The organism is Protofrankia sp. CiP3 (assembly GCF_917627345.1).
Taxonomy (GTDB): Bacteria; Actinomycetota; Actinomycetes; order Frankiales; family Frankiaceae; genus Protofrankia.
The window spans coordinates 1-43,400 of record NZ_CAKJTM010000039.1 but is presented as its reverse complement, the minus strand read 5'-3'; the positions used below and the strand labels follow the sequence as shown (position 1 = coordinate 43,400).

The 43,400-nt window shown below is 68.7% G+C and carries 20 protein-coding genes and 4 pseudogenes; 7 read left to right on the top strand and 17 right to left on the bottom strand.

Going from position 1 to position 43,400, the window contains the following annotated elements; genetic code table 11:
- Positions 1-159 precede the first annotated feature (159 nt).
- Both MJ797_RS14835 and MJ797_RS27510 read left to right on the top strand, forming a co-directional pair.
- Positions 160-2,448 (top strand): annotated as a pseudogene (locus MJ797_RS14835) (BTAD domain-containing putative transcriptional regulator); the annotation flags it as partial.
- 49 nt (positions 2,449-2,497) lie between these two features.
- Complete coding sequence (locus MJ797_RS27510; RefSeq protein ID WP_374582262.1) at positions 2,498-5,344, top strand: hypothetical protein; 2,847 nt, start codon at positions 2,498-2,500, stop codon at positions 5,342-5,344.
- 10 nt (positions 5,345-5,354) lie between these two features.
- On the opposite strand, the gene MJ797_RS14830 is transcribed toward MJ797_RS27510, so the two are convergent.
- The 10 genes from MJ797_RS14830 to asnB all read right to left on the bottom strand — a co-directional run bounded on the left by MJ797_RS14830 (position 5,355) and on the right by asnB (position 16,158).
- Positions 5,355-6,485 (bottom strand): aminotransferase class I/II-fold pyridoxal phosphate-dependent enzyme, encoded by a 1,131-nt coding sequence (locus MJ797_RS14830; RefSeq protein ID WP_239335166.1) that lies wholly within the window; start codon positions 6,483-6,485, stop codon positions 5,355-5,357.
- 69 nt (positions 6,486-6,554) lie between these two features.
- Complete coding sequence (locus tag MJ797_RS14825) at positions 6,555-7,076, bottom strand: flavin reductase family protein (RefSeq protein WP_239335165.1); 522 nt, start codon at positions 7,074-7,076, stop codon at positions 6,555-6,557.
- A complete protein-coding gene (locus MJ797_RS14820) occupies positions 7,073-8,665 on the bottom strand; it encodes a tryptophan halogenase family protein (protein ID WP_239335164.1) in 1,593 nt (530 codons plus the stop codon). The genes MJ797_RS14825 and MJ797_RS14820 overlap by 4 nt, the downstream gene beginning before the upstream one ends.
- A gap of 214 nt (positions 8,666-8,879) precedes the next feature.
- A complete protein-coding gene (locus MJ797_RS14815; RefSeq protein ID WP_239335163.1) occupies positions 8,880-10,292 on the bottom strand; it encodes an FAD-binding oxidoreductase in 1,413 nt (470 codons plus the stop codon).
- A 67-nt stretch (positions 10,293-10,359) separates the two neighbouring features.
- Entirely contained in the window at positions 10,360-11,007 is a 648-nt protein-coding gene (locus MJ797_RS14810) for a hypothetical protein (protein ID WP_239335162.1), read from the bottom strand.
- 60 nt (positions 11,008-11,067) lie between these two features.
- Positions 11,068-11,805 carry an SDR family oxidoreductase gene (locus tag MJ797_RS14805; protein WP_239335161.1) on the bottom strand — a complete coding sequence of 246 codons (738 nt, stop codon included), beginning with the start codon at positions 11,803-11,805 and terminating at the stop codon, positions 11,068-11,070.
- 8 nt (positions 11,806-11,813) lie between these two features.
- Positions 11,814-12,497, bottom strand: a complete 684-nt coding sequence (locus tag MJ797_RS14800; protein WP_239335159.1) for a DUF6875 domain-containing protein — start codon at positions 12,495-12,497, stop codon at positions 11,814-11,816.
- Between the two features lie 18 nt (positions 12,498-12,515).
- The gene (locus tag MJ797_RS14795; RefSeq protein ID WP_239335157.1) at positions 12,516-13,706 is read right to left on the bottom strand and encodes a cytochrome P450; all 1,191 of its coding nucleotides are present in this window, start codon (positions 13,704-13,706) and stop codon (positions 12,516-12,518) included.
- A 5-nt stretch (positions 13,707-13,711) separates the two neighbouring features.
- On the bottom strand, positions 13,712-14,173 hold the full coding sequence (locus MJ797_RS14790; RefSeq protein ID WP_239335155.1) for a PPC domain-containing DNA-binding protein: 462 nt from the start codon (positions 14,171-14,173) through the stop codon (positions 13,712-13,714).
- A 167-nt stretch (positions 14,174-14,340) separates the two neighbouring features.
- Positions 14,341-16,158, bottom strand: a complete 1,818-nt coding sequence (asnB, locus tag MJ797_RS14785) for an asparagine synthase (glutamine-hydrolyzing) (RefSeq protein WP_239335153.1) — start codon at positions 16,156-16,158, stop codon at positions 14,341-14,343.
- Positions 16,159-16,920: 762 nt separating this feature from the next.
- Here asnB and MJ797_RS14780 point away from each other — a divergent pair.
- Both MJ797_RS14780 and MJ797_RS14775 read left to right on the top strand, forming a co-directional pair.
- Positions 16,921-17,151: a hypothetical protein gene (locus MJ797_RS14780; protein WP_239335151.1), complete on the top strand. Its 231-nt coding sequence runs from the start codon at positions 16,921-16,923 to the stop codon at positions 17,149-17,151.
- Positions 17,148-17,345 (top strand): hypothetical protein, encoded by a 198-nt coding sequence (locus MJ797_RS14775; RefSeq protein ID WP_239335149.1) that lies wholly within the window; start codon positions 17,148-17,150, stop codon positions 17,343-17,345. The genes MJ797_RS14780 and MJ797_RS14775 overlap by 4 nt, the downstream gene beginning before the upstream one ends.
- Before the next feature lie 58 nt (positions 17,346-17,403).
- On the opposite strand, the gene MJ797_RS14770 is transcribed toward MJ797_RS14775, so the two are convergent.
- Positions 17,404-17,787, bottom strand: coding sequence for a type II toxin-antitoxin system VapC family toxin (locus MJ797_RS14770; protein WP_239335147.1), 384 nt, complete (start codon positions 17,785-17,787; stop codon positions 17,404-17,406).
- Positions 17,784-18,032: a type II toxin-antitoxin system Phd/YefM family antitoxin gene (locus tag MJ797_RS14765; RefSeq protein ID WP_239335145.1), complete on the bottom strand. Its 249-nt coding sequence runs from the start codon at positions 18,030-18,032 to the stop codon at positions 17,784-17,786. Before MJ797_RS14765 ends, MJ797_RS14770 begins: the two co-directional genes overlap by 4 nt.
- Before the next feature lie 950 nt (positions 18,033-18,982).
- On the opposite strand from MJ797_RS14765, the gene MJ797_RS14760 reads away from it, so the two are divergent.
- The 3 genes from MJ797_RS14760 to MJ797_RS14750 all read left to right on the top strand — a co-directional run bounded on the left by MJ797_RS14760 (position 18,983) and on the right by MJ797_RS14750 (position 22,887).
- Complete coding sequence (locus MJ797_RS14760; RefSeq protein ID WP_239335143.1) at positions 18,983-20,128, top strand: LLM class flavin-dependent oxidoreductase; 1,146 nt, start codon at positions 18,983-18,985, stop codon at positions 20,126-20,128.
- Positions 20,129-20,241: 113 nt separating this feature from the next.
- Complete coding sequence (locus MJ797_RS14755) at positions 20,242-21,444, top strand: LLM class flavin-dependent oxidoreductase (protein ID WP_239335133.1); 1,203 nt, start codon at positions 20,242-20,244, stop codon at positions 21,442-21,444.
- A 66-nt stretch (positions 21,445-21,510) separates the two neighbouring features.
- The gene (locus MJ797_RS14750) at positions 21,511-22,887 is read left to right on the top strand and encodes an NtaA/DmoA family FMN-dependent monooxygenase (protein ID WP_239335131.1); all 1,377 of its coding nucleotides are present in this window, start codon (positions 21,511-21,513) and stop codon (positions 22,885-22,887) included.
- Between the two features lie 121 nt (positions 22,888-23,008).
- Here MJ797_RS14750 and MJ797_RS14745 read toward each other — a convergent pair whose 3' ends face one another.
- The 5 genes and pseudogenes from MJ797_RS14745 to MJ797_RS27505 form a co-directional block, all read right to left on the bottom strand.
- Positions 23,009-23,719 (bottom strand): alpha/beta hydrolase, encoded by a 711-nt coding sequence (locus MJ797_RS14745; protein WP_374582255.1) that lies wholly within the window; start codon positions 23,717-23,719, stop codon positions 23,009-23,011.
- A 419-nt stretch (positions 23,720-24,138) separates the two neighbouring features.
- Complete coding sequence (locus tag MJ797_RS26995) at positions 24,139-24,456, bottom strand: carboxyl transferase domain-containing protein (RefSeq protein WP_374582253.1); 318 nt, start codon at positions 24,454-24,456, stop codon at positions 24,139-24,141.
- Positions 24,435-30,947: pseudogene (locus tag MJ797_RS14735) on the bottom strand (type I polyketide synthase); the annotation flags it as partial. The pseudogene MJ797_RS14735 and the gene MJ797_RS26995, both read right to left, overlap by 22 nt.
- 33 nt (positions 30,948-30,980) lie before the next feature.
- A pseudogene (locus MJ797_RS14730) lies at positions 30,981-41,358 on the bottom strand (SDR family NAD(P)-dependent oxidoreductase).
- Positions 41,359-41,862: 504 nt separating this feature from the next.
- A pseudogene (locus MJ797_RS27505) lies at positions 41,863-43,344 on the bottom strand (acyltransferase domain-containing protein); the annotation flags it as partial.
- Positions 43,345-43,400 lie beyond the last annotated feature (56 nt).

Genomic DNA, 43,400 nt, shown 5'->3' with positions numbered 1-43,400 from the left:
TTCTCGGGCGCTCTTAATTCAAGCTTTGAGATCATTCAAACTGTCGGTGTGCTGACGGTCGACGGGGCGAAAATTTGGTCGAGCCGAGCTGCGAGTGGCGGCTGAGAGGCGTCGCCGGGCAGCTCGAGACGGGTCCGACGGCGGAAGGGTAACCGAAATATGGCTCGAGAGGGTACGGGTGCCGCCGTCGACGGATCGACGGCGGCACCGCACGGGTCCGTCGGCAAGGGCGTCGGCGTCGCCTCGTCCGAGTTATGGTTTGGGGTGCTCGGGCCGCTGGAGGTCCGCCGGAACGGCGAACTCCTGCCGCTGCGGAGCGCGCGGGAACGGGCGCTGCTCGGTTTGCTGCTGTCCGAGCATAACCGGGTCCTGTCGGTGTCGCGGCTGGTGGACGGGGTGTGGGGGGCGGAGCCGCCGCTGACGGCGGAGAAGACGCTGCAGGGCTATATTTCCCGGCTGCGCCGGCTGTTGGAACCAGACAGCCCACGGGCTGGCTGGCGCATCCTGATCACCTCACCGCCCGGCTACAGCCTCCGGGCCGGCACGGCGGCCCTGGACGCGGCCGTGTTCGAACAGCTCGCCGGGCAGGCGCGGCAGGCACTGGCGGCCGGTGCCCCCGAACTCGCGCTCGCCCGCCTCCGGCGTGCGCTGGGGCTATGGCGGGGGGAGGCATACGAGAACCTCGACGACGCCGAGTTTGTGGTAAGCGAGCGGGACCGGCTGGCGGAGCTGCGGCTCGCCGCCGTGGCCGACCGCATCGACGGCGAACTGGCGCTCGGTCATGCCGCGGCCTTGGTCAGCGAGCTGCAGCGGTTGGTGGCCGAGTACCCGTTGCGGGAACGGTTACGGGGCCAGCTGATAGTCGCGCTGTACGAATCAGGGCGGCAGGCGGAGGCGCTGGATGCCTACCGCGCGGCCCGGACCCGGAGCGTGGACGAAATCGGGGTGGAGCCCGGCCCGCAGCTGCGGGCGCTGGAAGCGGCCATCCTCGCCGAGCAGCCCAGCCTGCGCCCGGACGCGGTGCGTCCGCAGGAGCTGCCGGCCAGACTGGACGCGGACCGGAACCCGCTGGTCGGGCGGGAGGGGGAACTGCGTCACCTTGAACTGGCGTGGGGGCGTGCCCTCGACGGCTCGGGCGGGGTCGTGGTCGTCGAGGGCGCGCCGGGGATGGGCGCCAGCCGGCTGGTGGCAGAGTTCGCACGCCGGGTGGGCAGCCGGGGCGCCGCGGTCCTCCTCGGCCCGGTGGACGCCCAGATGCTCGTGGGGACCACGGCGGAGCATCCGGTGTTGGTCGTCCTCGACGACCCGCCGGGGGCGGGGGCGGACCCAGATGAGTTGCGGCGGCTGGCGGTCGCAGTCATGCGGCTATCGGTACTTGTCGTCGTCGTCGCAGTCGCCGACGGGTCCGCCGACGGCGACCGGACGGAAGAAAAGGAGACGGGCCGCCCGTCCGGTGCGGCCGAAGCCGGCTCTCAGGAGGTACTGCGGCTCGGTCCACTCGGGGTGGAGCAGGTCAGGACAATTGTGGCCGGCTATGTGGCTGACGAGGAACTCGCGGAGGCAGCCGAAGCGGTGGCCGCCTCCTCCGGCGGCGTCCCCGCGCGGGTACACGAGCATGCGGCCGGCTGGGCGGATACCCGGGGCGGGGAGCGGGTCGGCCGGAGCGCGGCGTGGGTGGTCAGCGGGCGGCGGGCACTGGGCGCGGCCGAGCACGCGATGGTCGCCGACGTCCTCTACCTGCAGCGAGCGAGGATCCGCCGCCGCGCCGCGGCACCTGATGGCTCCACCGCACCGGAGAGGGCCGCCGACCTGGCCGGCGGGAGGGATGCCGTCCTCTGCCCGTACAAGGGGCTGGCACGTTTCGAGGAGTCCGACGCCCCGTACTTCTTCGGCCGGGAACGGCTGGTGGCCCAGCTGGTGGCCCGCTGCGTGGCCGCGCCGCTGCTGACGGTGGTGGGCCCGTCGGGCGGCGGGAAGTCGTCGCTGGTGCGGGCTGGGCTGGTGCCAGCGCTGCGTTCGGGCGTGCTACCCGGCAGCGAGCGGTGGCGGATCCGGCTGCTGCGAGCCGGCACGGTCGACCCGGCCGCAATCGATGTCGATAGCGGTGGGAACGAGCTCCTCGTTCTGGACCAGTTCGAGGAGGCGTTCACCACCTGGGCGCGGGAGAGCCGGGAGGAGTTCATCGACGTGTTGGCCGGTGCGCTCGAGCGGGGCGACGGGCGCCTGCGCGCCGTCCTCACGGTCCGCGCCGACTACTACGGCCACTTCGCCCGCCACCCGGCGCTCGCCCACCTCATCGGTGGCAACCATGTACTTATCGGCCCGATGACGATAAGCGAGCTACGGCGGGCGATCTCCGAACCCGCCCACGTCGCCGGACTCGAACTCGAGGAGGGGTTCACCGACACGGTCCTGGCCGACGTCCGCCACGAGCCGGGGGCGCTGCCGTTGCTGTCCAACCGCGTTGCTCGCCACCTGGGAGCGCCGCGACGGCCGAGTGCTGCGCACCGCGGCCTACCGCGAAGCCGGTGGCATGGCAGGGGCGATCACCCGACTCGCCGACGGCGTCTACGACTCACTGGACACCGAGGGCCAGGCGACTGCCCGGAAGGTGTTTCTCCGGCTCGCTACCCCCGGCGAGGGCGCCGCCGATGACCTGCGCCGCCGGGCGCCGCGGGCCGAGCTGGCCGGCGGTGGGCCAGAGGATGCCGTGCTCGCCGCCCTGGTCGAGCGGCGGCTGGTCACCGCTGACGGTGACACGGTGGAGGTTGCCCATGAGGCGCTGCTGCGGGAGTGGCCCCGGCTGCGGGCCTGGCTGGAAGCCGACCGCGACGGCCGGCGGGTGCACCGCCACCTCACCGAGGCCGCCGCTGCCTGGGCCGCGGCCGGCCGCGACCCGGCCGACCTCTACCGCGGCGCCCGTCTCGACGCTGCCCAGGAGTGGGCGGCCGCCCACCTCGGGGACGCCAACCTGTTGGAGCGCGCCTTCCTGGACGCCTCCGCCGCCGTACAGGAACGCGCGCTGCACCACGCCCGGCGCAGCGCCCGGCGGCTGCGGGTGCTGGCCGCCGTGCTGGCCGGGCTGCTGGTGATCGCGTTGACCAGCGTCGGCGTGGCGGTCATGCAGCGCGGCGCGGCCAACCAGCAGGCACAGATGGCCCGCGGGGCCACCCGGTCGGCGCAGGGCAGCCGGCTGGCGACGCTGGCCGCCGGCCTTGACACCGACCAGGTCGACCTGGCGCTGCTGCTCGGCGTGGAGGGCTACCGGCTCGCCCCCTCCCGGGACACCGAAGGCGGTCTGGTGACCGCGCTCGTCCACACCCCGGCCAACCTCGATCAGATCATCCGGTTCGGCGCCCCCGGCCTGCTGCCGATCGTGCCCCCGTCGGTGAGTCGGGACGGGCGGCTGCTCGCCGTCCCGGGGCGAGACGGCACGGTCACCGTGTGGGACCTGACCGCCGGCCGAGTCCAGCGCACGCTGCACTGGCCCACCGGTCGCCAGCTCGCCGTCTTTAGTGCGGACGCCACGATGCTCGCTGTCGGCGGGAACGACGGGACCATCGTCGTCTGGGACGTCATGCGCGGCGAACAGGTCGGGGCACCCATCCGGGCCGGGGACGGCCTCGCCTACGGGCAGTTCGACCCGGACAACCCGTCCCGGCTGTTCGCGGTCGACAACAGCGGGCGGATCGTCCTGTGGGACCGCTCTGTTCCCGACGCGCCCCGACAGGTCGGGCCACCGCTGCAGGTCCCGATGAAACCCGGCGATATCCCGCTTGTCGTGATCAACGCGGACGGGAGCCGGCTCGCCGGGGTAGGGACCGGTGGCTCATCGACGCGGGTGTGGGACGCTCATACCGGACAGTTCCTGCGGGAGCTGCCCGGACGCCTCGGCTTCTTCGGCCCCGACGGCGTCACACTTCCAACCGCCCTCGGTGACCATGTGATGCTGTGGGACGTCGACACCGGGCAGCTGCGTCAGGCACCGCTGACCGGCTTCACCAGGGCCGGCGCCGGCGCTGTGATCAGCAACGACGGCCGGCGCCTGGTCGCCAACGACGAGGAGACCGATCTCACCCGGGTGTTCGACCTGCCGTCGGGCCGGCTGGCCGCCACATTCTCCCGGCCTGGGATCGTCCCGGTCGCCTTCCTGCCCGACGGACGGCTGCTCACCAGCAGCGTGGCCGAGGCCGACATCTGGCGCCAGGACGCCGCCACATCACCGCTCGGCCGGACCCTGGACGGCCACGACGGCCGCGTCGTGGCCGCGTTCATCCCCGGCGGCACCGAGATCGCAACCCAGGGCATTGACGACCGGCGGGTCCTGCTGTGGGATGCGGGCACCGGCCGCCTCGAGGGGCCGCTGCTCGGCGGCGCCGTCGAGGCCCCCGCCGCGTTCAGCCCGGACGGCGCCCTGCTCGCCGCACCGGGCCGGGACGGTACGGTCCGGCTCTGGGGCCAAGGGCGGCGCGATGATGGCACAGCCGCCCCGCCGGAGTCCCACCTCCCCGTGTCGTGGGAGCGGGCCGGCGGCGCCGAACTGGCGGTGCTTGCCGGCACCGGGCCGGCAGCGCGCACCGACGCCGTCGCGTGGAGCCCGGCCGGGCGCAGGGTCGCCGTGGCCGTCGGCGGTTCGGTCCTGCTCTGGGATATCGGTGACCCGCGGCGGCCCCGCCTGGTGGGGCAGTCGGCCACGGCGGCCACACCAGCCCCGGGCGCGCGGGACGCGCCGGACGCGCTGCGCCTCGTCTTCAGCCACGACGGGCGCTGGCTCGCCGCCGAGGACGTCCCAGGCCGCACCATCAGCCTGTTCGACGCCGCCACCGGCCGGACGGTGTGGTCGCAGCGGCTCGAGCTGGACGCGGTCGGCCCTCCGGCGGTGGTGTTCTCACCGGACGGCACGACACTGGCGGTCGGCTATGGGACGGTGCCGGCCGGCGTCGTCGAGTTCCGCGCTGTCGAAACCGGGGCCGTGCGGCGCAGGCTGCCGACGCCGAGTCTTGGTGGGGTCGAGTTCCTCCGTGGCGGCCGGGTCATGATGACGACGAGTACCGTCAACGGACGCGGCATTGCGCAGCTGTGGGACACCACCACCCTCGCGCCGATAGGTGAGCCCCTGCCACTGCCGCATGACGCGTACTCACTCTCGCGCAGCCCGGACGGCACCATCGCGCTGGCCGGCACCTCCGGAGGAGCTGTTCAGATCTGGGACGTCGGCATCGAGGGCTGGGTGGCCACCGCCTGCCGTATCGCGGGGCGCAACCTCACTCAGGTGGAGTGGCGTAGCTACCTCCCCGGCGAGCCTTACCAGCGCACCTGTCCCCAATGGCCGGCAGGCTCGTGAGATCGAAATCTCACCGTGCCACGCCCCCGGCGGAAACCGCCGATTCAGACGAAATCTCGAAATCAACATATTCCCTGGCGGCATCGAGCACACGCCGATGGGCGTTTTCGGTACCCACTGAGATCCGCACGCCGTGTTCGGGATAAGACCTGATCTTCACTCCCGCTTTCAACACCGACGCGGCGAAACGCTCCGACGACGTACCCAGTGGAATCCAGACGAAGTTTCCGTACGAAGGTGTAGGTGAGAGGCCACAGGCGCCCAGGCCCACGTGGAGATCCGTACGCAGCCGTCGCACCAGGTCAATCCTGGTGGCCAGCTCTTTCTTCTGCTCCAACGAGACCACCGCCGCGTTCTCGGCGGTGCGGGTGACAGCGAACGGGATGACCGTCTTACGGGCAAGGCGCGCGATGTCCGATGCGGCGAAGGCGTAGCCGGCACGCAGCCCCGCGAGCCCGTGTGCCTTGGAAAACGTCCGCAGAAGGACGACTCTCGGGCACTCGCGGACGATGTCGAGGTCGCGCGGATCGTCTTCCTCGCTGAACTCCATGTATGCCTGATCAAGGATAGCCACCACGTGAGGCGGCAGGCTGTCGAGGAACCAACGAAGATTGCGCCGGGTTATGCGGCAGCCCGTGGGATTGTGGGGGGAACACAGGATGACCGCACGGGTACGTGAATTCACGCTTGCCAGCAGTTCCGGCAGATCGTGCTCGCCGGTGGAGGTGAGCGGAACCGGTACGCCCCTGGCACCCGCCACCGCGATCAGCAGGGGATAGGCGTCGAAGCCAGGCCAGGCGTAGAGCACTTCGTCGTGACGGCCGCACAGGACAAGGAGAAGCTGTTGCAGTACCCCGGCGCTGCCCGGTCCGACCGTGATCTCCTCCGCATCAGCACCGAAGTATCGGGCGAGGCCGTGCCGCAGGGAGCGTGCGGTGGGGTCCGGATATAGATTGATTTTTTTGTTGCTCTGACACAGCGACTCCGCCACCGCCGGCAGCGGAGGCAGCATGAGCTCGTTGTTCGACAGATCCAGGATGTCCTCGTCGTCATCCACCGATGCGTCCGTGGAGCGGTAGGCGGAGAACCTGTCGAGTTCACAAATTCGGGCAGCCGGGCGATGGACATGACTCGTTGCCATGAGCCTCCTTCTCGGTAGCTCGCTAGTAGCTCGCTAGTAGCTCGCTAGTTCGTGAAAGCGTGTATTGCGTCACTCGACACAGAGCGGGAGGCGATCACTCGTCACCGGCTGCGGCCACGCGGCGAAACTGCGCAGGCCGTAGAGCAGGGGAGTACCCGTGGTTTGATAGATCATGTTTACCGCCCCGAGCACCACAGCGTGATCGCCGACCCGCAGGATGCCGCTGACCTGACATTCCGCCATGGCGAATGCGTCCTCGACCAGCCAGGGCAAACCAGACCACGACTGTTTCCAGGTCACCCGTGCGAAGCGGTCGGGGTCGGGGCCCGAGAACACCTCCGCGGCGTGCTGTCCACCCTCGTGCAGAAGGTTGATGGTAAAGCTGCCGTGGGACGTTACCGCCTGCAGCGTGGCGCTGCCGATCCGCAGGCAGACCAGCAGAGTCGGTGGATCCAAGGTGGCGCTAGTGATCGACGAGCACGTCATGCCCCGTGGCTGTTTTTCGGTGTCGAGGCTGGTTACCACCGCGATACCGGTGGGAAATGCGCTCATCAGGTCGCGGTAGCGTTGCTGGCGTGTCCCGCTGGTCATGAGACACCGTGCAGCTGGCGTAGCAGATCGTAGGTGGACGGCAGTGAGCCCACCATGTCTGTCTGCTTCCGCTTGATGTCGGCGAACAGCAGCTCGGCCCGGGCGAGTGACTCGGGCTTGTAGGCGAGGGCGGGTAGCGGGGAGCGGGGCAGCATGCCGAGTCCCGTAAATATGCAATAATAACTGCCGTTGGTCCAGAAGTTGCGGAACTCAGCTTCGAAGTTGCCATAATAGTTGCCTTCATCGGTGATCGGCAGGTTCACCGGCAGCCCGGCCCGATAGGTCTCGACCTTCTCCTTGATGCCGTCGGCAAGCCGCAGTTTCTTGTTCGCCTCCCAGAACGGCGTGTCCACGCGCGGCGAGAAGAAGTAGTGCGCCTGGAGGAAGTCCCGCGTGTCGTCGAACATCTCCTCGATCTCGCGATTGAACCGGTCGATGAGCACCCTGTCGAAGTTCCGGTCGGGGAAGTGCTTGGCCAGCATGTGTATGGCTGCATAGATGAAGTAGATGCCGCTGGACTCCAGCGGCTCGACGAAGCAGGAGGACAGGCCGACGCTGACGCAGTTGCGCACCCAGGCCCTGCGGTTGCGGCCGACCCTGAAGCGGATGTGGTTGAACGTGGTCTGCTCAGGGTCGAGCCCCCACAGCCGCGCGAAGTCCACGGTGGCCTCGTCGCGGCTGGCGAAGCTACTGGAATAAACGTAGCCGCTGCCGAACCTGCCCAGCATGGGGATCTTCCACGTCCATCCAGCCGGCATGGCGATCGAGGAGGTGTAGGGCTCGATGCCGTTCACCTCGTCGTCGTGCGGCACGGCTGTGGCCACCGCGCTGTCGCAGAGCAGGTGGTCACTCATGTCGATGAACGGCTCGCCCATCGCCTGATTGATCAAAAGTCCGCGGAACCCGGAGCAGTCGATGAACAGATCACCCTCAAGGAGCTGCCCCGACGTGGTGCGCAGCGCCGTGATGAACCCCCGCTCGTCCGTCAGCACCTCGGTCATCTCGTCCTCGACATGCTCGACCGCCTGCTTGGTCACTGCGAAGTTGCGCAGGAACCTGGCGACGAGCTGGGCGTCGAAGTGCCAGGCGTAGGTGGTCGCCCGACGCATGTCGAGCCAGCGCGGGGCCTTCTTGGCGTCCATGATCGCGGTGTCGGTGAAGCAGGCGTAGTCATAGGGCTCGTTGGTCTCGCCCCGCAGCCTCTTGGCCGCCCAGTAGTGGGAGAGCGGGATCTGGTCGGCGGACGGCAGCAGGCCGAACGGGTGGTGGAAGGCGTCCACGTGGCCATAGCTGAACCGCGGTTGCGGGCTGCCCTCCCCGGGGGTGCGCCAGTTGATGAACTTCACGGCCATCTTGTAACTGGCGTTACACTCACGCATCCACTCTTCCTCGGCGATACCGAGGTAGTCGAAGAAAGCGCGCTGGAGGTTGGGGATGGTGGCTTCTCCGACACCGATCCGTGGAATGCTCGGGGCCTCCAAAACCACGATCTTCACCGTGTTCTGAAGCGCTTTGCCGAGGTAGGCTGCGGTCATCCAGCCAGCGGTACCCCCGCCGAGGATCACAACCGTCTTGATGCGGCTGTCCATGGTGTCTCCCTGATCAGATGGGGATGTGATTGGTTCCGATGGGATCCGGGCGCATGTGCCGGTGACCTACGTGCCCACGCCGGCGGCGCTGGCATCGACAGGTGAATAGGTGACAGGTGGACGATCGATCAGCTTGTGCATCGCAACGGCCCGGCCGTCAGGCTGGGAGCGCGTTTGAGACCGTCATTCCGGCTCACTGATCGAAAGCCTGATCTCAAGCATGCTCTGAGAGCAAATTCCTGGAACGCAGCTCGGCGATGACCGCGTCGGGCAGTCCCGCGGCGTGGGCTTCCGGCAGGGTCAGGGATGTCGGGATGCTTTGCTCAAAACTGAAGACGTTATGGGGATCGTACCGACGTTTCACATCCATCAGCCGGGGAAGTCTGTCCCCGTAGTAGGCGTGCAGCCAGTTGGCCAGATCGCGGTCCGGGCTGTTGACGTAGGCGCCGCCCGTCATGAACGGGAGCATCTCGTCGCGGATTCCACACAGCCAGTCGAGATGCTCACGATCGGACTCCGCATCGTCCCAGTGCCCGAGGTACTCCACGCAGATGGACGCGTTTCGGTGCGCGAATGCCGAATGTTCCGGCGGAACGTCACCCAGTACCGCGCCGCCGAGTCCGTAGAACCCCGTCCTGACTCCGGCGGGCGCAGTCCTGTGCCAGCGATCGAGGATTTTCATGGCGTATGAGTCGAGCGGTCTCGCGGCGAGCGCGGGGACGAATTTTGCCCGTATCGACGGAACCCGCTGAGTCCACGTGCCCACACTGTCCATGTAAGGCACGGTGCGCATGGAAGTCTCGCGCGGCGGATGTGTGTCGACCAGCGGCTTGATGATTGATTTCAGCTCGTCGGCCGAGCCTTCGAACAGCCCGGTCGTCATGGCCATTCCGGCAGACCTGGGGAACAGGTTGAACCTGACGTTCACGCGCTCGTCCGCTCGAAGGATCCAGCGCTGCCATTCGTCGAGTACCGCGATGCCGTCGGCCCAGTCCCATTTCATCGTAAACAGCGTCACGTCGGAAATAGGCCGCATTTTGAACGTATAGGAGGTGACGATCCCGAAATTCCCGCCGCCACCGCCCCGCGAGGCCCACAGCAGGTCCGCGTGGTTCGTCTCGTCGACCGCCAGGATCCTGCCCCGCGCATCGACCACGGTGAGACCGACAAGACTGTCGATGAGCAGGCCCCGTGACCGCACGAGCATCCCGATCCCGCCACCGAGGACATGGCCACCGATCCGGATGTCTGGGCAGACTCCCGCCGGGATCGTGCCGCCGACAGACCACAGAACCGCGTATACCTCGCCCAGGAGGACACCGGGGCCGATGACAGCCCGGCTCCGGTCGTTGTTCACGGCCACAGACCCCAGCCTTGACACGTCGATCACGATACCGTCGTCGAGGGTGCAGAAGCCCTCGACGTTGTGGCCACCGGAACGGATACGGAAGGAGATGCCATGGTCGCGTACATAACATAATGCGGCTGCTGTCTCTTCGGCGTCCCGTGGGTATACGACAGCCTGGGGCCGACAGTCGAAACGCTCGTTCCAGATGCTGCGCGCCCTGTCGTACCTCGTGTCGGATGGCGTCACCACAAGACCAATGGTGTCAGGATAGGTTCCCATATTGCCTCCGCATTCGGCTGAATTCGACATGCTGGCACCTTGGTTAGGCTGGCGCCGCTATATGGCCCTATGCGAAGAACCTGATGGGCATCTTCGCGGCCTTCAGGCCCTCGGATACGGGCGGACGCCACGCGCCGTACGTGTGCGTGACGCCATCCTCCCGGCTCTCCAGATAGCAGATGATGTTAAGCGGCCAGCCGGCGTTTCGGAAAAGGTACTCATCCATACGGCTGGGATTCTCGCTCAGGTTTTCCGTGCCCCGTTCGTGCATCGGCCCCACCCGGTGCCAGTCAGGATGCATATGGACGGACCCGAGCATCTCGAGTCCGTTGTCCTCGAATTCACGCACGACCTTCAGGAGCTGACGCGAATCACACCAGAATCCCCTCTCGCCATCATCGTACTGCTTTCCGAACTGGGGGACGATGTTCTTCCTGAACTCCTCCATCGGCACCGAGTCAACGGCTCGGACATTGTCGGCGAAAGCGATCCTTCGAAGTATCATCGCGTCGCCTTCTACAGTTCCCCCGAGCAGCCCGAAACTGTTGGGTCGGTGCAGGCGTGAACCACCCGCGGCCACCGACTCAAGACCAAGGCGATACTCCCCGACAGCATCCTCGATGAAAGATGCGAACACCGCCGGGTCGGCGACCACCACCTCGACGTCATCAAAGACTCCAGCACAATTTCCCGGCAACATCCGGGTTTCTGGCATGACGGTGCTCCTCTCCGAGAGAGCGTGTTTCCCAGTGCCTGGACTCCGCCGGGCGCGTTGTCAGACGAGCCCTCCGTTGGCGTGAATGACCTGCCCGTTGACCCAGCCGCCCTGTTCGCCGACGAGGAACTCCACCACCTTGGCGATGTCCTGCGGACGTCCAATCCTGCCGAGCGGAATCTGCCGGGCCAAAGCTTCGATGGCATCCGGGGACCTGCCGCGCAGCAGGAGCTCAGTGCCGGTGGGACCGGGAGCGACGGCGTTGGCCGTGATGTTCCGCCCCGCCAGCTCTTTGGCGAGCTGACGCGTCAGCACCTCGACCGCGACCTTGCACGCGTTGTAGACCGCCTGCCCCGGCGCGCCCAGGGCGGCAGCCGAGCTGGAGAAGGTAATGATGCGTCCGCCAGGACGCACCCGGGCTGATGCGGCCCGCAGCATGTTGAACGTGCCGCGAAAATTGACATCCACAACACGACGGAAGCTCTCGTCATCGGTGTCGGCCAAGGGGCCACGCCGGTCGGCGTGCGCCCCCGCACAGCTGACCACGATGTCCACACCGCCGTACGCCTTCTCCGCCGCCGCGAACAGCTGGTCGACGTTGTCTGGCTCGCTGATGTCGCCGCGGACCGCCAGTGCTCGTCCGGCCCCGGTCCCGACGATCTCAGCGACCAGCTTGTCAGCGGATGCAGTGTCCTGGACGAAACCGACGACCACGTCGAAGTCGTCGGCGAGCCGTCGGGAGATCCGCGCACCGATCCCGCGGGTGCCGCCTGCCACAATCGCGACCCTGCGCGTCACGTCGGCCGTCACTGTTCTGATTCCGGACTCACCCGGATCTCGCTGAGTGCTGCCTGGCCTCGCTCGGACCAGCGGGACTCTTCGGCACCGTCGAAACGCCGCCCGTATGCCTTGAGGAATTTGATGCGATCGGGTACAGGATCGTCGACGCGATTCAAGAAGGGCAGGTCGGAGTCGACCATGTACCGGATGGCGAGCAGCGGAATCGGGCTGCGCAGCGGCCGGAACGCGGGGTTGTGCAGCCCGCCCTGCTCACTCCGCGGATGAAACCTGCCAATCATGAGACCTGATTCGACGAACTCCGCCTTCAACCTGCGGTGCGTTTCGTCCACCATGGCAGGCGCGTCCTCATCGCTCACATCGGGCAGGATCACCAGGATCGCCTTGTCCATGGCCTCTGGTCCGGATCGCGGTTCCGTACGCAGGAAGACGTCCCGGTACTCGGCGATCTCCTGATCGATCTCGGCCGCCGGGCGGTTCGCCGTACGCACGACCACGAAAATGATCCTGTTCATGGACAGGGCACGCGGGACAAAGGGACACACCGAGCCGCCGCGGCCGAGTTCGGGATGCGGTCGGCACAGGAATTCTTCGCACCAGCTGGCGATGCGTTCGATAAACGGTAGGTCCCTTGCTGTCCGGGCCGGGTCATCCGGTCGGTGCAGTGCGGGATCCTCAGCTGTGGTATTCACCTTGGACTTCCCCTCGAATCACCATGAAACGCGGAGATTTGCAATGGAATGGGTCATCATGTCCGGTTTCCAGATCACCTCGTCCGCGGGTACTGCCAAACGTAGATTCGGCATGGTGCGGGCGAGCACGGCGAACCCCTCTTGCAGCTGCACACGTGCGAGATGGGCGCCGATGCAGTAGTGCGGCCCCTTCCCGAAAGCCAGGTGCCCGTTGTCTGTTCGATGAATGTCGAACGTGTCCGGGTCCTGGAACTTCGTGGAGTCACCATGCGCCGAGGAGATCAGCGGCATGACTCCTTCGCCCGCGCGCACACATCCGGACGGGAGCTCGACATCCTCCATGGCGAGCCGGAGGAAGCCCACGTCGGCCGGAAAGTCGTGCCGGAGAATCTCCTCGACCGCTATGGGGACCAGACTCGGGTCCGCCGCGAGCTCCTCGTACTGCTCACGGTGGCGCAGCAAAGTGAACGCCCCGCGCCCGATGGTTGTCATGGTGGTCTCGTATCCGGCCAGCAGGAGTGAGCGGGTGACGTCGCACAGCTCCGCCCCGCTCATGCGATCGTCACCGTCACTTGCCTCGATCATGGCGTCCAGCAGGTCCGTGCCTGGCTCACGACGGTGGCGCTCGATGAGCGCGGTCAAGTAGGCGAAAAACTCGTCGCGCCCTCGTTCGCGCTCGGCCACGCTGTCCGGGCCGATGCTCATCGCCACAGCCGACCAGTAACGGAACTGGTCGAGATCGCTGTCGGCGACTCCGAGTATTTCGGCGATCACCATAATCGGGAGCGGTTCCGCGAATGCCGTCATCAGATCGGCGGGCGGTGAGGCTGCCAGCATGCTGTCGGCGAGGTCCTGCGCGATCTTCCGGATGCGCGCCCGCCATCCTTCGGCACTGCGCGCGGAGAACGCGCGGCTGAGAATGCGACGTACCCGTGTGTGCCGCGGCGGATCCAGGTTGATCAGAGTATCGCGGTCGTCGGACATGTCCGCACCGGGCTGCAGCCGGGGTGCCCCAGGCTTGCTCAGGTCCCGGCTGAATCGTGGATCGGTGAGCACGGCCTCGACGTCGTCAAAGCGCACCGCAAGCCGCACGACGTCACCACTTGGCAGTTCAACCTGCCCCAGCGGATCGTTCTCACGGCGCCACATGCAGCTCGGCGGACGCTTACCGAGTGGCTCTTCCGGGAAGGGAAAGGATTCAGGTGGCACGACACTCAGCTTTCGAACGTGAGGAGGGGGACGTCCCAGAGCTCGCTGTGCACCGGACGGCGCATCTCGGGCGCGAGGACCTCGGTGACGAGCATTTCAGTGAGGTACTGAACCTTGGCGGATATGAGGTGGCTCGAGTACGCCAGCGCCGAGTGCTGCTTCAGACCAACCGTGACGTGGATGTGCGGCACGGTCTCGTTCTTTTCGGGCGCGTAGGAGAAAGTGCCGGATCCAACGGCTTCGACCTTCTCCAGATAGACAGGAAGACGTACCGGCGCTGCCGGGTCCTCGACCCGCTGGCACGTTCCCGCGATCTCGGTCTCGGCGAAGGCGGCGAGGAACATCGGAATGTATCCCTGCCGGACCTCGTTCTCCCGGCAGAAATCCGCCAACGCCTGGAAGAAATCTTCTCCATGATCGAAATTGACGCCAAACGACCTTCCGGTCTTCAGTTCATGCGTACGCATATAGAAACCACTCCAATCGGACAGGTGGCGGTGTGTGGTGTGGGCTCCTCGAACAGCGCGAATTGCGGGACCGCAAGGAAAAACTGGAGGTGGAATTTCTCGGTCCGGCGGCATGCGGTGAACCGGCGATGTGGCCACCCGTGCTGCGGCGCGGGTGACGGGACTCGTCACACATCGACGCGGAGCGCCTGGGATTCCAGCCAGGCATTCAGGTCCAGCACCATCTCCAGGCTGACGCGTGTGACGGTACTCGACGTCGCCTCGGCTGGTGTCGCGAGCAGCGCCTCGACCGCCTTCTGGTCCAGCAGCGGCAGCACCGGGGCACTCCCGTCCGCGATCAGTCCGGCGAGAGTGCCACGCAGAGCGAGCCCGTATGCGGGGTCCTGGGTAGCGGGGTACGGGCTCTTGCGTCTCTCCAGGATCGACTGCGGCAACAGATCCGAGACCGCGGCGCGCAGCAGGCTTTTCTCCCGCCCGTCGAAGGTCTTGAACGACCAGGGAGCGTTGAAGAGGTACTCCACCAGCCGATGGTCACAGAATGGCACACGAACCTCCAGGCCATGGGCCATGCTCAGTCGATCCTTGCGGTCGAGCAGCATGTTCACGAAACGGGTCAGGTGGAAATAGGAGATCTCCCTCATCCGCCGTTCACGGGAGTTCGCCCGGGACACATGAGGCACCTCTGCCAGTGCCTCGTGGTATCTGTCACGCTCGTAGGATAGAATGTCGAGCTGCTTACGCAGCCTCGGGTCGAAAAGGTCGTCGGGACGCTGCTTCTGCATCATGACGACAAGCCAGGGGAAGGTTGGGGATTCCACCACTTCTGGCAGGTGGAACCAGGCGTATCCGCCGAACACCTCATCGGCTGACTCCCCGGACAGCGCGACGGTCGAGTGACCGCGGATCGCTCGGAACAGCATGTACAGTGACGTGTTCATGTCCCCGCTGAGCTGCGGATACTCCCACGCACGCATCACACTGGAGCGCAATCGCGGATCGGTGAGCTCGGCGGTGTCGAGTAAGATGTCGGTGTGCTCGGGGCGCAGATACCGCACGGCGTCCTGTACGAACGGCCCGTCGGGGGAACCGCGCATCTCATCGGGCTGAAAATGGTCGGCGTATCCGGCGAAGTCGACCGAGAACGAACGGATGTCCCCGTGCTTGAGGGCCAGTGCGGTAATCGCGCTGGAGTCGAGGCCACCCGACAACAGACTGCACAACGGCACATCCGCCACCAGCTGCCGTTCCACAATGTCCTCGAGAAGTTCGCGCACCACGCGTATGGTCGTGTGGAGATCGTCGGTGTGCTCGTAGGCTTGGAGCGCCCAGTATCGCCACTTGCTTAGGCCCTCCCGCCGGAACCGCAGCAGCTGCCCGGGCCTGAGTTCGTGCATGCCCTTGTAGATTGACAGCTCGGGCGTCTGGGTGATGGTGAACACCTCGCGCAGGCCGTCGGCGTCCACCGCCCGGTCGACCCGCGGATGCGCCAGGATGGCCTTCGGTTCCGACCCGAAGAGCAGCCCGCCACCCGGTAGTGGGTAGTAGAAGAGCGGCTTGACACCCATCCTGTCGCGGACAAGCAGGAGTTCCTCGCTGCGGGAGTCCCACAGGGCGAACGCGTAGATGCCGTTCAACCTCTCGGCGATGCCCGCGCCCCACTCCAGATAACCGCGTAGCACGACCTCGGTATCGCTGTGGGTACGAAAATGATGCCCCTTCGACTCCAGCTGCGTCCGTAACTCGCGGAAGTTGTACACCTCGCCGCTATAGGTGAGGACTGCCATGTCCGCTGCGGCCATGGGCTGATGGCCGCCCTCAATGTCGATGACCGCCAACCGCCGATGGCACAACGCCGCGTGCGGACCTAACCAAATCCCGGTGTCGTCGGGTCCCCGTAAGGCCATGGTCGCGGTCATGGCGGACACCGTAGCCCATTCCCTGGTCAGATCCCGGTCAAAATCTACCCAGCCTGCGATGCCGCACATACAGTTTTCCATTCGTCAGTTCGTGCGAACCGTCCCCATCCGTTCCCGCATGCCCGGGCCCGACGGCACAACATGGGGAGCCGGTGCCCGCTGGCCTGCCACCGCTCGGGTGTGCTCCCGCCGCCGGAAACTGCCAGGGACAGGCATTGAGGCCGCCATGTCCGGGAGCGAGCCGTCAGTTACCTCACGTATCTCAATGCTGGTGCGACACCGGCCACCGGCTCATCCCGGGACCATGGGCTCGGCGCTCGCACCCGGCGAAGATGCGCCGCCGCTGCCCACGCCGCATCTTCCGCCTCGCGCGTTGCCCGTAGCCACCCCACGAGGATTTCTCATCGCCCGTGGCTCGGAAAGGAGGATATAGGTCAATATGCGACAGGATCTGGCCATGTATTAGGTCGCGGTTCTCCCCCAGGACTGCGGCAAGGTTGCAAATCAAATTTGATCGACTACGGGGCGTGGTGGCGCTGATAGCTCCCTCGCGGGGCTGGAAGCCGGGCGGTGTGGTTTCGGCAATGCGTGGTCGGCGGTGGGTCGAGCCGATCGTGACTTTTGCATCGGCCGGCGAAATTCGTGTGCCCGCAGATTGAGAAAGGCAGAGGGGGTCGCCGACGCGGCCCACCCACGCTTGACCGGCAGGAGTGGGACAGCGGTGCGTGCCGGACCTGCTATGCCCTGGCTGACGAGGTCGATGAGCCACGGCAAGACGACATACCACGGTAGTTGCTACTCCGGTATTCTAAGGTGGTGAAGGTTGACAAGATGAGCGTGTCATTCGAGGGCGACCTGGGCGACGCGGTTCGGGATGCCGCCCGGCGGGCCGGCGTTGGGCTGTCGGCCTGGCTTGCGGGCGCGGCGGCCGTGAAGCTGCGTGCGGATGCGCTCGCAGAGTTCCTTGACTCGTGGGAGACGGCAAATCCGGCGTTGACACCGGAGGAACTGGCGCGGGCTGAGCGCGAGCTGGGCCTGTACGCTGATCAGTCGGCGGCGTGAGCGCGCTCGTTCTCGACGCGGGCGCGCTCCTGGCTGTCGAGCGGGGTGATCGGGAGATGGCTGCCCGGCTCCGGATCGCGCAGCAGCGGGATATCGGCCTGCGGAGCAATGCTGTCGTCGTCGCCCAGGTCTGGCGGGATGGCGCCGCCTGCGCTGCCCGTTTTCCCAGCGGAGAGAGCGTTACGGCTGGCTGAGATCGACGGTTGCTGGCTTGCCCGTATGCCCGACGTCGCATACGGAAGGCGACTTTTCCTAGATTGTCACTATTGTAATGAGATCTTCGAGGCCGGCCAGGTCGGTGGCGTTGCGGGTATAAACGCTGGCTCCGTGTGCGTGCGCCGTTGCCGCGATCAGCAGGTCCATCGTCCGTGCCCGTGGCTGGCGGCCGATTTCGGCCACTCGGGCGGCCAGTCGTCCATAGCTGTCGGCGACGGCGTCGTCGACTGGGAGAGGGTCGAATCTTCGTTGGAGTGCGCTGAGCCTGGCGAGTCGGTTCGCGCGGGCCTCGGGTGTCTTGGCGACGAGAACACCGAACTGGAGTTCGGCGATACTGATGACGCTGACGGCCAGCTCACCAGGGATCGGGAGGACGTCCGTGGCCACCAGCACGCTTGTGTCGAGGACACCCCGGTTCATCGATCTTCCCAGGGGTCCGTCACGGTGTTGTCCACGAGTTCGCGATCGGCGGGCCAGCCGGCGTCGGCCGGCAGGGCGATGACCTCGGCGAGATCGTCCCAACGCCGCCACGCGCGTGGGGCCACCGGGCCTAGAACGGCTGCCGGTCGGCCGGAGACCGTGATGGTCAGTCGCTCGCCGGCCTGGGCCCGCCTCACCAGCTCGCTTGCGTTCTGCCGCACCTCACGCAGTCCTATCTCGTCCACGCTCCCAAAATAGCACTTGTGCTACTCGGGTTTGGTCGTCCGCTCGAGGCCGCTGACCTGGCCGCCATGGAGATGGTGGGGAGCCGCGACGCGCCCGCGATAACCGCGGATCGCTTGAGGAGATCGTGCGCAGGGGCCCGCGGGAGTCCACGCAGAGATCTCTGCCCGCTCGTTGTTTGTCCAAAATGAGCTGCTATTTAGAGCGCCCGAGGACAGGGCGTTCGGCCAGTGGGCGGCTCATCCGCGCCCGCTCCGGCAAGAGCGCCCGGCAACAGGGGCGTGGATCAGGGAGCGGGGCTGGGGCACACCTCTCGTCGCATCGCTTCCCATCGATCGCCGCGCGATGCACAGGTGCCCCTGCTCGTCGGTGACACCCCAAGGGCCAGGGTGATTCCCTGTGCTTCTCGCGTCGCACGCACTCCAGCCCCATTTCTTGATCCACTTTCCTGTAGTCGGGCGTCCTGGCTGGATCTCTGGACGGATTTCCGAGCGAACATTGTGATGTAAATCACTTCTCTACTTATTGACTCGACAATGTTCTTTTACCGAAAGTGTTAGATATGATCGCTCCTCCGCGTCTGACGTGCCGGCGCTGCGTCGACTTCGGGCGGAGCGCGAGCGCTCGCTGTCGCTGATCCGTCAGCCCGCGCGAGCGCGGGACGCCCACGCCCCGGCAGGCCGGCCATTGCCGGGTAGATCTGCTTCACCAGCTGGCCCATCAGTTGCGCGACCCGGTCGTACATCGAACGAAACACATCTTTCCGCACTCCCCGGGCGGCCCGACCGCCGCGCGCGGCGGGTACCGCCCGGGGCACCTTTCCACTCGCCGCTCGAACGAGGAACGAAAGGCCGGAGAATGCCGCCGTCGATCGCACCGCTGACCTGTCACGGCCGACGCCGCGGCATCGCCGCCCCGGATACGGATCACTGACGGACCGGCGGTGGCGTGCATGCCTGTCCGAGGCCCCATCCCGTTGTCGGTGCTCGACCTCGCGCCGTCGACCTCCGGGTCGAGCACCGCTGAGGCATTACGCAACACGATCGACCTTGCCCGCCACGCAGAGCGTTTCGGCTATGCCCGGTACTGGCTCGCCGAACACCATCTGACTCCGGGTGTCGTCTCCGCCGCGCCTGCCGTGCTGATCGCCTTGGTCGCCGACGCTACCCAGACGATCCGGGTCGGGTCCGGGGCGGTACAGACCGGGTACCACACGCCGGTCATCGTCGCGGAACAGTTCGGGACCATCGCGCACATCCATCCCGGGCGCATCGACCTCGGTCTCGGTCGCTCGGGCGTGGGCAGGTTGATCGAACGGGCGAACCGGTCCGCCGCCGGGTCGTCGCCGCGAGGCGGTACGACCGCCAGGCCTTCCGTGGTCGACGGCCTGCTGATCCCGGCACCAGCGAAAATCGCGTTCGATCCCGGTCGGCTTCAGCGGCAGCTGGATGTGGTCGGCCACCGCGACGATGCGGCCGAGCGCTACGGACAGGACGTCCGGGACATTCAGGCGTTCATCCGCGGTGACTACCGCACACCGGACGGGACGCACCTGCGGTCGCCGGCTGCTGAGGACGCCGATACGCAGCTGTGGATCCTTGCCGCGAGCGCTGGCGACAGTGCGCGGACCGCGGGCGAACTGGGGCTGCCGCTGGCCGCGAACTACCACATCGTCCCGTCCACCGTGCTCGACACCGTCGCGGCCTATCGGGCCGCGTTCCGGCCGTCGGCGACGTTGCGGGAACCACGGGTCATGGTCTCCGCGGATGTCGTTGTCGCAGGCGATGACGCAACCGCCCGCCGATTGGCAAGCGGGTACGGCCCGTGGGTGGCGAACATCCGCTCCGGCGAAGGCGCCGCCTACCCCACGCCTGCCGAGGCGGCGGCCTACCCATGGACCGACCAGGAGCGTGCGCTGGTCGCCGATCGGCTCGACACCCAGTTCGTCGGCTCGCCCGCGACCGTTGTGCGGGGGCTGCGCATACTGCGCGATGCCACCGGAGCCGACGAGTTGCTCATCACCACGATCACCCACGACCACGCCGACCGGGTGCGGTCCTATGAGCTGCTCGCCCAGGCATGGGCACGGCCCGACTGACGGCCTACCTGTGCCCCTGTGCCCCTGTGCCCGAAGCCAGCCCCGCACGGTCATTGTCCCGGCGGATTCCCACCCGGTCAGGGCAGGACCCAGTCAGAGCAGGAAGAGACCCGATGACCACATCGTCCGAACTGCACCTCGCCGTTGCGCTTGACGGCGCGGGTTGGCATCCCGCGGCGTGGCGGGAACCGGATGCCCGGGCCGACGAGCTGTTCACCGCCCGCTATTGGGTCGACCTGGTGCAGGAGGCCGAACGCGGCCTGCTCGATTTTGTGACGATCGAGGACTCGTTGGCGTGGCAGTCCTCGCGTTACCACGGCCCGGACGGCCGCACGGACCAGGTCCGCGGACGCCTCGACGCGGTTCTGGTCGCAGCCCGGGTCGCCCCGCGGACCAGCCGCATCGGGCTCGTACCGACCGTGCGGGTCACCCATACCGAGCCGTTCCACATCGCCAAAGCGATCGCCACCCTCGACTATGTCAGCACCGGCCGTGCCGGCTCGCGCATCCAGGTCAGCGCGGCCCAGGCCGAGGCGGCTCATTTCGGCCGGCGCGATATCCCCGCGTTCCGGTTCGCGGACCGGAACGCGCCCCAGGTCGCCGAGCTGATCAGGGATCTGTTTGACGAGGCCGCCGACTACGTTGAGGTGGTCCGCAGGCTGTGGGACAGCTGGGAGGACGACGCTGAGATCCGCGACGCGGCAACCGGGCGGTTCATCGACCGCGACAAGCTGCACTACATCGACTTCGCTGGGAGATGGTTCAAGGTCCGCGGTCCGTCGATCACTCCGCGCCCGCCGCAGGGCCAGCCGTTGGTCACCGCGCTCGCGCACGCCGCCGTCGCGTACCGGCTCGCCGCGCGGGCAGCCGATGTCGTGTACGTGACCCCGCATGATGCCGGCCAGGCACGCGCGATCGATCAGGAGGTCCGCGCGGAACAGGCTGCCGCCGGCCGTGAGCATGAGCCGTTGCACGTTTTCGGCGACCTCGTCGTCTTCCTCGACGTCGATGCGGGGCAGGCGGCCGAGAGAAAGGCGCGACTGGATTCCCTCGCCGGTACCGGGTACAGCTCGGACGCGCGCGTTTTCACCGGTACGCCGGCTGAGCTGGCCGATCTGCTGCAGGAGTGGCAGCAGGCTGGCCTGACCGGTTTCCGGCTGCGTCCAGCCGCCATCCCGCATGACTCCGAAGTGATCACCCGTGGGCTCGTGCCGGAGCTGGCGCGCCGCGGAGCCTTCCGCGGCGAGTACGAGGCGGGCACGCTGCGCGGTCTGCTTGGTCTACGCCGCCCCGCCAGCCGCTACGCCGTTGCCTGACGTTGCCTGACGTTGCCTGACGTTGCCTGACGTTGCCTGACGTTCAAGGATTCCAGAGGACCCCAGATGGGCAGACCACGCAAGCGGATCCACCTGGCCGCGCACTTCCCGGGCGTGAACAACACGACCGTGTGGAGCGACCGGCGGTCGGGCAGCCACATCGAGTTCAGCTCATTCGTGCATTTCGCACGGACCGCGGAACGGGCGAAGTTCGACTTCCTCTTTCTGGCCGAAGGACTGCGCCTGCGTGAGCAGGCTGGCCGCCTCTATGACCTGGACGTGGTCGGCCGCCCGGACACGTTCACGGTGCTCGCCGCGCTGGCCGCCGTCACCGACCGGCTCGGGCTCGCCGGCACGATCAACTCCACGTTCAATGAGCCCTACGAGGTCGCCCGGCAGTTCGCCAGCCTCGACCATCTCTCCGGTGGCCGGGCCGCGTGGAACGTCGTCACCTCGTGGGACGCGTTCACCGGTGAAAACTTCCGCCGCGGCGGCTTTCTGCGCGAAGAGCAGCGCTACGAACGGGCCGAGCAGTTCCTGCGGACGGCGTGGGAACTGTTCGACTCCTGGCGCGACGACGCGATTGCCGCGGACAAGGAATCGGGAATCTTCGTCACCGACGCGTCGGCGGGTACGTTCGAGCATCATGGCGGCCATTTCGACATTGCCGGCCAGTTCAATGTTCCCCGCAGCCCGCAGGGCCGGCCAGTGATCTTCCAGGCCGGCGATTCGCATGAAGGCCGTGAATTTGCCGCGGCGACGGCCGATGCCATCTTCAGCCGGCACAGCACCGTTGAGGCCGGCAAGGCGTTCTACGCCGACGTCAAGGGACGGCTGGCCCGCTACGGCCGGCCACCGCAGGCGCTGGTCGTGTTGCCAGCAGCCACCTTCGTGCTCGGCGACACCGACGCCGACGCCCACGAACAGGCCGCCATCGTCCGCCAGCAGCAGGTCAGCGGGCAGACCGCGATCCGGCTCCTTGAGCAGCTGTGGAACCGTGACCTGAGCTCCTACGACCCGGACGGCCCACTGCCCGAGATCGGCCCCAAGCCGGGCGAGAACACTGTCGCGCAGGGCCGCGCCAGCGTACGGATGTTCTCCGATCAGCAGGCGGTCGCCACACGGTGGCGTGCACTCGCCGAAGCGAAGAAACTCTCCATCCGCGAGCTGGTCATCGAGGTGACCGGCCGGCAGTCGTTCATTGGCACGCCGGCCACCGTCGCTGAGACGATCAACAGGTTCGTGCAGGCGGACGTCAGCGACGGATTCATCCTCGTCCCACACATCACTCCTGGTGGCTTGGACGAGTTCGCCGACACGGTCGTGCCGCTGCTGCAGGAACAGGGCGTGTTCCGCGGCGAGTACGAAGGCGCGACCCTACGTGATCACCTTGGTCTGCCGCTTCCTCACGGACCGAGCGCGATCACCCGGGCCGCTCCGTGAGGCCGCTGTTTCTTCGTCTCCAAGGACCTCGCGCTGGCAGCCCAGCTGACCTGTGCGGTGGCTGTGGTCGGCCGCGGCCGGCCTTGCACGGAGCGTCGCGGGTTCTGGGGGCTCCACGGTCTCAACGCGGGGCCCTGTCACCTGCTCTCCCCAGCGTGTACCGGGCGTACGACAGTGTGGCGCCGGCGTTCTTCTTCGTTTCGGCTCGCGAATGAGCGAGGGCTTCGAGAAACAGGAGTATCCGCGCGGCCGCCCAACGTCCGCCGTCGCCGTGCAGGACGCCGTGTCCACCGGGTACGGCCGCGAGCTCCGCCCGGGGCGCTGTCCGGGTCATCATCCGGATGAGGGGCAGCGGGCTGGTCTGGTCGTTGCGGCCGTGGACGAGGAGGATCGGCAGATCTGGCAGCGTCCGCGGAGGAGGTTCGGTCAGCGGCTCGCCGGACACGGGCTGGTGCAGCAGCGGCAGGCCGAGGAGGACGAGCCCGTCGACCCGTAGTGCGGGCGAACCGGCGAGGGTGAGTGCCCGCAGGGCGCCGGTGTCCGATCCCAGGAGGACGAACGGTACGTCGGGGATGCGTGTCTCGCCGAGCGCGATGGTCGTGTCCCTACCGGGATCGGCGATGGAGACCGCGTGGTTGTCCAGGGCGAGCCTGGACGCCAGGGGCTCGAAGACTCTCGGTGCCTCATGCCGTCCGGGGAGCAGAGCGACGGATGTCCGGGCTGCCGCTGCCGGATCGTGGGCGGGCCGGGGGGATGGCCGGTTCACGGCGGCATGGCCGGTGTCATCGATGCCTCGGAGGGCATGGTCAACAGTGCGGGACGCAGCGGTCACAGGTCTCTCCTGTTGTGTACCCAAGCAGGCCGCGGCGGAGGCGTGTCATCCGGCGGCGGCGCATCGGGAGGAAGATTGTTTCCGGGAGGAGGATGAGAGCGCCCGAGAATAGAACTGTCCGGCTCGCGGCTCCCCGGGCGCGACGTGGTCCGGATGAGGCGAGCGGGCGGCGCATCCGCCCAGCAGACGCGTTGGCGGCGGTGGTCGCTCGCTCAGACCGCGCAGCGCAGACAGGTGGCAGAAGTGACTCGCAGGAGGTCGATGTGCGCTCGTGTTACGAGCCACGTCGAGCGGCCATGGTGCTTCACGTCCTCGATCCTGCGCTCGGTGGGAGCGTATGTCAACTTCTCCGGGGAGATTAGTAGGGATACTCTGGGTTGTTAACGGTACAACCAGGGAAGAGGGCGATCCGATGAGCGTCACCGACGAGTTGATCGTGAATGCGGAGGCCTATACGTCATCCTTTGACAAGGGCGACCTGACACCGCGGCGCTGCGTTCGGCCATGACTCCTCGGGTGTTGCTGTTCGAATCATCGACCACCCCGGTCGTGCGCCCGCCGAGCCGGCCGAGGCCGACCACGACGTTCGGTGCCCACCGTGGCTGCGGCTCCTCGGCGTCGGGGACCGCAGCCAGCAGCGGACGGACGTCAGATGCCCGCCGCGGGCCGTCCGGGAGGAGACGGCGCAGGTCGATCGTTGCCGGGACAACCGGGATCAGTCGAGTGCGTCGATCCATTTCCTGACCGCCGCGGCCGTCGTCCCCGTGTGCTCCTCCAGGATGGTGAAGTGGTTGCCCGGGACATCGGCTATGTCGTGGGGCAGCGGCCAGTACGCCCGCCAGTCCTGCTTGCTGCCGGGCTCGCTCGGCATCCCCACCAGCGGTTCCTCCGCGCGGACGAGCAGGGTAGGCGTCGAGATCGGCTCCGGCTGCCAGGCAGCGAAGATCCGGTTGTAGGTGCCCATCGTGCTCAGTCTGGTGTCGTGCGTGGTCATGTCGTAGCGGTCGAGCCGCTCCAACAGGGCGGTCAACAAAGCGGTGTTCCACCATTCCATGCCCGGGACGAGCGGGGCGTCGATGGGGTAGGAGTCGATCAGGACCAGCCCGGCCGGGAATATCCCGCGTGCTTCCAGGCCGGCAACCACGGAGTTCGCGACGCATCCACCCATCGAACGACCGAGGATCACGAAGGGCTCGTCACCGACGATCTGTTCCACCGCTTCCACGTGCATCTGTATCAACGTCCGGTCGGCGTCCGGGAGGACGTCCCCTTCCGGGAGACCGGGCGCCGGCACCACGAACACGTCCCGGTCGTCCTGGAAGGCGTTGCTGAACCGTGAGTACTCATGGGGACCGGACAGTGCGCTGAGCGCGGGAAAGCACACCAGGTTCGGCCGTGCCTCCCCGCTGCTCAGCTGCAGTGGGTGCGGGGCGTGTTCGTGCCTGGCGGCCGCGTCGAAGGCCGGCCGGAGGTGGGACGCGAGGATGATCAGCTGTGCTGCCGCGTCCACCCTCCCCGCGTTGATCAGCTGCTGGTACAGCGAAGCGAGCCCGCCGCTGTCCCTGTGCTGTTCCCTTCCGGCGGTGACGGGCGCCGGTCGTCCGGCCGACTGGTCTCCCGCATCGCCGAGTTCCGCACGGATGAACCCGGCGAGTGCCGTTGGTGTGGGGAAGTCGAAGGTGAGGGTGGCCGGCAGCCGTAGCCCGGTGGCGGCGTTGAGACGGTTGCGCAGCTCGACGGCGGTGAGGGAGTCCAGCCCGAGTTCGACGAATGCACGTCCCTCACCGAGCGTGTCCGTACTGGCATGGCCCAGCACTCCGGCGACCTCGGTGTAGATGAGATCGAGGATGACCGCGTCACGCTCGGATTCACCGAGGCCGGCGAGGCGCGTCCTGATCGACGATGCCGCGCTGATCGTGCCGATCGCGCCGGGCCGCGCGGCGCGTCGTCCGGGCCGGACCAGCCCGCGCAGCAGCGCCGGAATCGCGTAGGTTCCCGCCCGGGCACGCAGGCCCGCGAGGTCGAGCAGGGCCGGGGCCAGGACCGCGCGGTCGAGCGTCCGTGACGTGTCGAAGAGCTCCAGGGCCTCGGCCGAGGACAGCAGCCTCAGACCGGCACGGCTGATCCGGCTCCAGTCGGCGTCGCTGAGCTGGCCGGTGATTCCGCTGGCCTGTGCCCACTGGCCCCACGCGAGCGACGTGGCGGGCAGACCGTGGGCGCGACGGTACCCGGCGAGGGCGTCGAGGAATGCGTTGGCGGCGGTGTAGCTTGCCTGCCCCGGACCGCCGGTCAGCCCCGAGAGCGAGGAGAACAGGACGAAAACGGCCAGGTCGTCGTCCCGGGTGAGCTCGTGGAGGTTCCAGGCGCCGTCCACCTTCGGACGTAGCACCCCGTCGAGCCGTTGCGGGGTCAGCGATCCGACCAGACCGTCATCGATCACTCCGGCGGTGTGGACGACCCCGGTCAGGGGGTGTTCGGCGGGGATGGCGGCAAGGATGGCCGCGAGGGAGCCGCGGTCGGCCGCGTCACCGGCCGCGACGTGCACCTGCGCGCCGAGGCCGGTCAGGCCGTCGCGGAGTTCGCCGGCACCGGGGGCGTCGGGCCCTCGCCGGCTGGTGAGGACGAGGTGGCGCACACCGTGTGCGGTGACCAGGTGCCGTGCGAGCAGACCGCCGAGTACTCCGACACCGCCGGTGATCAGCACCGTGCCGTTCGGGTCCAGGGACTCTGGTAGGCCAACGGGCGCATGATCATCGTGTTTCTCCAGCGCCGGGACGTCCCGCGGGACGCTGGTCGCCGCTGGCTGCCCGGAGGTCGTGACCCGCACGAGCCGTGGCACCGACACCACACCGCCGCGGATCGCCAGCTGCGGCTCGTCACCGCTGACGGCCGTGGCCAGTGCGGCCGGCAGCACACGGGTGGACGCGTCGCTGTCGTCGATGTCGAGCAGGATGATCCGGTCGGGATGCTCGGCCTGGACGGAACGGACCAGGCCCCAGACGGGGGCGGAGCCGAGGTCCGGCGCCTCGCTGTCCGTGGCTGTGACAGCGCCACGGGTGACCACCACGAGCCGTGAGGACTCGACCCGTCGCTCGGCGATCCACGTCTGTACCCATGCGAGCACCTGGTGTGCCGTCGTATGCGCGGTGCGCACGACAGCCGGGCGGTCCTCGTCGTCGGCAACCGCTTCCGGAATGCCCGAGACGAATACCAGGGCGGGCGCGGGCTCACCCAGGTCAACAGCCGTGCCGAGAGCGGCGATGTCGCTGAAGGCCCTGGTCTCGGCACCGGCCTCGGCAAGAACGAAGCGCAGGGCCTGGTCGTTGTCACCGATGACCGACCACGCTTTGGTGGACGGTGGTTCCGGGAGGGTGACCGCCGTCCAGTCGACCTGGAACAACGAGTCCTGGTTCACCGGACGGGCGGCGTTGATCTGTTCAGCCGAGACCTGGCGTCCGACCAGTGACGCGATCGAGAGAACGGGCGCGCCCGTCTCGTCGGCCGCCTGGATGGACAGTTTCTCCGGGCCGCTCAGCGCCAGCCGTACGCGCAGAGCCGAAGCACCCGACGCATGCAGGCGCACGCCCGTCCACGCGAACGGCAGATAGGTCCGGCCCTCCGGCGAGTTTCGCAACCCGTCGTAGGCGGTGATATGCACCGCGGCATCGAGCAACGCGGGATGTACGCCGAACAGCGTGGCGTCGGCACGTTGTCCGCCGGGCAGCGCGACCTCGACGAAGAACTCGTGGTCTCGCTGCCAGGCGGCGCGCAGGCCCTGGAACACCGGCCCGTATTCCAGGCCCACCGTGGTCAGAATGCTGTAGATGTCCTCGATATCCACTGCGGCGGCATCCGCTGGGGGCCATTCGTCCAGGGTGAACGGCGTGTCCTGGACGGACGTGCCGAGAATACCGCTGGGAATACCGCTGGGAATACCGCTGGGAATACCGCTGGCGCTGAGAATACCGCTGGCGTGCCGGGTCCATTGCGAACCGGCCGGGGCGTCCTCCGGCCGTGAGTACACCGTGATCGAGCGTCGCCCCGCGTCCGGCGCTCCGACGGCCAGCTGTATCTGGACCGCACCGCGTTCAGGCAGTATCAACGGCGACTGCGCTATCAGCTCGTCGAGGTTTTCGTAGCCGGCCTCGTCGCCGGCGCGGAGCGCAAGTTCCACGAACGCCGTACCGGGAACCAGTACCGAACCCATCACGGCATGGTCGGCCAGCCATGGGTGGGTCCGTAGCGACAGCCGTCCGGTGAACAGGATCCCGTCGGCGTCGGCCAGTCCCACCGTGGCGCCCAGCAGCGGGTGCCCCGCGGGCCCGAGCCCCAGCGTGGCGGGGTCGCCGTTCGACGTCACCGGGTCGAGCCAGTACCGCTGGTGCTGGAAGGCATAGGTGGGCAGGTCGATTCGCCGGGGGCGCCGGCCGCTGAACACGGCGTCCCAGTTGATCGGGGCTCCGTGGATGTAGGCCTGGCCGAGCGCGGTCACCAGCGCGGCGGGTTCGCGGCGGTCCCGGCGGAGTGTGGGTGTGAGGACCGCTGCCACGCGATCGTGTCGGTCGGTGAGCGTTTCCTGGGCAAGAGCGGTGAGGACGCCGTCGGGGCCGAGCTCAAGGTAGGTGGTGACTCCGGCGGTGTCCAGGCTGGCGATCGCGTCGGAGAAGCGGACCGCGTGACGGACGTGACGCACCCAGTACTCGGCACTACCAAGTTCGTCGGCGGTGGCGAGCCGGCCGGTCAGGTTCGAGATGACCGGTATCTGGGGCTCGGCGTAGGTGAGCGTTCCGGTGATCTGGCGGAACTCGTCGAGTATGCCGTCGATATGGGGGGAGTGGAAGGCGTGGCTGACCGCAAGCCGCTTGGTCCTGCGTCCCCGGGCCCCGAACTCACCGGCGATGCGCAGGGCCGGGATCTCGTCGCCGGAGATGACAACGGAGCTCGGCCCGTTGACGGCGGCGATACCGACGCTGTTGTCGTGCGCCGCGAGTGCGGTGCGTACCTCGTCTTCCGTCGCCTGGATGGCGATCATCGCACCGCCGGGCGGAAGAGACTGCATGAGCCGGCCCCTGGCCGCGACGACTCTGGCTGCGTCGGCGAGGGACCAGACACCGGCGACGTGGGCGGCGGTGAGTTCGCCGATCGAGTGCCCGGCGAGATAGTCAGGCCGGACGTTCCAGGATTCGAGCAGCCGGAACAGCGCGGTTTCGACGGCGAACAGCGCGGCCTGGGTGAACACGGTCTGGTGGACAAGACCGGTGCCGCCGTCTGTGCCGGTGCCGCCGTCTGTGCCGCCGTCTGTGCCGGTGCCGCCGTCTGTGCCGCCGTCTGTGCCGGTGTCGTCGTCGGCGAAAAGGACGTCACGGACGGTGCGGGTGACCTGCCCCGTCAGCTGCTCGTCCAGCTCATGCGTGACGGCGTCGAAGGCGTTCGCGAATACCGGATAGGCCTCGTACAGCTCCCGGCCCATGCCGAGCCGCTGGCTGCCCTGGCCGGTGAACAGGAACGCCAGTTTCCCCGCCGTCGGCGCGGGGCCGGCGGCCGCGTTCGGTGCCGCCTCGCCGCGGGCGAGCGCGCCCAGGCCGGTCAGGAAGCCGTCCCGGTCGTCGGCGACGACGACGGCGCGGTGCTCAAGCGCGGCCCTGGTGGTGGCCAGTGAATACGCGACATCGACCGGGGCGAGGTCGCCATCGGCTTCCACGAACGACGCCAGCCGTGCCGCCTGCGCCCGCAGCGCCTGCGGCGACCGGGCGGACAGCACCCACGGAAGCGGCCCGGCAACGCCCTTCCCGGTCTCGTCAGCGTTCCCGGTCTCGTCAGCCACCGCCCTCTCGGTCTCGTCCGCGGCGGTTCCCCCGGCGACCGGAGCCTGCTCGATGATCACATGTGCGTTGGTGCCGCTCACGCCGAAGGAGGACACTCCAGCGCGCCGTGGCCGGCCGGTCTCCGGCCATGGCCGGGCCTCGGTGAGTAGTCGCACCCCACCCGCGGACCAGTCGACGAACGGTGACGGCTCGTCGACATGCAGAGTTTTCGGCAGCACACCGTGCCGGATGGCCTGAACTGTTTTGATCACACCCGCGACACCGGCGGCGGCCTGCGCATGGCCGATGTTCGATTTGAACGACCCGAGCCACAGGGGCCGGTCGTCGGGCCGGTGCTGGCCGTAGGTGGCCAGCAGAGCCTGTGCCTCGATCGGGTCGCCCAGGGTGGTGCCGGTGCCGTGGGCTTCGACGGCGTCGATGTCCGCGGGGGACAGCCGAGCGTTCGTGAGTGCCGCACGGATCACCCGTTGCTGGGACGGGCCGTTCGGCGAGGTCAGGCCGTTGGACGCGCCGTCGGAGTTCACCGCCGAGCCCCGGACCACGGCCAGGACCTGATGCCCGAGGCGCTCGGCGTCACTGAGGCGTTCCAGCAGCAGCAGCCCGACGCCTTCGGCCCAGCCGGTACCGTCCGCCGCGGCGGCGAACGCCTTGCATCTCCCGTCCGGTGCCAGGCCACGCTGCCGGGCGAACTCGATGAACCCGAGTGGGGAGGTCATGACCGTGGCGCCGCCGGCCAGCGCCAGGTCGGACTCGCCCGAGCGTAGTGACTGCGCCGCGAGATGCAGGGCCACCAGTGACGAGGAGCAGGCCGTGTCCAGCGTCATCGTCGGGCCCTCCAGCCCGAGGGTGTAGGAGATCCGGCCCGAGGCGACGCTGCTCAGGACGCCGGTGAGCACGTAGCCTTCCAGCTCGTCGGGCACCTGATGAAATCCCGCGGCATAGTCGCGGCCGGCTATCCCGGTGAAGACACCCGTCCGGCTTCCCCGCAGTGAGGCCGGGTCGATGCCCGCCCGTTCGAACACCTCCCACGCCGTCCGCAACAACAGCCGTTGCTGCGGGTCGATCGCGAGTGCCTCGCGCGGTGAGATTCCGAAGAAATCCGCGTCGAACTCCGCCGCGTCGGGCAGGAAGCCGCCGTGGCGCGTATAGGTCCGGCCCAGCTGGTCCGGGTCCGGGTCGAACAGCTCCTCGATGTCCCAGCCACGGTCGGCCGGGAACTCCGAAATGGCGTCGCCGCCGGTCTCCACCAGCCGCCACAGATCCTCCGGAGAATCCACCCCGCCCGGATAGTGGCAGCTCATCCCGACAATCGCGATCGGCTCCCGCTGGCTCGACTCGACCTCACGGAGGCGTTTCTGCGCCTGCCGGGAATCGGCGAGCGCACGCTTCAGATACTCGCGAAGCTTCTCTTCATTCGCCATTCTGAAACAGCTCCCTCATGAATTTTCTTCGTCAGCCCGGCGACCTTTGACGCTGTCGTCCATGAGCGCGAAGAGCTCGTCGTCGGTCGCCGCATCGAGGTCGATCCCGCTGTCACCGGAGGAGGCGCTCCCGTTGTTCCCGCTGCCTTCCCATCGATCGATCAGCGCACGCAGCCGGGCGATGGCCGCACCGCGGTCCGCCTCGTCGCCGCTCCCGGCCGCCAGTGACGCCTCCAGCTGATCAAGGGCAGTCAGCGGCGAAGGAACGGATGCCTCCGCGTCCAGGGCCAGTTGTGATCGCAGGTACTCGGCGATCGCGGTGGGCGTCGGGTAGTCGAAAACAAGGGTGGCGGGTAGTTGCAGCCCCGAGGCCGCGTTCAGCCGGTTCCGGAGGTCGACCGCGGTCAGCGAGGTCAGCCCGAGCTCCCGGAACGCCCGGTCCGGGCCGATCTCCGTCGCGTCGTCATGGCCCAGGACCGCGGCGGTCTCCGCGCGGACGGCCGCGAGCAGGACCTCGTCGCGTTCGGCCGCTGTCAGGCTCGCCAGTAGCTGGAGCAGCGGCGGTCCGGACACCGGCGATGGTTCGTCCCCGGCCGGTGTCCCGTCCGCGCCCAGCACCGCGCGGGCGGACCTCTCGCCGGCAAAGGAGCGCGCGATGTCGAGCCAGTACCGCCGATGCTGGAAGGCATAGGTGGGTAGTTCCACCCGGCGGGGGCTGCGGCCACTGAACACCGCTGCCCAGTTGACCGAAGCCCCGCGTGCGTGCACCTCACCGAGGGAAACGAGGAACCGTTCGAGTCCGCCCTCGTCGCGGCGCAGTGACCCGGTGACCACCGCCGTGGGCTTCCCGGCGGTGTCGAGGATCTCCTGGATGCTGAAGTTGAGCAGCGGGTGCGGGCTGATCTCGATGAACACGTCGTGGCCCCGGTCGATCAGCGTCCGGGCCGCTGTTTCGAACCGCACCGTTTCCCGCAGGTTCGTGTACCAGTAGTGGGCGTCCAGGCCAGCGGTATCGATGGGCGCCCCGGTGACCGTCGACACCAGCGGGATGGCGCCGGTGCGCGGCGCCACCGGCGCCAGCGCCGCCAGGATTTCTGTGCGGATCTTCTCGACCTGCGGGGAATGGGAGGCGAAGGACGCGGGGATCAGCCTGGCCCGCACGCCCGCGGCCGCATACTCGGCGACCAGTTCGGCGAGCAGGCCCGACTCGCCGGACAGTGTGGTCGACGACGGGCTGTTCACCCCGGCGATCGAGACGCGCCCCTCCCAGGGGGCGATACGGGCGCCCACCTCGTCGCTGGGCAGCGCGACCGCGGCGATGCCGCCGTGATCGACCAGGGCGAGGGAGATCCGGCTACGCAGGGCGATGATCCGGGCGGAGTCCTCCAGCGACAGCGCGCCGGCGACGTAGGCCGCGGCGATCTCGCCCTGGCTCTGCCCCATCACAGCGGCGGGTTCGACGCCGAACGAGCGCCACAGTTCGGCCAGGGAGATGAGCATCGCCCACAGCACCGGTTGGACGACGTCCACCCGGTCCAGTGATGGTGCCCCGGCCGTCTGGCGCAGGACGTCTGGCAGCGACCAGTCCACGAACGGTGCCAACGCGTCCGCGCAGGCCGTGATCTGCTCGGCGAACCTCGGTGAGGAGTCCAGCAGCTCGGCTGCCATGCCGGCCCACTGGGAACCCTGACCGGGGAAGACGAACACGGCCTTCCCCGCGGTGTCGGCGGTTCCCCGCGCCAGGTTCGACGCGGACTCGCCGCGGGCCAGCGCGCCGAGACCGGCAAGGAATTCCGCCCGGTCACGGCCGATGACGACGGCCCGTTCCTCGAAGGCCGCGCGGGTCGTCGCCAGCGAGTAGGCGACATCGGCCGGGACGAGTTCGCCGTCCTGCTCGATGAGTGCGGCCAGCCGTCCCGCCTGGGCCCGGAGCGCTTCGGGTGTCCTAGCAGAGATCAGCCACGGCAGGGCCGTCGGCGCGGGCGTCACCGTACTGGCTACCGGTTCTGGTGTTTCGACCGCCGGGGCCTGCTCCAGGATGACGTGCGCGTTCGTGCCGCTGACCCCGAAGGAGGACACTCCGGCGCGACGAGGCCGGCCGGTCCGCGGCCACGGCCGCGCGTCGGTCAGCAGCCGCACGGCGCCGGCTGACCAGTCGATGTACGGGGAGGGCTCGTCGACGTGCAGGGTCTGGGGGAGCACGCCGTGCCGCATCGCCTCCACCATTTTGATCACGCCGGCCGCGCCGGCGGCGGCCTGCGCGTGGGCGATGTTCGACTTCAACGAGCCCAGGTACAGCGGCTGGTCGTCGGGCCGGTCCTGGCCGTAGGTGGCCAGCAACGCCTGTGCCTCGATCGGGTCGCCCAGCCGGGTGCCGGTCCCGTGCGCCTCGACCGCGTCCACCTGGGCGCCGGAAAGCCCGGCGTTGGCCAGCGCCTGGCGGATGACGCGCTGCTGGGACGGGCCGTTCGGCGCGGTCAGCCCGTTGGACGCGCCATCGGAGTTGACCGCCGAGCCCCGGACCACCGCCAGCACCCGGTGGCCGAGGCGACGGGCATCGGAGAGCCGTTCCAGGAGCAGCAGGCCCACCCCCTCGCCCCAGCCAACGCCGTCGGCCGCGGCGGCGAACGCCTTGCTCCGGCCGTCCGGTGACAGGGCACGCTGCCGCGAGAGCTCCACCCAGGCGGCTGGTGAGGACATGACCGTCACGCCACCTGCCAGCGCGAGGTCGGACTCGCCCGTGCGCAGCGACTGAGCCGCCAGGTGCAGGGCCACCAACGACGAGGAGCAGGCCGTGTCCACGGTCACCGCCGGGCCCTCGAAGCCGAACGTGTATGAGATCCGGCCCGACGCGACACTGCCCGAACTGCCGTTGCCGAGGAATCCCTCAAGCGCGGCGGGCGCCTCATCCAGCCGCGGGGCATAGTCGTGGTACATGACACCGGCGAAGACCCCGGTCCTGCTCCCGCGCAGCGAGGATGGGTCGATAGCGGCCCGCTCGAGCACCTCCCAGGTGGTTTCCAGTAACAGGCGCTGTTGCGGGTCGGTCGCCAATGCCTCGCGTGGGGAGATCTCGAAGAATCCCGCGTCGAAATCCCCGGCGCCGTGCAGGAAGCCGCCGTGGCGCGTGTACGACGTGCCGGTGTGGTCCGGGTCCGGGTCGAACAGTTCCTCGATGTCCCAGCCCCGGTCGGTCGGGAAGGCCGAGACCGCGTCATCCCCGGCCGCGACCAGCCGCCACAACGCCTCCGGCGAGTCCACCCCGCCGGGAAAGCGGCAGGCCATCCCCACGATCGCGATCTGCTCGTCCGACCCGGACCCGGCTACGGCGGCCACGGCGGCCATCTGCGACGCGCCAGGGCCGCCCAGCAGTTCCGATCGCAGGTAGGTGATGACCGCCGTCGACGTCGGATAGTCGAAGGTGAGGGTGGACGGCAGCCGCAGCCCGGTGGCGACGCCCAGGCGGTTACGGAGTTCGATCGCGGTGAGGGAGTCGAGCCCGAGGTCGGAGAACGCGCGTTCCGCGCTGAGCGCCCGCGTGTCCGCGTGTCCGAGAACAGCAGCCACCTCGGTGCGTACGAGGTCGAGCAGGAAGGCGTCCCGTTCGGATTCCGGCAGGCCAGCGAGGCGTTGCGCGACCGACGACGATCCGGTGACGGCCGCCCCGGCCTGGGCGGTCCGCCGCGCGGGCCGGACCAGCCCACGCAGGAGCGGAGCCACCGTCCGCGTCACCGCGCGAGCGCGCAGGCCCGCGAGGTCGAGCGGGGCCGGCGCCAGGAGCGCGTGGTCGAGGCGCAACGCGGCGTCGAACAGCTCCAGGCCCTCGGCCGAGGACAACGGCTTGATCCCGGTACGGGCGATCCGGTCATGGTCACTTTCGGTGAGGTCGCCGGTGATCCCGCTGGCGTTGCCCCACAGGCCCCAGGCGAGCGAGACAGCGGGCAGCCCACGCGCGCGGCGGTAGGCGGCCAGCGCGTCCAGGAACGTGTTGGCCGCGGCGTAGTTCCCCTGGCCTGGGCTGCCGAGAATCCCGGCGGCGGAAGAGAACAGCACGAACGCGGCGAGATCGCTGCCGGCGGTGAGTTCGTGCAGGTTCCAGGCAGCGTCGATCTTGGGGCGGAGTACCCCGTCCACTCGTTGTGGGGTCAGCGATTCGACCACACCGTCGTCGATCACACCGGCGGTGTGGATGACCGCGGTCAGGGGATGGCCGGCGGGGATCGCGGCGAGCACCGCGGCGAGGGATGCGCGGTCGGCGGCGTCGCTGGCGTGGATGGTGACTGCCGCGCCGAGCCCGGTGAGTTCGGCGTGCAGCTCGCCGGCACCGGGGGCGTCGGCACCCCGCCTGCTGGTCAGAAGCAGATGACGGACACCGTGCTCGGTGACCAGATGCCGCGCGAGCGCGGCGCCCAGCGCCCCGGTACCACCGGTGATCAGTACCGTGCCGTGCGGGTCCCACGGGTCGGTCCGGTGGTTGTGGGCGTGGTGCCTGCCGGTGCCGGTGCCGGTGCCGGCGGGCAGGGCGGGGACCCGCGCCAGGCGCGGCACGTGGACGGCGCCGGCACGGACCGCGAGCTGCGGTTCGTCGCTGTCGCCGGCCGTGGCCAGCACGGCCGGTAGCGCTCGGGCGGACCGCTCGTCATCGTCGATGTCGAGCAGGATGATCCGGCCGGGATGTTCGGACTGGGCCGAGCGGACCAGGCCCCAGACGGGGGCGGCCGCGAGATCGGGCGTCTCGTTGCCGACGGCTACCGCGCCGCGGGTGACCACCACGAGGCGCGACGGCTCACGGCCGGGGTGGGCGAGCCATGCCTGTATCCGGGCGAGCACCCGGTGGGCCGTGGCGTGAGCCGCCTGCGTGACGTCCGGGCTTTCGGCATCGTCCGGGCGCGACGCCGGGATGCCCGATACGAAGATCAGGGCGGGTGCGGGTTCACCCGGCTCCCGGAGCGTGCCGAGGTCGGCGAAGACCCTGCTCTCGGTACCGGCCTCCTGCAGCACAGTGCGCAGAGCCTGCTCGTCGTCTCCGATGACGGCCCATATCTGCCGCAACGGTTGGGATGGCAGGACCACCGTCGCCCAGTCGAGGTGGAACAGCGAGTCCTGGTGCACCGTGCGTGCAGCGCCCAGCTGTTCGGCTGAGACAGGCCGTGACAGCAACGACCCGATGGAGATCACCGGTGCGCCGGTTGGGTCGGCCGCCTGAACGGAGAAGGCCTCGGAACCGGCGTCGGACAGCCGTACTCGCAACGCCGACGCGCCGGAGGAGTACAGGCGCACATCCGTCCATGCGAACGGCAGCCGACTGGATCCCGCCGGAGTGTCATGCGATCCGGCGGCGGCGGCGTGCAGGGCGGCGTCGAGCAGTGCCGGATGCACGCCGAAGGAGGCGGCGTCAGCCTGCAGCTCGTCGGGAAGAGCGACCTCGGCGAAGATTTCCCGGTCGCGTCGCCACGCGGCGCGCAGCCCCTGGAACAGCGGCCCGTACGGCAGGCCCGCCGTCGCCAGATCCTGGTAGATCTTCTCGACGTCGACCGGGTCCGCGCCCTGCGGCGGCCATTCATTCAGATCATCCAGAGCGGAGGATGCCGCTGCCGCGCCGGTGCCGAGGAACCCACCGGCGTGCCGGGCCCAGCCGGTGTCCGCGGTGGCGTCCTGCGGCCGCGAGTACACGGTGACCGGACGTCGGCCCGCCTGCTGCTCCGGCGCTCCCACGGCCACCTGCACCTGCACCCCGCCGTGTTCCGGCAGGATCAGCGGCGATTCGATGATCATCTCTTCCAGGGTGTCGTAGCCGGCCTCGTCACCGGCGCGAATCGCCAGTTCCACGAATGCCGTACCTGGAACCACGACCGCCCCGTGCACAACATGATCAGCTAGCCATGGGTGTGTCCGTACGGACAGGCGCCCCGTGAACAGCAACCCGTCGACGTCGGCCAGACCGACCGCCGCGCCGAGCAGTGGATGCCCCGCCGGCCCCAGACCGAACGCGGAGAGGTCCCCGGCCGCCGGTGACGGGTCGATCCAGTACCGCTGGCGTTGGAAGGCGTACGTCGGCAGTTCCACCCGCTGCGGGTTCAGGCCGGAGAACAGTGCGCGCCAGTCCACGGCGGTGCCGCGGGTGCAGGCGTGGGCCAGCGCGGTGAGGAGCGTGACAGGTTCCGGGCGGTCGCGGCGCAGTACCGGTGCGAGTACCGACGCCGCGGCGTCGGTACCGCCGGATTGTCCGGCGAGTGTTTCCTGCGCCATGGCGGTCAGTACGCCGTCCGGGCCGAGTTCGAGGTATGTGGTGACACCGGCGGTTTCCAGCTGGCGGACGACGTCGGCGAACCGGACCGTGTGACGGACGTGGCGCACCCAGTATTCGGCGCTGCCGAGCTCCTCGGCGTCGGCGATGCCACCGGTCAGGTTGGAGACGACCGGAATCCGCGGTGGATGGTAGGAAAGCCCTTCGGCTACGCGCCGGAACCCGTCCAGCATGCCGTCCATCCGGGACGAGTGGAAGGCGTGGCTGACACGCAGCCGCCTGGTCCTGCGGCCGGACTCGCCGAACTCGCGGGCGATGTCGACCGCCAGGCTCTCGTCGCCGGAGATGACGACGGAGCGCGGCCCGTTGACCGCAGCGATGCCGACGGCGTCGCCGATGTTCCGTCTGGCGAGCGCGGCGAGAACTTCCTCCTCGCCCGCCTGGATGGCGATCATCGCACCGCCGCCGGGAAGGGCCTGCATGAGCCGGGCGCGCGCCGCGACGAGCGCGGCCGCGTCGGCGAGCGACAGCACCCCGGCGACGTGCGCGGCGGTGAGTTCGCCGATGGAGTGACCGGCGAGATAGTCCGGTCGGACCCCCCACGACTCGAGCAGCCGGAACAGCGCGACCTCGACCGCGAACAGCGCCGTCTGGGTGAACACGGTCTGGTGCAGCAGGCCGGTGTCCCGCGTCTCGAACACGACGTCGCGGACCGAATGATCCACCCACCCTGCCAGGTGCCGGTCCAGTTCGGTGCTCGCGGCGTCGAACGCGGTCGCGAAGACCGGGTACGCCTCATACAGCTCGCGGCCCATCCCGGGACGCTGGCTGCCCTGTCCGGTGAAAAGGAACGCCAGCTGCTGCGGAGCGGCGGGCGCGCCGCCCACGACCACGTCCGGCGTCGACCCGCCGCGGGCCAGGGCGTGCAGCCCCGCGAGGAACCCGTCCCGATCCTCGGCCACCACCACCGCACGGTGGGGGAACAGCGTCCGGGTGGTCGCCAGCGAATAGGCCACGTCCACCGGGTCCGGATCCCTGTCGCCGGTGATGAAGGAAGCCAGCCGTGCGGCCTGCTCGCGCAGCGCGTCCGGAGTCCTGCCGGACAGCACCCACGGCAGCGCCGCGAGCGTCGTATGCGGCGGATCGCCGTTCTCCTCCGCCGGTTCCCCCATGGCCGGGGCCTGTTCGATGATCAGATGCGCGTTGGTGCCGCTCACCCCGAAGGCGGACACCCCGGCGCGGCGGGGCTCACCGGTCCGCGGCCATGGTCGCGGCTCGGTCAGCAGCCGCACGGTGCCGGCTGACCAGTCGACGTGGGGGGAGTGCGCATCAACGTGCAAGGTTTGTGGCAGCAGGCCGTGGCGGATGGCCTGGACCGTCTTGATGATGCTTGCGACGCCGGCCGCAGCCTGGGTGTGACCGATGTTCGACTTCAGTGACCCCAGCCACAGCGGCCGGTCATCGGGGCGGCCCGCACCGTAGACGGCCAGCAGCGCCTGTGCCTCGATCGGGTCGCCGAGGGTGGTGCCGGTCCCGTGGGCCTCGACCGCGTCCACCTGGGCGGGGGAGAGTTCCGCGCTGGCCAGGGCGTGGCGGATGACCCGCTGCTGCGCGGGGCCGTTCGGCGCGGTCAGCCCGTTGGACTCGCCGTCCTGGTTCACCGCGGAGCCGCGCACCACCGCGAGCACCTGATGCCCGAGGCGCTCGGCATCACTGAGGCGTTCCAGCAGCAGCAGCCCGACGCCTTCGGCCCAGCCGGTCCCGTCCGCCGCCGCGGCGAATGCCTTGCAGCGGCCGTCGGCGGCCAGGCCCCGCTGCCGGGAGAACTCCACGAACCCCTGTGGCGAGGTCATCACTGTCACCCCGCCGGCCAGCGCCAGGCCGCATTCACCCGACCGCAGTGACCCCGCGGCCAGATGCAGCGCTACCAGGGACGACGAGCAGGCCGTGTCCACGGTTACCGCCGGGCCCTCGAAACCGAAGGTGTAGGCGATCCGGCCCGACGCGACACTGCTCGCGTTGCCGATACTCAGGTAGCCTTCCAGCGCCTCGGGTACCGGATTCAGGCGAGTGGCGTAATCCTGCCCGTTCATGCCGGCGAAGACCCCGGTGTTCGTTCCGCGTAGCGACGCCGGGTCGATACCCGCCCGCTCGAACACCTCCCACGCCGCCTCCAGCAACAACCGGTGCTGTGGATCGGTGGCCGACGCCTCACGCGGCGACATTCCGAAGAACTCGGCGTCGAAATCTGCCACGTCGTGCAGGAAACCACCATGCCGTGTGTAGGACTTGCCCGCCCGCGCCGGGTCCGGGTCGAACAGATCCTCAACATCCCACCCTCGGTCGGTGGGGAAGTTCGATATCGCGTCCTGCCCGGACGCCACCAGCCGCCACAGATCATCCGGCGATTCCACACCACCCGGCAATCGGCAGGCCATCCCTATGATCGCGATCGGCTCATGCTGTTCCGCCCTGGTCTCCCGGAGGCGCTCACGAGTGTCGTGCAGCTCGGCGGTAACTCGCTTCAGGAGGTATCTGATCTGATCGTCGCTCATATTTCCGCCTTCTTTGTGTCGGGCGCGGTCAGGAGATCCCGAGTTCGTTTCCGATGAAGCTGATGAGCTCGTCGTCGGTCGCGCTGGAGAGCACATCAGTGATCTCGGTGATGCCGGAGGAACGGGCACCACGGTTCAATGTCGTTGCCAGTTCCTGGAGGCGGGATACGGCCGTCTCCCGCTGCGGCGCGTCTGCGGGAAGGGCGGATAGGAGCGCTTCCATGGTGTCGATCGCGGTCAGGACCGCCGGCACCGCCGTGGTGGCTCGGGGCTGTAGTTCCAGGTGCAGGTGATCGACCAGCGTTGTCGGCGAGGGGTAGTCGAACACGAGGGTGGTGGGCAGCCGCAGCCCGGTTGCCGCACTCAGCCGGTTGCGTAGCTCCACCGCCGTGAGCGAGTCGAATCCCTGGTCGCGGAATGTCCGGCCGATGTCGACCGCGTCCGTGCAGGCGTGCCCCTGTACCGCGGCCATCTGGGTACGAACGAGTTGCAGCAGGATCGGCCGCCGCTCCGGCTCGGCCGCGTGCGCCAGCTGCCGGGCCAGGTCGGACGAGCCCGCGTCGCCTGGTTCGGCCGCGTTGCCAGCCGTGCCGCGGAGCATCCGCGCAATCTCAGGGAGCTCTCCCAGGAGCGCGTTCCGCCGGGTCTGGGCGAGCGTTTCCCAGCTGACGTCGCAGACGACCAGGTGGGGCTCGTCGTGGTCGAGAGCCTGCCCGAGCGCGGTGACAGCCAGCTCCGGGGCCATGGGAGAAAGCCCCTGACGGCGGAACTGTTGCTCGACGTCGGGCTCGGCGATACCGCCGCCGTCCCAGTGTCCCCATGCCATTGATGTGGCGACCAGCCCGTGCGCGCGTCGATAGGCGGAAAGGGCATCGAGAAACGCGTTGCCCGGCGCGTAGTTGCCCTGTCCGGAAATACCGTGGACTCCCGCGAGCGACGAGAACAACACGAACGCCGACAGCTCCGTTTCTCTGGTCAGCTCGTGCAGATTCAGAGCGCCCCCGACCTTTACCCGCAACACCCGGTCCATCCGCTCGGTGGTCAGGTTCGCAACCAGGGTGTCGTCCAGCACGGCCGCGGTGTGCACCACCGCGGTCAGTGGGTATGCCGTGGGTATCGAGGCCAGCACGGCCGCGAGCGCGCCACGGTCGGCTACGTCGCACGCGGCGATCGTGACCTTTGCGCCGAGCGCGTTCAGCTCGGCCTCCAGGTCGGCCGAACCGGGGGCGTCACGGCCACGGCGGCTGATCAACAACAGGTGTTCCGCTCCGTTGCGGGCGAGCCAGCGCGCGACGTGACCGCCGAGCGCACCGGTTCCACCCGTGATCGCGGCTGTGCCTCGCGGCTGCCAGCGGCGCGCCCTGGGCGCACCGTCCACAGGCGCTCGCACCAGCCGCCGCACGAAGAGCCCGGATCCGCGTACGGCTATCTCGGTCTCGTCGCGCAGGCCGCCGAGCGCGGCGGCCAGCTGAGCGCCGGTCCGCTCGGCCACGGCCACGGGCAGGTCGATCACGCCGCCCCAGCGGTCCGGGTTCTCGGCCGCGACGATCCCGCTCAGACCCCAGATGAGCGCCTGAACAGGGCTGGTCACCGGATCCGACGGGCCGGTCGACACGGCTCCGCCGGTCACGCACCACAGCGGCGCGGTGACGTTCGCATCGTCGAGCGCCTGGATGAGCGCAACGTTCGCGGCGGCTCCCCAGGCAACGGCGGCGTGGGTTGGATGGGGCTCCTCGGCCAGCGACAGCAGCGACAGTACGCCGGCTGTGGCTTCGCCTGGTGGCGCCGGGTGATTGAGCGTCTCGCCCAGCAGCCCCACCATGCGTCGCCGATCGCAGTCCCGCGCGGTCACCGCGACCTGGCGGATATGAACACCCTGCTCGGTCAGCATCCGTCCGACGGACCGCACCCATCCAGTGCCGACATGACTGTCGGGAATCACCAGTAGCCAGCTGCCCGAGAGCGGACGCCTGGCTGTCTCGCGCGCGGCCCGCCAGGTGACGCGGTAGCGCCAGGAGTCGACGGTGGCGTGCACACGGCGCTCGTCCCACCACGACGCCAGGGCCGGCAGCACGGCGCCCAGCGAGGTCTGGAGTTCCTCCTCGCGGATACCCAGCTCGGTTGCCAGCTCATCGAGATCCTGGCGTTCGACGGATTCCCAGAAACGGGCGTCCGCCGAGCCGAGCCCGGCGGACGCCACGCTGGGCTCGGCCGTGCTCCCGGCAGCGTCCAGCCAGTATCGCTGGTGCTCGAAGGCATAGGTCGGCAATGCGACCCGACGGGGGCGCGGGCCGCTGAACACCGCGTCCCAGTCGATCGCGACACCATGAACGTGAGCGTGACCGAGTGCTGTGATCATGGTGGCGGGTTCGGAGCGTTCGCGGCGCAGCACCGGGACGAGTACCGGTGCCCTCCGCCCGTCCTGTTCCGTGAGCGATTCCTGCGCCATGGCGGTGAGTACGCCGTCCGGGCCGAGCTCGAGGTATGTGGTGACGCCGAGGGCTTCCAGCCGGCGGATGCCGTCGGAGAACCGGACCGGGTGGCGGACGTGGCGTGCCCAGTAGCCGGCGCTGCCCAGTTCGTCGGCGGTGGCGACCTCACCGGTGAGGTTGGAGATGACCGGTATCGTCGGCGGGGCGTAGGACAGGCCCTCGGCTGCCCGCCGGAACTCGTCGATCATGCCGTTCATGCGGGGGGAGTGGAAGGCATGGCTGACCCGCAGCCTCTTCGTCTTCCGGCCTCGGCTTTCGAAGGTATGGGCGATCTGGAAGGTGTGTTCTTCGTCGCCGGATATGACGATCGATCCGGGCCCGTTGACGGCGGCGATTCCAACATGGTCTTCATACCCGGCCAGCGCGGGCAGTACTTCCTCTTCGGCCGCCTGGATGGCGATCATCGCGCCACCGGTGGGCAGCGCCTGCATGAGCCGGGCTCGCTCGGCGACGAGCCTGGACGCGTGGGGAAGGGCCAGGACGCCCGCGACATGTGCCGCGGTGAGTTCGCCGATGGAGTGCCCGGCAAGGAAATCAGGCCGGACACCCCAGGATTCGAGCAGCCGGAACAGCGCCACTTCCACCGCGAACAGCGCCGTCTGGGTGTACACCGTCTGATGCAGGAGGCCGGTGTCCTCGGTTGCGAACACGACGTCGCGAACCGAGCCTTCGACATGCCGGCTCAGTGTGCCGTGGCCCAGCGTCCTGTGGCCCAGGTGCCGGTCCAGTTCGGCGCACACCGTATCGAAGGCCCGGGCGTATACCGGATAGGTATCGTACAGTTGCCGTCCCATGCCGATTCGCTGGCTGCCCTGTCCGGTGAACAGGAAAGCCAGCCTGCCCGTTCCGGCGGACGAGCCCGCGACGATGTTTGGTCCCGTCTCGCCGCGGGCGAGGGCATCGAGCCCGGCGGTGAAGCCCTTCGCGTCGGCGGCCACCACCACCGCGCGGTGCTCGAACAGCGCGCGTGTGGTGGCCAGCGAGTAGCCGACGTCGGCCAGGCCGGGCCCGGCGTGGCCCTCGACGAACGTCGCCAGCCGCCTGGCCTGGGCACGAAGGGCCTCAGGCGTCTTGGCGGACAGCACCCATGGCAGAGCCGTCGGGATGGGGGCGGCCGCTGTGCCCACCGGTTCCGGCGCCG

Excerpts from the sequence above, each read along its gene's own strand:
- MJ797_RS14830 (WP_239335166.1), bottom strand. The coding sequence starts at position 6,485 with ATGGCAACGAGTCATGTCCATCGCCCGGCTGCCCGAATTTGTGAACTC.
- MJ797_RS14825 (WP_239335165.1), bottom strand. The coding sequence starts at position 7,076 with ATGACCAGCGGGACACGCCAGCAACGCTACCGCGACCTGATGAGCGCA.
- MJ797_RS14820 (WP_239335164.1), bottom strand. The coding sequence starts at position 8,665 with ATGGACAGCCGCATCAAGACGGTTGTGATCCTCGGCGGGGGTACCGCT.
- MJ797_RS14815 (WP_239335163.1), bottom strand. The coding sequence starts at position 10,292 with ATGGGAACCTATCCTGACACCATTGGTCTTGTGGTGACGCCATCCGAC.
- MJ797_RS14810 (WP_239335162.1), bottom strand. The coding sequence starts at position 11,007 with ATGCCAGAAACCCGGATGTTGCCGGGAAATTGTGCTGGAGTCTTTGAT.
- MJ797_RS14790 (WP_239335155.1), bottom strand. The coding sequence starts at position 14,173 with ATGCGTACGCATGAACTGAAGACCGGAAGGTCGTTTGGCGTCAATTTC.
- asnB (WP_239335153.1), bottom strand. The coding sequence starts at position 16,158 with ATGTGCGGCATCGCAGGCTGGGTAGATTTTGACCGGGATCTGACCAGG.
- MJ797_RS14780 (WP_239335151.1), top strand. The coding sequence starts at position 16,921 with ATGAGCGTGTCATTCGAGGGCGACCTGGGCGACGCGGTTCGGGATGCC.
- MJ797_RS14770 (WP_239335147.1), bottom strand. The coding sequence starts at position 17,787 with ATGAACCGGGGTGTCCTCGACACAAGCGTGCTGGTGGCCACGGACGTC.
- MJ797_RS14760 (WP_239335143.1), top strand. The coding sequence starts at position 18,983 with ATGCCTGTCCGAGGCCCCATCCCGTTGTCGGTGCTCGACCTCGCGCCG.
- MJ797_RS14755 (WP_239335133.1), top strand. The coding sequence starts at position 20,242 with ATGACCACATCGTCCGAACTGCACCTCGCCGTTGCGCTTGACGGCGCG.
- MJ797_RS14750 (WP_239335131.1), top strand. The coding sequence starts at position 21,511 with ATGGGCAGACCACGCAAGCGGATCCACCTGGCCGCGCACTTCCCGGGC.
- MJ797_RS26995 (WP_374582253.1), bottom strand. The coding sequence starts at position 24,456 with ATGGATCGACGCACTCGACTGATCCCGGTTGTCCCGGCAACGATCGAC.